The sequence below is a fragment of the Priestia aryabhattai genome, assembly GCF_023715685.1.
GTDB lineage: Bacteria > Bacillota > Bacilli > Bacillales > Bacillaceae_H > Priestia > Priestia aryabhattai_B.
Genome location: NZ_JAMBOQ010000001.1, coordinates 749,731 through 806,499, shown reverse-complemented (window position 1 = coordinate 806,499; position 56,769 = coordinate 749,731). Strand labels below are relative to the sequence as shown.

The window sequence follows — 56,769 nt, the reverse complement described above, 5'->3', positions numbered from 1 at the left end:
GGAGTGGATGGATTAGAGCTGAACTTTGGCTGTCCGCATGGAATGGCAGAACGAGGGATGGGTGCTGCCTCTGGGCAAGTCCCCGATTTGGTTGAAAAACAAACGTATTGGGCTAAAGAAGTTGCCCAAACGCCGGTCATTGTTAAATTAACGCCAAATATCACAGATATCACAGTTACAGCAGAAGCAGCGGTTCGAGGCGGTGCTGACGCTGTTAGTATGATTAACACTATTAATAGTTTAGCAGGAGTAGACATTCATTCATGGAATACGATTCCACACGTAGCAGGAAAAGGTGCTCACGGAGGTTATTGCGGCCCTGCTGTTAAGCCAATTGCCTTAAATATGGTCGCTGAATGTGCGAGAAGTCCATTCATTAACGTTCCAATATCAGGTATGGGAGGCGTTTCGAACTGGCAAGAAGCCGTCGAATTTATGTTAATGGGTGCTGCAGGTGTGCAAGTATGTACAGCAGCTATGCATCATGGATTCCGCATTGTAGAGGATATGATTCAAGGTCTCAATTATTATTTGGATGAAAGAGGAATCAAAAAAGTAAGTGACATTGTAGGAAAAGCCGTTTCAAAATATTCCGACTGGGGCAACTTAGATCTCAATTATAAAGTAGTGGCTCGCATTGACCCGGATACGTGTATTAACTGCAATAAGTGTCATATTTCTTGTGAAGATACTTCTCATCAATGCATTGATATGCTGAAAGATCCTTCGGGGAAATCTTATTTAAAAGTACGAGAAGAAGATTGTGTAGGCTGTAATTTATGTTCGATTGTATGTCCTGTGGACGGGGCGATATCCATGGTTGAATTACCAAATGAACAGCCTCCAATGACGTGGAATGAACGCCAAGCTGCTTTACAAGCGACGGCTGTGCAGCGATTAGACGTATAAATACAAAGGGGATGAAGAAATGAAGAAAATAGTTAAAAATGGTGTAGTAGTGACAGCAACAGATACGTATAAAGCCGATATTTTAATTGAAAATGGAGTTATTTCGGCAATCGGCTCGGCTTTTGAAGAGCAGGGATGTGAAGTGATTGATGCGAAAGGCAACTATGTATTCCCAGGAGGCATCGATCCTCATACTCATTTAGATATGCCGTTTGGAGGCACTGTTACAAAAGATGACTTTGAAACAGGCACAAGAGCAGCAGCTTTTGGAGGTACGACAACTATTATCGATTTTTGCTTAACCAATAAAGGCGAACCGCTGCAAAAAGCGATCAGCACATGGCATGAAAAATCAAAAGGAAAAGCGGCTATCGATTATAGCTTTCATCTAATGATTGGAGAAATCACAGAAGATGTATTAAATGAGCTTCCTACGATTATTGAAAAAGAAGGAATTACTTCTTTTAAAGTATTCATGGCCTATAAAAATGTTTTTCAAGCAGATGATGCTACCTTGTATCAAACGCTAGTGCAAGCTAAAAAACTAGGGGCGCTTGTGATGGTACATGCTGAAAATGGAGATGTTATTGAGTATTTAACGGCACAAGCACTAGAGCAGGGTCAAACCGATCCTATCTATCATGCACTGACTCGTCCTCCAGAAATAGAAGGAGAAGCTACGGGAAGAGCCGCGGTGCTAACGGAGCTGGCTGACTCACAGCTCTATGTTGTTCACGTATCGTGCGCTGAAGCGGTTAAAAAGATTGCTGAAGCAAGGGAAAAAGGTGTAAATATCTGGGGAGAAACGTGTCCGCAGTATTTGACGCTTGACCAAACCTATTTAGAAAAACCGAATTTTGAAGGAGCAAAATACGTATGGTCGCCGCCTTTACGTGAAAAGTGGAACCAAGATATTTTATGGAATGCTTTGCGTAACGGAGACTTGCAAACGATTGGATCAGATCAGTGCTCGTTTGATTTTAACGGTCAAAAGGATCTAGGAAAAGGAGATTTTACGAAGATTCCAAACGGAGGACCTATTATCGAGGATCGCATGAGCATTTTATTTTCAGAAGGAGTGGTGAAAAAGCGAATTAATATAAATCAGTTTGTTGATATAACATCAACTAAAATTGCTAAACTGTTCGGACTGTATCCGAAAAAAGGAACGATAGCGGTTGGTGCAGACGCGGATCTGCTTATATTTGACCCTTCTGTTGAACGTACGATTTCAGCCAAAACGCATCATCTGGCAGTCGACTATAGCGCGTTTGAGGGAATGAAAGTCACAGGTGAGCCGGTTTCAGTGCTTTGCCGCGGAGAATTTGTTGTAAAAGATAAGCTGTTTGTTGGTCAAAAAGGCTACGGACAGTATACAAAAAGAGCAAAGTTTAACGAGTTAAATACGGCTAACGAAGCTGAAAAATTAATGTTATAAAAACAGATGAAGAAATAGATCGGGGGTAGGGAAATGTCAAGTTACCATGAATATATGGCAGAGCGAGAAAAGATTGATTTTTTGCTGCAAAAGGGATTTAAAATAACGGCCGTAACAGAGAATCTAAGCGGGGCATTTGTGACGTTCGAACGCACCGAAAATAACCAAACCGAACAAGAAGCGCTTCATATATTGACGGCGGATGCTAGAAAATATTTTTCATCCGTGTTGATTCAACAAGTATAAAAATGAACCATGTCTGAAAAGACATGGTTTTTTCTTTATTTACTAATACCTATAAGTTTTTTACTATATTGGCTGACAAAAGTGATCCGTTTTTTTTTGTTTTTTTCGTTTTAGATTTGAAGCAAAATAACTAGATATTATCCATTCACTGTATTACAGTTGTTACATTTCGTTTACATCGAAAGAGAAAAGGTTTAGTTATCTAGTAAATTGTAGTAAATATTATAGTAGAACGTTTTCAAAATGAATCTACTAAATACAAAAAGGGTGTGACACGGATGGATCAAGCTACACAGTGTATGACACAAGAAGAAACAAAAATTATTGATAAATTAAAAATGGAAATGTTAAATGCAGTGTCACTACAAGATTTGCGTTTTTATAAAAAAGAAATTCACCGAATTAAAGAACAAGCGGTTAAACGCCACGGTTTTTTTAATAAATTACAGCAAACGGCTCAGAAGCTGTAACGATCTCTTATCGTTACAGCTTTTTTCGTTTCTTTCATTAAATATTTTATTTCTTCTAAATATTTAATATAATGTAAGAAGATATAGCTTTTGTTCTACACATATGCGAAATACGCGTTAATGATCCAGGAGACATGATGTGAAATTCGCTAGGGGCGGTGTTGACTTGAAATCATATTTAACAGTAACAGAGATTTTAACAAGGAAACATTTTGTAAACTGTGAAGTAATAGCTGGAGAGAAAGGGCTTACTAATTCTGTGAAGTGGGTGCACGTGATGGAAGTGACGCGCATCAATGAGCTGCTAAAAGGAAATGAGCTCATTTTATCAACAGGGGTAGGCTGGGGAGAAGATCCTCAATCTTGTTTATCATTTCTTCAGCAATTAATTTCTTGTAAGGCATCAGGACTGTGTATTGAACTTGGCACTTATACTTCTAAGATTCCGCAAATTGTGATTGATAAAGCGAACGAATGTGATTTCCCGATTATTTTGTTTCATGAGGAAGTTCCATTCGTTGAAATTACGCAAGATGTCCACTCGCTTTTAATTAATCAGCATTATCAAATGATTTCCGATTTAGAACAGTATTCTCATAGGCTAAATCAGCTGCTGTTAACAGTTAACGATCCTGCCGTCATCTTACAATGCTTATATGAATCTACAGGGCTTCTTGTCGGCCTTAAAGTTTCAAATGAATTACTTACCTTTGCTCCGGAGATGGACTTGCTCAAACAGCAGCTTCTACTTCATTATATAAGCAGTGAAAATGAGAGTCCGCATTTTACGGAGCAGCCTATTCATTTATTAGGACAAGATTATGCTCAGCTGTATGTCGCTTCTATAAATGAAGCATTAACAGAACTTGAAGTGCTCACCGTTGACCGGACGGCAACTGCACTTGCTCAGCATTTTTTGAAGGACTTATATGTCGAAGAGAAAAAAAGAGTAGATGAAACCGAATGGATGACGAAATGGATGAACGGAGAGTTAACTCTTGAACAAATAAAAGACTCTATGCACGAAGTGTGTTCAGACTCTCCTATTCGCGGAGGTGTCGTTGTTTGCTGTAAGTGGCAAAGACGGGAAAAGTTTGATCGAACGTATTTTAAGCTTATCTTGCGAAGCATCTTTGAACAAGAAGGCTTTCACTTATTAGTCTCCGAGCGAAATCGCGAAGTATTATTTATTCTTTTGAACAAACGAATGGTTAGCACATGGAGAGAGAGATTAGAAAACAGCCTTCATCGCTGGATGAATCAATACGAATCAGATGAAAATTCAAAGCGGAACGCCATTAGCTTTATCGGAATTGGCCAATATTGTGAACAGCTTGACTGTATGCATAAAAGCTATGAAACGGCTAAAGAAACGATTTCCATTCAAGAAATGCTGCAAAAACAAACGATTATTCATTTTTATGATGATTTGCATATGTACCGAATTATTTCGCTTTTGCATCAGCATGAAGACTTACAGGAAGTGGTATTTGAATATCTGCAGCCCGTTATTACATATGATGAGACGTACAATGCAAAACTCATGGAAACATTAAAAATTTATTTAGCATGCAACGGATCTAAACAAGAGACGGCTAAGCGTCTATACATTGTCCGACAAACGCTGTATCACCGCATTGAAAAACTAGAAAAGCTGCTGGGTGAAGATTTTATGGAGCCGGAAAAACGACTGGCGATTGAGTTTATGATTATGGCATATGAATATTTGTTTATGATGAAAAAGTCGCGCGCGGAATTTATAAACGGATAAGTAAGCAGCTGGAAACAGCTGTTTTTTATGTTGAGGCTGATTTTACTATATGTTCATTTTAGTTCATGCTTTCTCCGAGTTCACTGCGCAAAATGTGAAACGAGAATCTAGAGTTGTTTCACATTTTGTCTAATGCAACCACCATTTATTTATTCAATAATAAAGGTAGATTTGTCATTTCTTATTTTTCGAGGAGGCCAAGCGATATGTCAGTTGTGAATAATGATACGCAAGTTTTAAAAAATTACGTGGGCGGAAAATGGGTTGATACGGCAGGAAAAGAATTTGGAGAGGTGATTAACCCATCGACTGGAGAAGTGATTGCAAAAGTACCGCTTTCTACAAAAGAAGATGTAGCTAATGCGGTGGAAACAGCGCAAAAAACATTTGAAACATGGCGTAACGTTCCTGCTCCAAAACGAGCAAGATTAATGTTTGCGTTTCAGCATTTACTAGTTAAGCATCACGAAGAGTTAGCTAAATTAGTTGTACAAGAAAACGGTAAGGCTTTTAAAGAAGCTTACGGTGAAGTACAGCGCGGTATTGAATGCGTGGAGTTTGCTGCGGGTGCTCCTACTTTATTAATGGGCGAATCATTAAATAACATAGCGGAAGAAATTGATTCTGAAATGTTCCGTTTTCCACTTGGTGTAGTCGGCGGCATCACACCTTTTAACTTTCCGATGATGGTACCGCTTTGGATGTTCCCTCTTGCAATTGTATGTGGAAATGCGTTTGTATTAAAACCGTCTGAGCGAACGCCGCTTTTAGCAACGCGACTTGCTGAACTTTTTACAGAAGCCGGAGCACCGGATGGGTTGTTAAATATTGTGCACGGTGCACATGATGTTGTTAACGGATTAATTGAACATGAAAAAGTTAAAGCGATTTCATTCGTCGGATCGCAGCCGGTAGCAAAATATGTTTATGAACAAGCTGCAGCTCAAGGGAAGCGAGTTCAGGCTCTATCCGGAGCTAAAAATCATCATGTTGTGATGCCAGACTGCGATATGGATAAAGCGGTATCACATATTATCAGCTCGGCTTATGGAAGTGCCGGCCAGCGATGCATGGCCTGCAGCGCCGTTGTCGTGGTTGGTGAGAAAGGCGATGAATTCGTTTCAAAATTAAAGCAAAAAGCGGATGAATTAATTATGGGAAGCGGCTTTGACGATGAAGTGCTTCTAACACCTGTGATTCGAAAAGAGCACCGTGATAAAGTGCTGGATTATATTGAACTTGGCATGAAAGAAGGAGCGGAACTCATTCGTGACGGACGTAAAGAAATGGATGAACATGCAGAAGGCAATTTCTTAGGTGCAACGATTTTTGACCGCGTAACTCCTGATATGACCATTGCTAAAGAAGAGATTTTTGCACCTGTACTAAGCTTGCTTCGCGCTGACACATTAGATGAAGCACTTCGTTATATGGAAAAATCTCGTTTTGGAAATGGAGCAACGATTTATACAAAAGATGCTAAAGCGGTGCGTCAATTTAGAGAAGAAGCAGATGCCGGTATGCTTGGCATAAACGTAGGAGTACCTGCTACCATGGCCTTCTTCCCATTCTCCGGTTGGAAAGACTCTTTTTACGGAGATTTGCATGTAAACGGCAAAGACGGTTTGAACTTTTTTACACGTAAAAAGATGGTTACATCACGCTTTGATTTTTAACATATAGATGAATATAGCAAGTGGCTTCGGCATTTTGTCGAAGTCTTTTCATACAGAAAAAATACGCGCTAGCGATTTGGGAGTGAATAGGATGGTACAGGTCAGTCAAAATGAAAAAGATCTGCGTGCAAAAGATGAGCAGTATGTATGGCATGGAATGAAACCATACAGCCCGGATGCAACGATAGTAGCTACAAAAGCAAAAGGGGCTTGGATTACAGATGAACAAGGAAATCGCTACTTAGATGCAATGGCAGGGCTTTGGTGTGTAAATACTGGGTATGGACGGGATGAATTAGCGCTTGCAGCTTATGAACAGCTAAAAGAACTGGCTTATTTTCCACTCACGCAATCTCACGTACCTGCTATCAAACTAGCAGAGAAGCTAAATGAAATGCTAGGTGATGACTATGTTATCTTCTTTTCGAATAGCGGATCGGAAGCCAACGAAACGGCTTTTAAAATTGTGCGTCAGTACCATCAACAAAAAGGAGAGCATTCTCGCTACAAATTTATTTCGCGTTACCGAGGGTATCACGGAAATTCAATGGGCGCACTAGCAGCAACAGGTCAAGCTCAGCGTAAATATAAATATGAACCGCTTGCTCCTGGTTTTATTCACGTTGCGCCGCCTGATTCGTACCGAGGGCAAGATGATTACCATGCGCCAAAAGAAGAGCTTCAATCCGTAAAAGATATTGACAATGTCATGACGTGGGAGCTAAGCGAAACCATTGCCGCTGTTATTATGGAGCCAATTATTACAGGTGGAGGAATTCTTTTACCGCCTCAAAATTATATGAAAGGCGTAAAAGAAACGTGTGAAAAACACGGTGCACTTCTAATTGTAGATGAGGTTATTTGCGGCTTTGGTCGTACAGGAGAAGCCTTTGGTTTTATGAATTACGACGTAAAACCAGATATCATTACCATGGCAAAAGGAATTACAAGCGCATACCTTCCGCTTTCTGCAACCGCTGTTAAAAAAGAAATCTATGAAGCGTTTAAAGATAGCGATCAGTACGAGTATTTTCGCCATGTTAATACATTTGGAGGCAGCCCAGCTGCGTGTGCATTAGCATTAAAGAATTTAGAAATTATGGAGAGAGAAAATCTTTTTGGTCGTTCTAAACAGCTCGGTGCTTACGTATTAAGTGAGATGAAGCCGCTTATTGATAGCCACCCATACGTTGGAGATGTAAGAGGCAAAGGGCTTTTAATCGGAATTGAACTTGTAGCTGATAAGCAAACGAAGGAACCGTTAGACGTTAATCTTGTAAATGAAGTGATTGCCAAATGCAAAAGCAAAGGAGTCATTATTGGTAAAAATGGAGCAACGGTAGCCGGCTATAATAATGTTCTCACGCTCTCACCGCCGTTGAATATTGAGGAAAGTGATATTGAGCTGTTATTAGCTACTATTACGTATGCGCTTGACAGCATCAAATAGGTAAGTTTGCAAAAAGCCTGTATAATATACTTACAGGCTTTTTGTGCGTGTGAAGGAGGAAGTAGAAAATGGAATTGTTATTTTTAGGAACGGGTGCAGGAGTACCGGCAAAACAGCGGAATGTTTCATCTCTTGCGCTCGAACTTTTGCAAGAAAGAGGGGCGGTGTGGCTTTTTGATTGCGGGGAAGCAACACAGCATCAAATTTTACATACAACCGTTAAACCGAGGCGAATTGAGAAAATTTTTATTACGCACCTTCACGGTGATCATATTTACGGATTACCTGGACTCCTTGGAAGCCGTTCGTTTCAAGGCGGAGAATCACTGCTTACTGTATACGGACCAAAAGGAATTAAAGAATTTATTGAAGTCACGCTGGCTGTAAGTCAAACTCACCTGCAATATCCTCTAGAGATTGTTGAAATAGAAGAGGAAAGTGAAAGTGGAACGATTTTTGAAGATGAAACTTTTTCAGTGGAGTTTGGCAAACTTGAACATGGCATTTTATCTTATGGATATCGAGTTGTCGAAAAAGATTTGCCAGGATCACTGGACGTTCAGCGTTTAAAAGAGATGAGTATTCCCCCAGGGCCTCACTATCAGCAGTTAAAAGAAGGGAAAGAAGTAGTATTAAAAGATGGGCGTCTTATTAATGGACAAGAGTTTGTAGGAGAGCCTAAAAAAGGGAAGGTTATCACGGTTTTAGGAGATACAAGAATGTGTACGCAAAGTGTTCAGCTTGCTATGCATGCGAATGTGTTAATCCATGAAGCTACTTTTGCAGCGGGAGATGAAGAGCTGGCTTACAACTATTTTCATTCCACTGCAAAAGAAGCCGCTGAAATTGCTAAAACAGCATCGGCCGAGCGTCTTATTTTATCTCATATTAGTTCGCGTTACCAAGGAGATGCAGTCAGCCGGTTAGCAGAAGGGGCAAAAGAAATTTTTCCGAATACCGATATAGCAGAAGACTTAAAAAGGTTTACGATTTCATAAAAAAGACGAGGATATCCTCGTCTTTTTTTACCATCCGCGTTCGTACTGAACGGGTGCTGAAAGTGTTTCATTTAGTTCTTTTGCCGCTGTGCGCGGGAAGTACGGATCGCGTAGAAGTTCGCGCGCAACAAAAATTAAATCAGCGCGTTCGCTTTGCAGAATCTCTTCTGCTTGTCGTCCAGTTGTAATTAACCCAACTGCGCCTGTATCAATATTCGCTTGCTGCTTAATTTTATCTGCAAACGGCACTTGATAGCCAGGGTATACGTTGATTGGAGCATGTACAAGAGCACCGGAACTAACATCAATTAAGTCGACGCCTTGTTCTTTCATCCATTTTGCAAATGCAACGTGATCATCTACTGTTAATCCGCCTTCTGTATAGTCAGAAGCAGAAACGCGGACAAATAAAGGACCGTCCCACTCTGTCTTCACAGCTTCAATAATTTCCTTTAAGAAACGATAGCGATTTTCTGCGCTGCCGCCATATTCGTCGCTGCGCTTATTGCTTAGCGGTGATAGGAATTGATGTACTAAATAACCGTGTGCCGCGTGAAGTTCGATAATATCAAACCCAGCTTCTTTTGAGCGTCGAGCGCTTTCTTTAAAGGCAGAAATCGTTTCATGAATTTGTTCTGTGGTCATTTCCACCGGTTTTTTACTTTTATCATCAAAAGCAATAGCAGAAGGAGCATAAATATCGCCTTCAACAGTTGCTTTACGTCCTGCGTGTGCAAGTTGAATGGCCGTTTTTGCACCGTTTTCTTTTAGCTGTGTCACAAGTTTTGTTAATCCGTCTCTTTGCTTATCATTCCAAATTCCCAGGTCTTGAGCTGAAATACGACCTTGTGGCACGACAGCTGAGGCTTCAACCATAATGAGACCTACTTGTCCAACCGCACGAGTTGTGTAGTGAACCATATGAAAATCGGTTACTACGCCGTCTTCCTTTTCGCATGAATACATGCACATTGGTGACATTACAATTCGGTTTTTTAATGTTACATCTTTCACTGTATAAGGTGAAAATAGTTTTGTTGTCATTCGGTTTAACCTCCAATTATTTCGATACTCTAAACAAAAGTTATTATATCACCGCATTGAATTTTCTTTCGCATAATCTGCTTATCCATTTTTAATCATAAAAAAACCTCTTTCGTTTTTTAGAAAGAGGTTAACCTTTACGAACGTTTACTCGCGATTTTTTCGTCAATCGTATCTCCTAAATATTTAGAGCGAATTGTAGCTTGTTCAATACACTGCATCATGGCTTCTTGGAAGTTATGAGAAATAAGCTGTTCGATTCCTGCTTCTGTTGTACCGCCAGGACTCATCACTTCTTTTCGAAGTACGGCTGGCGTTTTAGGTGACTGTTTCAGCATTTCGGCAGCACCGATAAGAGTTTGAAGAATTAGTTCATTTGACACTGACGTATCCAAGCCTTGTTTTTCAGCTGCTTTTTCCATTGCTTCTACTAGATAATAGACGTACGCTGGTCCGCTTCCAGATAGTCCTGTTACAGCGTGAAGCTGCTCTTCCTCTACAGTTGTAACCGTACCAATCGTTTCAAATAAAGCAGTAGTAACGTTCATATGCTCTGCTGTAGCAAACTTGCCGGGTGCAATGGCTGTAGCCGATAATCCAATAGAGGCAGATGTATTTGGCATAGCTCTTACAACCGCTATTTCTTGGTCAAACAAGTTCACAATTGTGGCAGTCGATACACCTGCTAAAACAGAGAGAACGAGGTGGTGCGGACGAATATAGGACTTAATCGTATCGATGCTTTCCGCTACGTCTTTTGGTTTAATAGCAAGCACAACGATATCGCTTTTTTCGATTAACAAGGCATGATTACGCGTAATGTTAATCCCATAGGCGTTTCGAAGCTCGTGAAGTCTTTTATCGTTGCTATGATTCGTTACGGTGATTTGATTGGGGCGAAGCTTTTTATCTGACAGCAGCCCTGAGATCATGGCTTCAGACATTGATCCAGCTCCAATAAAGGCGATGTTTAAATCCGTTTTCATTTAAAGTTCCTCCAGTCATTTGCTATCCAATGAAAACAGATACTGAGATTTCAGTATCTGTTAAAGGTTTGTGTTTGTGTATCTCTTCTTTATAAAATGCATAGTTATCTAAAGATATGAATAAAACTTCACTATATTTCTGTCATTATGCAATGAAAAAGAGAGGGATGTCAATGTAATTTTCAGAAAACGAACGCAATTGTATAAATAACGGGAAAAATCGTGTAAACTTAAAAGAAAATACGATGGTAAAGGAGCAAAGATACAGATGAATGAGCAATTATATAAAATTGTGCTGCCTACTCCTTTTGCGGTAGGAGATGTGAATGTTTTTGTTATAAAAGGTCAGACCGTTACGTTAGTCGATGCTGGTATTAAAACGGATGCAGCGTGGTCTGTATTTAAAGAAAAGCTTAATGAAATAGGATTAAAACCAGATGATATTAAGCAAGTTGTCCTAACCCATCACCATCCTGATCACGTAGGAATGCTTGATTTCTTTGATAAAGATATCGCCATAGTCGGTCATGCGAAAAATCAGCCTTGGATCTCCCAAAATCCGAATTTTTTTGAGTGGTACGATGCGTTTTTTGAAGATCACTTTATGAAAGCCGGCGTAGATGAAAGGTTTCGCCCCTATTTAAAACGTTTAAAAGCATCAATGAAGTATTCATGTCACCGTTCTCTTACAACCTCTGTACAGGAAGGAGATTACATTCCGGGCCTAGAGAGTTGGAAAGTGCTTGAAGTGCCGGGGCATGCTCAAAGCCATATTGCATTATACAATGAAAGAACAGCGGTTATGATTGGAGGAGATTTGCTGTTAAAGCATATTTCATCTAATCCGCTTATTGAACCTCCTATGAAACCAAGCGGCGAGCGACCTAAAACGCTTCTTCAATATAATCATTCATTAAGACGGCTGCTTGACTTAGAGATAAACTGTATCTATACAGGTCATGGAGATGAAGTGTTACATGTTCGTGAACTTGTACAAGAGAGGTTACAAAAGCAGAGCGACCGAGCGGATAAAGTACTTAGCATGATAAAAGAATGCCCTCAAACAGCGTTTGATATTTGCAAACAGCTATTTCCTACTATTTATGAAAAAGAACTAGGGCTAACTCTTTCTGAAACAATTGGTCAGCTCGATTTTTTAGAAGATGCAAATAAAATCAGTACACTTGAAAAAGGAAGTACGCTTATTTATTCTGTGTGCTCTTAACTTATAAAAAAGGTGTGTTATATTTGAAATCCTCGTTAAAGAACCAACATGTCGTGATTACAGGCGCTTCAGGAGGTCTTGGAGAACATTTAGCTTATGAAGTAGCCAAAAGAGGGGGCGTCCCCGTTTTACTTGCACGTACAGAAGAAAAGCTGCAGCGAGTAGCTGAGCAAATTAGTCAAAAGTATGGGATTACCTCTTACATATATAGAGCTGACGTAGCGAACGTAGAGGAAGTCAAAAGAGTTGTTCAGAAAATGATGAGTGAAATTAAGCGTGTTGATGTGCTGATTAATAATGCAGGCTTTGGTGTATTTGAAGAAGTGAAAGAAGCATCTATTTCGACAATTGCATCAATGTTTCAAGTCAATGTTATTGGATTAATTGCATGTACACAAGAAATTTTAGCTTATATGCTAAAAGAAAACAAAGGACATATTATTAACATTGCTTCTCAAGCAGGCAAACTTGCAACGCCTAAATCCAGTGGCTATTCAGCTTCTAAACATGCCGTGCTAGGGTTTACCAACAGCTTGCGAATGGAATTAGCGAAAACAGATATCTATGTGACCGCAGTGAATCCAGGTCCTATTCAAACCAACTTCTTTTCAATAGCAGATCAATCAGGAAACTATGAAAAAAGTGTAGAAAAGTTTATGTTAACACCTCAATACGTAGCTGAAAAAACGGTCCATATTATTGGGAAACCAAAACGAGAAGTCAACTTGCCTAAGTGGATGAACATAGGTTCGAAGATGTATCAGCTTGCCCCAGGGCTCGTAGAAAAATTGGCAGGGGATGCGTTTAATAGAAAATAACCTGTGCTTTAACCACAGGTTACCAATGTTTTGCGTTAATGCTTTCGTTCAGTAAGGTTGTATTTCTATGAATCTACTGCTCGTCTAAAATTTTTGCAGCGCGCACACAAGAGTCGAATTTCCCTTTATGATTTCCGTCGCAAAAGGGCATCTTTTGCGACTGGCCACATCGGCATAGTGAAAATGTCGGCTTTGTTTCAAATTTGTTGCCGTCTGCATCAATTAATTCAACGTCTCCAGTGACACGGAAAGAGCCGTTATCCATTACTTTAATTTGTACTTTTGACATAGAAAAACCTCCTTTTTGTACACATCTATATGAAGCGCCAGAGTTTAATGAAAGCGAGATGTGTATTATACTCATTATATAAGCAATTTTCGTTTGTTTATACAATTAGTTTAAAAGGAGTTAAAGGAAAATGAATATTACCTTTACTGATAAAGCGATAGCAAAAGTACAAGAAAAGTACGGGAAAGATTCTTTACTGTATTTAAAATTAAAATACGATACGGATGGATGCGGCTGTGTTGTGAGCGGTGTAACGACGCTATGGATTGTTGATGAAAAAGAGGGCGATGATGTAACCATCGAGACAAATTTTGTTCCTGTTCTTGTCGAAAAAACAAAGCAAGTATTTTTAGATGATAATATGACGATTGATTACAATGAAAGTGCATATACTTTTATGCTAAAATGTCCTTCTCAAATTTTAAATCCGCGCATGTCATTTATCGATAAAACAAAAGAAGCGCTTTAAAGCGCTTCTTTTTGTATTTTTTCTAAAAATGATTCAATAACTTGTTCATATTCCCCTGGATTATCAGCATACGAGCGGGCATGAGTGCCTACAGGTGCCAAATACATCCGCTTTGCTCCCATTTTTTTGGCATGCAGCTGCTCCGTCATTTTAGGAAGAATATAGTCATCTTCTTTACTATGAATAAACAGAACAGGATGTTTGATTTGATCTACGACTGAAATGGGTGATACGTCCTTAAATGAATAGCCTTCTCGCCATTTTAAAATAATATTAGCTGCTGGCATCACAAGCTGTTTGGGTAGGTGGAAATCTTGTTTTAGACGATAGGCAAGAAGTTCTTCCAAGTCAGAAAAAGGGCAGTCGACAATATAAAAATCCGCTCCATCTTCCATTCCAGCATACAAAAGAGTGGTCGCAGCTCCCATAGACTCCCCGTGAATACCAAGGGAAATAGTTGAACCGAATTGTTCTTTTGCCCAGTGAACAACGGATTGAAGGTCCAGCTTTTCATAATAGCCGTAGCTCGTTGTTTTCCCTTCAGACTTGCCGTGACGGCGGTGATCATAAAGGACGACGTTCCATCCAAGCTTTAGAAAAAGCCGAGCATATTTCATAGAGTTCAGTGAATGAACTGTAACTCCGTGCGAAAGAATCATAAATCGGTTGTTGTCGTGTTGTTTAATAACGGTCCCAGCTATGTTATAGCCTAGAGAAGAAGGAAGCACAAATGCTTCTTTAGGAAGAGTGTTATAGACTTTCTCATCATAAAAGCCATCTTCCGTATCGCGGTCAATAATTACTTTGTCGGTCTTTTTACGGATATACATCATTTGATTTGTAAAAAAGATGCCAAGAGCGACAAATGCTCCGAAAGCACTTCCTATTAATAATAGCCATTTTTTCATGATTAGCGGCTCCTTTTGTTAATATAGCTATTATTTATTATAGCATCGCTCTCCTAAAAACCTAATTTTTAACGCTGTGCAAACAAAGAGTATTGCTTGCTTTCAATCGGTCTTGAAATGTAAGGAGCGATAAAAGCGACCGCTTCGAGCAGCTTTTCTTCATTAATAGAAGTGGAGATACCCATTTCATGAAGCATAAAGACAAGATCTTCCGTAGCTACGTTTCCTGTTGCTCCCTTAGCGAATGGACATCCACCTAACCCGCCAGCGGATGAATCGAACCTGTTAATACCGGCTTGCAGAGCTGCGTAGATATTTGCAATGGCTAATCCTCTCGTATCGTGAAAGTGCGCAGCAAGTAACGTGTGGGGAAAGCTTTGTTTTAATTTCGAGAAAAGTGAAAATACATCTTTAGGATTTGCCATGCCAATTGTATCAGCAACGCTTAGCTCATCCACTCCAGCTTCCACAAAGCTTTCGCAAAGAGTCAGCACGTCGCGTTCATTTATTTTTCCTTCATACGGGCAATAAAAGGCGGTGGAAACGCAAGTTCGAATAAAACATTCTTGCTGCTTAAGCTGTTGAATGAGAGGGAGCAGCGTTTGTACAGCTTCTTTGGTGTTTTTGTTAATATTTTTTTGATTAAAGGTATCGCTTACGCCAATAAACAGCGCAACGGAGCGGCAATCAGCTTGCAGTGCTTTTTCCAAGCCTTTTTGATTCGGCACAAGTACGATGTTTCGGCATGTATCAGGCTGAAATGTATTTGCAACAGTAGAAGCATCTTTCATTTGAGGAACCCATTTTGGAGAAACAAAGGATGTAATTTCTATTTCGGATAGTCCAGCTTCTTTTAATTTTTTGATAAAATTAATTTTTTTATCAGTTGGAACAAAATTTTTTTCATTTTGAAGTCCATCCCGTGGACCAACTTCTATAATTGTTACTTTTTCAGGAAATCCCATAAACCGCTCCCCTTCCGCAATGTAAACGCTTACTAATACTTATTTTAATTCTAAAAAATTAAAATTCAATAAAAATTATAAATTTTTACAAAAAAAGAGGAATTTCGCAAGCGATGTCGAAAGTAATACAGGTGACAGTTAATCACAGTAATCAAACAGTAAGGAGAGGTTTTCGACATGGGTCAAACAGAAGTAGTCATTGTAAGCGCTGTACGTACAGCAATCGGCAGCTTTGGGGGAAGCTTACAAAATGTATCCGCAACAACTTTAGGTGGTACTGTAATTAAAGAAGCTTTAAACAAAGCAGGGGTATCAGCAAACGAAGTAGATGAAGTTATTATGGGAAATGTCTTACAAGCAGGTTTAGGACAAAATCCAGCACGACAAGCAACTTTAGCAGCAGGTTTACCTGAAACTGTTTCAGCATTAACCATCAATAAAGTATGCGGATCAGGACTAAAAGCAGTACATCTCGCTACACAGGCGATTCTTGCTGGGGATGCTGATGTGATTGTTGCTGGTGGAATGGAAAACATGAGCCAAGCACCATACTTATTAAAAAATGCACGCAACGGGTTTAAAATGGGCGATCAAAAAGTAGTCGACAGCATGATTCAAGATGGATTATGGTGTGCATTTAACGACTACCATATGGGCGTTACAGCTGAAAACCTGTGTGATAAATATGAAATTACTCGCGACGAACAAGATGCGTTTGCAGCTTCAAGTCAGCAAAAAGCAGAAGCAGCTATTCAATCTGGTCGTTTCGCAGATGAAATTGTACCGGTAGAAGTGCCTGGAAGAAAAGGCCAAGTAACAATTTTTGAACAAGATGAGTTCCCACGCGCAGGCACAACGGCTGAAAGTCTAGGGAAACTACGTCCGGCCTTCAAAAAAGACGGTTCTGTAACAGCTGGTAATGCATCTGGTATTAATGACGGTGCAGCTGCAGTAGTGGTAATGAGCCGTAAAAAAGCAGACGAGTTAGGCCTAACACCATTAGTGTCTATTAAAGCTAATGCAACTGCCGGAGTAGACCCAAGCATTATGGGAATCGGTCCTGTAAGTGCAGTGAAAAAGGCGCTGGAAAAAGCTGCTGTTTCATTAGAAGATGTTCAATTAGTAGAAGCAAACGAAGCATTCGCTGCACAGTCAATCGCTGTGGATCGTGAACTTCAATTTAACCATGATATTTTAAACGTAAATGGTGGAGCAATTGCTCTTGGACATCCTATTGGTGCAAGTGGTACACGTGTCCTTGTTTCACTCATTCATGAAATGCAAAAACGCGACGCAAAACTTGGGTTAGCAACGTTATGTATTGGCGGAGGCCAAGGCGTTGCAACAATCGTTGAACGTCCTTAATTTGATATAGTTTTAACAAACATTAAAGCTATATCACAACGCCACAGATTCCAAACATACTGCTTTGGAACTTGTGGCGTTTTTGTTTTTCTCCTTACTTTGTCTAGTAATATAACTTTTTTGACAAAAAAATGATTAAATTATAATTTTCAGTTATATATATATTTAAAAAGAAATAAAAATCTTTTATAATAGATTAGAAAGCGTTTTCAAAAATAACGAAGGGGTGGTTATGTATGAAACAAGTACATACGTCGTTTAAAGAAGCGGTGAAAGATATTCACGACGGTGCTACGATTATGGTCGGTGGTTTTGGTTTATGTGGAATTCCAGAGAATTTGATTTTAGCGTTAGTTGAAACAGGGGTAAAAGATTTAACCGTAATTTCAAATAACTGCGGCGTAGACGACTGGGGACTTGGACTGCTTCTGAAAAATAAACAAATTAAAAAGATGATTGGTTCTTACGTGGGAGAAAATAAAGAGTTTGAAAGACAAGTATTGTCAGGAGAAATTGAAGTAGAATTGCTACCTCAAGGCACGCTAGCTGAAAAGATTCGCGCCGGCGGAGCGGGCATACCTGCATTTTATACACCAGCGGGAGTGGGAACACCAATTGCTGAAGGAAAAGAAGTACGTGTATTTGATGGGAAAGAATATTTATTAGAAGAGGCGTTAAAAGCTGATTTTAGTTTGGTCAGAGCTTGGAAGGCTGATCATATGGGGAACTTAGTGTATAACAAGACAGCGCGGAATTTCAGCCCAATGATTGCAGCAGCAGGAAAAGTGACGATAGCAGAAGTTGAGGAACTTCATCCAACAGGTTCACTTGATCCAAATATTATCCATACACCGAGTGTGTATGTTCAATCATTAATTATTGGTGAACAAGAAAAACGTATTGAGCGTTTAACCGTTCAAAAATAACAAAAGGGGAGAGATTTTTCATGATTGAAAACGGCGTGAACGTGAGAGAACGAATTGCAAAACGTGCTGAAAAAGAAATTTTGGACGGATTTTATGTGAACCTTGGAATCGGTATTCCAACGCTTGTGGCTAATCATATCTCAGATAATAAAACGGTGGTACTTCAATCTGAAAACGGTCTGCTAGGAATCGGACCATATCCGAAAGAAGGAGAAGTAGATCCCGATTTAATTAATGCAGGCAAAGAAACCGTAACGGCGACAAAGGGGGCTTCTTACTTCGACAGTGCTGAATCGTTTGGAATGATTCGCGGAGGGCATATTAATATTGCGATTTTAGGAGGCATGGAAGTCTCAAAAACTGGTGACTTGGCGAACTGGATGATTCCTGGAAAAATGATTAAAGGAATGGGCGGTGCAATGGATTTAGTTCACGGAGCGCAGCGCATCATTGTTATTATGGAACACGTGACAAGAAAAGATGAACCTAAAATCTTAAATGAGTGCAGCCTCCCTCTGACAGGAAAAGGAGTAGTGGATCGTATTATTACAGATCGAGCGATCATTGATATTACGGCAGAAGGTCTAAAACTTGTCGAAGTAGCGAAAGGCTATACGGTAGAAGATATTCAACAGTCTACAGAGCCAACTTTAATCATTGATGAACATGTAAAACTAGATGCATTTTGATTTTTGGTAACAAAAGCAAGAATATGATACAATATCTCTCAATTAAAGTAGCGGGGGAATTGTGATGGCTAAAAAAAAGCAAAAACAATCAGCACAAAAACAAAATGATCAGCTCAGTATCAAAGATCAGCTAAATGATAGCTTATTAAAACAGCTTCAAGCTAAAAAACAGGCGCTTTCTTTAAAAGAAAAAGAGCAGAAAGAAACAGAGCGTAAAGAAGCTGCTCGAATTCGAAAAGAAAAAGAAAAAAATAAGTCGTTTGAAGAGCTGTTAAATGAAAGTGATTTGAAATGGTCTGAATTTAAAAAATAAAAGCGCCTTTATCGGCGCTTTTATTTTTTAACGATGAGCTTCATATTGATTTGCTTTAAAGATCGATTGCAGCTTGTTAACTTCAATAGGCTGGAGCGGGGAGGCCTCGACAGCTTTTACGTTTTCACGAAGCTGAGAAGAAGAGCTTGCTCCTGCTACAACTGAGGCTACCGTAGGATTAGCTAAACAGTATTGAAGTGCAGTTGAATTCAGAGAGTGATTTGGTCGTACGTGACGAAATGCTTCTATCGTTTTTGCTAATTCCGTACCGCTATAATCTAAGTAGCCCTTATCCTGGAATGCAGCAAGCTTTTGCTCTCCTTTTTCGGTTAGCAACCCTTTAGCTACTGGACCTCTGGCTACAACGCTAATGCCGTTATCATGTAAAAGAGGAAGTGCACTTTCTTCAGAACGTCTGTCTAACAAGCTGTATTGTATCATTACACTGACAATAGAAGAGTTTTGCACATACTCTCGAATCACATTCGGGCGGATAGATGAAATACCATAGTAGCGAATGACGCCTTCTTGTTTTAATTCTTCAAATGCTTCAATCGTTTCCTCAATATTGTCTTCAACGGTCCCTCCGTGCAGTTGATATAAATCGATGTAATCCGTTTGAAGACGGCGCAGGCTTTCTTTTACTTCATCTTTTATGTAAGCTTTAGACGGATCCCATGTCCAGCTGTCTTTTGTATCATTCCAGCGATTTCCTACTTTTGTGGCTAAAACAATATCATTTCTGCGTTTTTTTAGGGCTTGTCCCACAAACTCCTCGTTTAAGCCAAAATCATATAAATCTGCTGTATCGAAATAATTAATGCCATATTCCAGAGCTTGATCAATCATATTGACAGCGTGTTTCTGTTCCGTTCCAAGAGACATGCATCCTAAACCTAATGTACTGACGAGCAAATCTGAAGTACCTAAGCGTCTTTTTTCCATATATGTCACTCCTTATTTTTTATTTGTTTCTATCTATTGTAGCGCTATGATAGAGGGAAACTCAAATAAGAAGATTAAAAAACTGCAGCACAATTAGTGTCTGCAGTCTGCTTGTTGTTTGTAAGAGTTGAAATTTTGAGAGATAGCTTTGGTCCACTCATCAACATATTGAAATTGCTCGCCGTATTCTTTTAACTTTTGTTTGATTTCCCATGCTTTACCGACCAAAATGATTTGCTTCTCATGAACATAAACTTTCATTTTTTCTACCTCCCAAGATTCGTATGATAGAATATATGTAAGAGTCAAAAAAATAGAACGAGGTGTAGAAAATGGATCATTTAACAGAAAAAATGCTGTCTTCTGAAAAGCTGTTTGGAGGAAGAGTGATTGATTTGTACTTAGAAGAAGTAGAGCTTCCAAACGGAAAAACGAGTACGAGAGAAGTAGTTAAGCATCCTGGAGCCGTAGCTGTCATTGCGTTAACAAGCGATCATAAAATGGTTATGGTCAAGCAGTATCGTAGACCGATGGATCGTATTTTAGTCGAAATTCCAGCCGGCAAGCTAGAAAAAGGAGAAGAGCCGATTGTCACGGCAAAACGTGAGTTAGAAGAAGAAACAGGCTATACAACGGATTCGCTTAGCCATATTATTTCTTTTTATACATCACCAGGTTTTGCGGATGAGCTGGTTCACCTTTATTTAGCGGAGGATTTAAAAATGATGACCACCAAAGCGGAATTAGATGAAGATGAATTTGTTGAAGTGATGGAAGTTACCGTAGATGAGGCTCTTACTCTTATTCAAAACAAGGAAATTTATGATGCAAAAACAGCATATGCTGTGCAATACTTACAGTTGAAAAGCGGATTAGGAGAGTAAGAGAGTTTTTCTTTTACATATGAACGGTAATCTAGCAATTTAGCAGTTTACATTGAAATGTAATTTGATGTTAGGAAAGAACAGGTATGCGGGCACTTCTAACTCTTTAAGAAAATGTAGTGCTCATCGACTGTGAGTTCAAAGCAGATGGGCTATTAAGCTGAATAGAAAAATGGGTATCTACTAATAGAGGTGCCCGTTTTTTTATTAAGCAGAACGGCCCTTTCTTCCATGTGATAGATTTAAAAGATTCTTGGCATAGTTTTTGTACTCTATCATACACTCTATTAAGCGATTAATAGGAGGAAGACGATGAGAAAAAAACAATTGCCATTATCGTATGCAAGACATTTTCAAGAAAACAGTTCTATTTATTTGTTTGTGACCGTGCTGTTTTTAATGGGAATCATTTTTGGGGCTATTGTTGTAAATAGTTTGACGCTTGATCAAAAAGAAGACCTGTACTTCTATTTAAACCGGTTTTTCGGACAGGTGAAGAATGGAGAAGTAGCAAGCAGCGTTGAAATGTTTCAGCAAAGTTTTTTTCACAATGTTAAATACTTGGGGCTCATTTGGATATTAGGAATTGCAATTATTGGTTTGCCTGTGGTGTTGATTTTGCTATTTTTAAAAGGAATGGTGATTGGCTTTACCGTAGGTTTTTTAGTCAATCAAATGGGACTCTCTGGGTTTGTACTATCTTTTGTATCTGTTATGCCGCAAAATATCTTTCTCATACCGGCATTTCTGATCCTGTCTGCAGCTTCAGTTGCATTTTCTTTGAAGCTTGTGCGGCAGCAGTTTTTTAAAAAAACAGCGGAGCCTATTTCCGCATCCTTTTTACGCTATAGCGGTACCATGATTGCAATGATATGTTTGGTTGCCTGTGCAGCTACAGTTGAAGCTTACGTATCACCTACTTTAATGAAAAGTGTAATGGCTCTATTAAATAAGTAAGAATAAGTATTAAATAAAAAGAATTCTTTTTTCTTATTAATAATAACTTTATTTTGACACCCTCGACACATCTGATATAATGGATTAGTGAATGGCGAGGGAGGGAATAATTATGGAAAGTCGAATTGAGCGAATTAAGCAGCAGTTGCACTCAGCTAGCTATAAATTGACACCTCAACGTGAGGCGACTGTAAGAGTACTTCTTGAACATGAAGAGGATCATTTAAGTGCCGAAGATGTATATCTCCTCGTCAAGGAAAAGTCTCCGGAAATTGGATTGGCAACTGTTTATCGTACGTTAGAATTGTTAACTGAACTTAAAATTGTTGATAAAATAAACTTTGGCGATGGCGTTTCTCGCTACGATTTAAGACAAGAAGGAGCCGCACACTTTCATCATCACCTTGTGTGTATGGAATGTGGATCTGTGGACGAAATTCAAGAAGATTTGCTTGAAGACGTTGAAGAAATTGTGGAAAAGCAATGGAATTTTAAAATTAAAGATCACCGCTTGACATTTCATGGCATTTGCCATCGCTGTCAGGATAAAGAAGACAAGCAGTAAAAGCCTTTTCCCTAATGGAGAAGGTTTTTTGTTGTACATAAATAGAAAATAATGAAATGACGAGGTTATAAGCTATATGGTTTTATAGAAAGGAAGGAAATGATCAGGAGAGAACTCGGCATATAAGATAAGAAACATGTATAAAACCTGTCCCAATTGGCATATCTTCTAATAGAATCAAAAATTGGAGGAATTGTTTACATGAAATCATGGGTTGAAATGGTATATAATACATGTAAAGTATTTATCTTATTTACCGGGTTTACTCTTTTGTTTTATTTTGGAATGATATGGGTATCTCAAGAGTATCAAAATTATAAACGTTATGATGAGCCGTCGGGTTCAGCTGTTAAGGTCATGCAAGCAAGTGTTAACAAAGATCAGACGTGGCTAGAGCGTTTATTTATGTTTTATCAAAACGGGGAGTAGAGGCTATTGAATGATCAAATTCAAGATTTTATTCATTATTTAGTAGTAGAGCGGGGACTGGCGAAAAATACGATTGATTCGTATGAACGAGATTTAAAAAAATATGCTCAATATTTAGAGCATGTAGAGCAGCTGAAATCATTTAATGAAGTAACAAGACTCCACATAGTTAATTTTCTGAAATATTTAAGTGATCAGCAAAAGTCATCTAAAACGATTGCGAGACATGTGGCTTCAACTAGATCTTTTCATCAATTCTTACTAAGGGAAAAAGCAGCGGATACAGATCCATCCGTTCATATTGATACTCCGCAGCTTGAGCGCAAGCTGCCAAAAGTGTTAAATGCAGAGGAAGTAGAGGCGCTGTTAAATGTGTTTGATACTTCGACGCCTTTTGGCATACGAGACAAAGCGATGCTTGAATTGCTTTATGCTACTGGAATTCGTGTGTCTGAACTCGTCAACTTAAATATTGATGATGCACATTTGACGATGGGATTTATTCGTTGTATCGGAAAAGGGAATAAAGAAAGAATTGTCCCCATCGGAAGGTTGGCCACAGAGGCTATTGAAGAGTATTTACAGCATAGCCGGAGTATTTTAACAAAGCAAAAGGAACAGGACAAAGCACTTTTTGTTAATCATCACGGAAGGCGCTTAACAAGGCAGGGGTTTTGGAAAATATTAAAAAAGTTAGCTTCTGAAGCAAAAATTGAAAAAGAATTAACTCCTCATACTTTACGGCATTCGTTTGCTACTCATTTGTTAGAGAATGGCGCGGACTTGAGAGCCGTTCAAGAAATGCTTGGGCATGTGGATATTTCGACCACTCAAATTTATACACATGTCACAAAAGCTCGTTTAAAAGATGTATACAATCAGTTTCATCCGCGAGCGTAGGAAGATTCCAATGTCCAATGAGTTCATAGACATTGGTTTTTTGATTGAAAACACTTTCATTCCTGTGTACAAAAAAATAAAAAGCGTCTATACTAATAGAGAGGTCAGACTTCTGACCAATAAGAGATGATGGTTAAATTATTTCCAAACGGGAATTTTATAGAGAATAAATAAATTGATATTTGGAGGGAATAAAATGGCGCATACATATAAACGCGTATTTTTAATTGTCATGGATTCAGTAGGTATCGGTGAATCACCGGATGCTGAAAAATACAATGATAAAGGTGCTGATACGTTTGGTCATATTGCAGAGCACTGCAACGGTCTTCATATGCCTAATATGGCTAAGCTTGGCCTAAGCAATATCCGTGAAATTAAAGGAATTGATAAAGCCGAAAAACCGTTGGCTTACTATACAAAAATGCAGGAAGCTTCTGCAGGAAAAGATACAATGACAGGTCATTGGGAAATTATGGGTCTTAATATTGATACGCCTTTTAATGTGTTTCCAGACGGATTTCCAGAAGAGCTAATTTCACAATTAGAAGAAAAAACAGGTCGAAAGATCATCGGGAACAAACCGGCGTCTGGTACAGAAATCTTGGATGAGCTAGGAAAGCAGCATATGGAAACAGGTGACTTAATCGTCTATACATCAGCGGATTCTGTTTTGCAAATTGCTGCTCATGAAGAAATTGTTCCGATTGATGAATTGTATAAAATTTGTGAAATTGCTCGTGAATTAACTCTTGATGATCCATACATGATTGGACGTGTTATCGCTCGCCCGTTTTTAGGTGAACCAGGTAGCTTCACACGTACATCCAATCGTCATGACTATGCATTAAAGCCTTTTGGACGTACAGTAATGAATGAATTAAAAGACAATGACATCGATGTTATTGCTATCGGTAAAATTTCTGATATTTACGACGGAGAAGGGGTAACAAAATCTCTTCGTACCAAATCGAACATGGACGGCATGGATAAGCTAGTTGATACATTAAACATGGACTTCACAGGCTTAAGTTTCTTAAATTTAGTTGATTTTGATGCTCTTTATGGCCATCGCCGTGATCCACAAGGATATGGGCAAGCACTTGAAGAATATGATGCACGCTTAGAAGAAGTATTTAATTTATTAAAAGAAGATGATTTATTGATTATTACAGCGGATCATGGAAATGACCCTGTTCATCATGGTACAGACCATACGCGTGAATACGTGCCGCTTCTTGTATACAATAAAGGCATGCAAGAAGGAAAAGAACTTTCTATTCGTCAAACTTTTGCCGATATTGGCGCAACGGTAGCAGAAAATTTTGGCGTAACAATGCCTAAGCATGGAAAAAGTTTTTTAAAAGAGCTGAATTAAGCAGGGGGAATGGAGTATGAAAAAAGAATATATTGAAAAAGCAGCAGCATATATTAAAAATCAATCAGCTGTTACACCAACAATTGGGCTTATTTTAGGTTCTGGACTAGGGGTATTAGCTGACGAAATTGAAGGCGCGGTAAAAATTCCATATAACGACATTCCTGAGTTCCCGGTTTCAACAGTTGAAGGTCACGCTGGTCAATTAGTAATTGGCACCATTCATGATGTACCGGTTGTAGCTATGCAAGGACGTTTTCACTTTTATGAAGGATATGCGCTTGATAAAGTAACATTTCCGGTGCGCGTAATGAAAGAAATCGGTGTAGAAACGTTGATTGTAACGAATGCAGCAGGTGGAGTGAACGAATCCTTTAATCCAGGAGACTTAATGATTATTTCTGATCATATTAATAACTTTGGAACCAACCCTTTAATTGGACCTAATGACTCTGACTTTGGAGTAAGGTTCCCGGATATGTCAACTTCTTACTGCAAGGATCTTCGTCAATTGGCGAAGAAAGTAGGAGCTGATTTGAAGATTGCCTTACAAGAAGGTGTATATGTAGGAAATACAGGTCCAACATATGAAACGCCTGCTGAAGTACGCATGCTTCGCATTATCGGGGGAGACGCGGTCGGTATGTCTACAGTACCAGAAGTTATTGTGGCACGCCATGCAGGTATGAAAGTACTAGGTATTTCTTGTATTTCTAATATGGCAGCTGGTATTTTAGATCAGCCGTTAAATCATGAAGAAGTGATTGAAACGACTGAAAAAGTAAAACAGCAGTTTTTATCGCTTGTAAAAGAAGTAGTAAAGCAACTTCCAGCTTATCAAAAATAATAAGAAAATATGACTTCAAGCATCGAGAACTTCTCGATGCTTTTTTTATTTCGTTTAGTATAAATCGATTATACCTTGGAAAAAATAGGTTGTATAAAGAATGGAGGTTTGTGGAGATGAAGCGAACTATTGTAAAGTTACTCGTTGTCATATTTTTATTTCCACTTATGACGCAACCTGTTTTAGCCGCAGAAAAAAAGAGTTCTGAGCTTGCTGATAGTGCTAGGTCAGCTATTTTAATTGAACGGGATACAGGAAAAATTCTATACGAAAAAAATAGTAATCAAGAACTTCCCCCTGCCAGTATGACAAAAATTATGACAATGATTTTAATTATGGAGGCTTTGGACAAAGGGAAAATTACCTTAAAAGATAAAGTGCGAGCAAGTGAATATGCCGCTTCAATGGGAGGCTCACAAATCTTTTTAGAGCCCGGAGAAGAAATGACGGTAAATGATCTGTTAAAAGGGATTGCAATAGGTTCTGGTAACGATGCTTCTATGGCAATGGCTGAATATTTAGCTGGATCAGAAGAAAAATTTGTAGCAAAGATGAACCAAAAAGCGAAAGAGCTCGGTTTGACTCATACAAAATTTCAAAATCCGACAGGTCTGCCCGTAGAAAATCACTATAGTACAGCTCATGATATGGCAATGATGGGCAGAGAGCTACTAAAGTATGAAAAAATTATTAACTATACAAGTAAATACGAAGCTTATTTACGCACGGATACAGATAAGAAGTTTTGGTTAGTAAATACAAACCGCTTAGTGAAGTTTTATCCCGGCGTTGATGGACTCAAAACGGGATTTACAGGTCAGGCCAAGTATTGCCTAACAGCTACCGCTAAAAAGGGAAATATGCGTGTGTTAGCGGTTGTATTCGGTGCAAGCACTCCAAAAGACCGCAATAATCAAGTAACCAAAATGTTAGACTACGCATTCAGTCAATATACAACGAAGCCTTTATACAAAAAGGGAGACGTTATTACCAAGATAGATGTAAATAAGGGTAGCGAAGATCAGGTAACAGCTATTACGTCTGAGCCTATTTCTGTTTTATTGAAAAAAGGAAATGCAGCCAAAGACGTTAAAACAGAAGTGAAAATGAATGAGAAGCTAAGTGCTCCTATTCAAAAAGGCGACAAAATTGGAATTTTGACCATTAAGAAGGATAACAAAGTAGTTAGTTCTTCACCGCTTCTTGCAAAAGAAGATATTGATGCTGCTTCTTGGTGGAAGCTATTTAAACGTACATTCTCTATTTTCTCTCAAACATCTTAAACAGCTAAATGTGACGAAATAGAACTAGTTTTGTCGGTGAGAAGGATTCTATTCTGTCGGCAGCGAAAGACTGACTATAAGATTTCCGAGGAGGTTTGTATAGTGAGTCTTTCGATTGAATTGGAATTCAAACAAGATGTCTTGTTGGTTCGATTAACAGGAGAATTAGATCATCATACGGCAGAAGAGCTAAGAAGCAAAATCACAGAAGCGATAGAGAAGGAATCTATCAGCCATTTGATTTTAAATCTACAGCATCTATCCTTTATGGACAGCTCTGGCTTAGGGGTTATTTTAGGGAGATACAAACAGGTTCATAATAACGGCGGGGAAATGGTTGTATGCGCTATTTCTCCTGCCGTAGAACGTTTGTTTAATATGTCAGGGTTATTTAAAATTATTCGTTTTGAACATAGTGAAGAAAACGCGCTTCAAAAATTGGGGGTGGCATAATGAAAAATCAAATGAACCTCCAATTTTCCGCGCTTAGTCAAAATGAATCGTTTGCCCGCGTCACAGTAGCATCATTTATTACGCAGTTAGATCCAACAATGGATGAGTTAACAGAAATTAAAACAGTCGTATCTGAAGCAGTAACAAATGCTATTATTCACGGCTACGAAAGCAATCCGGATGGTGTCGTATATATTTCTGTGACGCTTCATGAAGACGGTGTAGTCGAGCTGATGATTCGTGATGAAGGAATTGGTATCGATAACGTGGATGAAGCAAAGCAGCCTTTATACACAACGAAACCAGATCTAGAACGTTCTGGAATGGGTTTCACCATAATGGAAAACTTTATGGACGAAATTCGAGTGGAGTCTACTGTATTAGAAGGTACGACCTTATATTTAAAAAAGCACTTAACAAATAGTAAAGCGCTATGTAATTAAGGAGACTTGCCAATGGATGTGGAGGTCAAAAAAAATAAAAACGAACCGTATTTAAAGGATCATGAAGTTAAAGACCTCATCAAGCGCAGTCAGCAAGGTGATCAAATTGCACGAGATACAATCGTCCAAAAAAATATGCGGCTCGTTTGGTCGGTTGTTCAACGTTTTATTAACCGTGGTTATGAGCCTGATGATTTATTTCAAATTGGATGTATAGGGCTATTAAAGTCCGTTGATAAATTTGACTTATCGTATGATGTTAAATTTTCAACATATGCTGTTCCGATGATTATTGGTGAAATTCAGCGATTTATTCGTGATGATGGCACGGTAAAGGTTAGCCGTTCTCTGAAAGAAATGAGCAATAAAATACGTAAAGCAAAAGACGAGCTTTCCAAATTACTTGGACGCGTCCCTACAGTCGCTGAGGTTGCAGAACATTTGGATCTCACTCCTGAAGAAGTAGTGCTAGCTCAAGAAGCTAATCGTGCTCCTTCGTCTATTCACGAGACCGTCTATGAAAATGATGGAGATCCAATTACCCTTCTTGACCAAATTGCTGATCATACGGAAGCAAAGTGGTTTGATAAAATTGCCTTAAAAGAAGCAATTGAAGAACTTGATGAACGTGAAAAGCTCATTGTCTATTTGAGGTATTACAAAGATCAAACTCAGTCCGAAGTTGCCGCAAGGCTGGGAATTTCCCAGGTGCAAGTATCGAGGCTTGAGAAGAAAATCTTAAAACAAATGAAGCTGCATATGAATGATACGTAATTGTTAAGAAGCAATCCGTTTTGCTATTCAAAGAAGAATAGTGAAACGGATTGCTTTTTTATTTGGTAATTAATGGTCTGTTCAGAAACGTGAATTAGAAAATTTAAGAAAATCCATACTACACGTACAGGGAGATAATGAATCGTAAGGTGTGATATGAATGGAAAACGTTCTTTATCTTAAAATGAGGCATCGTATTCAAGTAAAACCTGATGAGGCTGTAAATATTGGACAATTAGCAATGGTTATAGCAGGAGATTCCGTTCAAAAGCAAATTGAAAAGCTAGTTGTATATCAAGTAAGTATGAGTGATCGAAATATTATCATTGTTGATTTAATGAAGGTAATTGAAAAAGTTGCCTCTCAGTATCCGCATTTAGACATTCAGACGATTGGACCCGCTCAAACGATTGTAGAAGTCGTGTATAAAAAGAAACAATATTCCTTTTTGTTTTTTCTAGCTGTTTGGTTTCTTCTCTTCATCGGAGCTGCTTTAGCGATTATGAACTTTCACGAAGATGTGAGTATGAGACAAGTACATCAAAAATTGTTCTATATGCTAACCGGTCTGAGAGATAAGCAGCCTTTACTGATTCAAGTGCCTTACTCTATCGGTTTAGGCTTGGGAATGATTCTGTTTTTTAACCACGTCTTTAGAAAACGAATTAATGAAGAGCCTAGTCCTCTCGAAGTCGAAATGTTTAATTACCAGCAAGACTTAGATCAATACGTCATTATGCACGAGAATAAAGAAAGTATGAAAAAAATTGATGATCATTAACATTGTGATGACCATTGTAATTGGACTTGCGGGAGGACTGGCTGCAGGTGCTGGGTTTGTAGCATTTTTAACGGTGCTGGGCATTATTCCGCGTTTGATGCAGCTGACCAAAACCATGAAATATATTCAAGCATATGAATGGGGAGTCGTGGGTGGTGCTGTTACAGGCGGGTGGTGCAGTCTTCATCAATACACGTGGCAGTTTCCTGCGGTGCTTATTATGATCATAGGTTTAACGAGCGGTATTTTTATCGGAATGCTGGCAGCAGCGTTAACAGAAGTGCTTAATGTATTGCCGACGTTAACGAAGCGAATAGGAATGGAAGGCAAGCTTATTTTATTGTTAATGGCCATTGTACTAGGCAAAGTATGCGGATCATTATTTCATTGGATTTATTTTGTTAATCAATAAGAAAAGGATGTATGTAACATGGCAAATAATCAAAAATTAAAAGATAACTATCAAGAAAGCATTAAACCATTTCAGCCTAAGCCTTCATATTTGGCAAATTGCCTAAAAGCCTTTTTGGTAGGGGGAATCATTTGTACATTAGGACAGGCAATTCAAAATTTCTATATTGCATTTTTTGACTTTAATGAAAAAAATGCAGGTAATCCTACCGTTGCAACCCTTATTTTAATATCTGCGCTCTTAACCGGATTTGGGATATACGATCGTATTGGTCAATTCGCAGGTGCAGGTTCAGCCGTTCCTGTTACGGGTTTTGCCAATTCCATGACGAGTGCAGCGCTTGAACATCGAAGTGAAGGAATTGTTCTCGGAGTTGCGACGAACATGTTCAAGCTGGCTGGAAACGTAATTGTATTTGGAACGGTTTCAGCTTACGTTGTAGGAATCATTCGCTACCTTTTTAAAACTTATTTGCTATGAAAAGAGGGGGATTATGAGAAAAACTGGAAAGCAAACGTGGGTTTATGAAAATCCTATTTACATTAATGCTACAGGAACAGCAGTAGGACCAAAAGAAGCAGATGGACCGTTAGGAGAAACATTTGATATTACACATAAAGATTTGCACTGTGAAGAAGACAACTGGGAGTTAGCTGAAAGAAGACTGATGACGGAGTCCATTGATTCCTGCTTACAAAAAATAAATTTATCATATGAAGACGTTGATTTGTTTTTGGCTGGAGATTTATTAAATCAAAACGTAACAGCTAATTTTGTAGCTCGGCATAATCAAATTCCATTTCTATGTATGTTTGGCGCTTGCTCCACATCAATGGAAACATTGGCAACAGGAGCAGCTCTTGTGGATGCGGGATTTGCTAATCGTGTTATTGCATCAGCGAGCAGTCATAATGCAACGGCTGAGCGCCAATTTCGAAATCCTACCGAGTACGGAGGACAAAAACCAGATACAGCAACGGCAACCATTACGGGAGCAGGGGCAGCGCTTGTCTCGAAGGAAAAAGGTATTGTGCGTCTGACGTCTGCAACGATTGGTCGGGTGATGGATTATGGTATTAAAAACGCAAACGATATGGGTTCCGCTATGGCACCAGCTGCTGCAGATACCATTCAAAGGCATTTGGAAGACTTAAACGTCTCTCCAAGCGAGTATGATCTTATTTTAACAGGAGATTTATCTGGTGTAGGAAGTCCGATCTTAAAACAGCTGCTCAAGGACGAAGGCTACGATATATCAACCAACCATAATGATTGCGGATTAATGGTATATCGCCCTGACCAAAATGTATTTGCAGGAGGAAGCGGCTGCGGCTGCTCGGCTATTGTCACGTATGGTCATATTTTAAATGAATTAAAATCCGGAAACTTAAAGAAAGTGTTTATGGTGGCAACAGGAGCTCTTTTAAGTCCAACGATGATTCAGCAAAAAGAGTCAATTCCAACAATTGCTCATGGCGTCGTCTTAGAACATATTGGGGAGGGATGATCAATGGAGTATGTAATAGCTTTTGTTGTAGGAGGAATCATTTGCGTTATTGGGCAGCTGCTGCTTGATCTTGCTAAGCTTACTCCAGCGCACGTTATGAGTTCGTTTGTAGTTGCAGGAGCGATTTTAGATGGATTTGGTCTTTATGATAAGTTAATTGAATTTGCTGGCGCCGGAGCGACGGTTCCAATTACAAGCTTTGGTCATTCTTTGCTGCACGGAGCGATGAAGCAAGCGGATGACCATGGATTTATTGGGATTGGGATTGGTATTTTTGAACTTACCTCGGCTGGAATTTCAGCAGCTATTTTATTTGCTTTTATTATCGCGTTAATCTTTAAACCGAAAGGATAAAAGATTATGAAAAAAAGAAGGGTCATTATTGTAACCGATGGCGATGAATATGCACGTAAAGCAATTGAGCATGTAGCTAAATCGGTTGGTGGCAGATGCATTTCGAGATCATATGGAAACCCTACTACGTTAACAGGTAGTCAAACGGTAGATTTAATCCTTCAAGCACCATATGATCCCGTCTTTGTGATGTTCGACGATAGCGGTTTCTTAGAGGAAGGACCAGGAGAAATTGCTTTGCTGCACGTAGCAAAGCATCCTCAAGTAGAAGTTCTTGGAGTGATCGCCGTTGCATCACGCACCCATCAAAGCGAATGGACAAGAGTGGATGTGACCATCGATCGTTTTGGAGAACTATCGCATTACGGCGTGGATAAAAGCGGAATTCAAGAGTTAGAAGTCGGCCGAATTAATGGAGATACAGTTTACTGCTTGGATCAGCTGGATGTTCCCTTAGTTGTAGGAATAGGGGATATCGGCAAAATGGCTAGGATGGACGATATTGAAATTGGATGTCCGATTACTGAAAAAGCAGCAAGACTTATTTTAGAAAGGAGCGGTTCGTTTGGGTAAGCCAGCAGAGCAGAAAACAGCTATTTTTTCAAAAGTGCAAAAAAACGATCAGTGGTTCAAAGAAAACGCTAGTATGAACACAAGTTTTGATGTGGGCGTGCGTAAACTACTTATTTTGGATCGAGAAGTTCATGTTTACTATGTAACAGGATTATGCGACAGCTCATTTATTATTGAAATTACAAAAGTGCTCGTTCAAATTAATGATAATGAAGTTGAAAAAGCGAAGCTAAAAGATATTGTTGAAAACCGTCTTATTCATCAGCAAGTAAAGCCTTTAAAAACGTTAGATGATGGAATGGTTTCTGTTTTATCAGGACTGTTATTCGTTTTAATTGACGGTGAAGAAGTTGGCTTTGAAGTCGATGTGCGTACGTATCCCGGCAGATCGCCTGAAGAAGCGGATACAGAGAAAGTGATTCGCGGAGCAAGAGATGGATACACTGAAAACATCATTATCAATACAGCGTTAACGAGAAGACGAATCCGTGACGGAAGATTTCGTTTTGAAATTATGAAGGTAGGCGAACGTTCGAAACTGGACGTAGCGATTGGGTACATAAAGGGGGTAGCTGATCCAGGACTGGTTAAACTGATAAAAGATGAACTGGAAGCTATCGATGTAGATGGTTTGCCTATGGCTGACAAATCCATTGAAGAGTTTTTAGTCAAACAAGGAATTAACCCTTTTCCGATGGTACGCTATACAGAACGCCCTGATACAGCAGCAGCCCATGTACTAGAGGGGCATGTCATTATTATTACCGATACGTCACCAAGCGTTATTATTACACCAACTACGCTGTTTCATCACGTGCAGCATGCAGAAGAATACAGGCAGTCTCCTTCTGTAGGTACCTTTATACGCTGGATACGGTTTTTAGGAATTCTTGCGTCTCTTTTCTTATTACCGCTATGGCTGTTATTTGTACTTGAGCCAGATCTGCTGCCGGCAAAATTGCAATTTATTGGGCCAAACGAAGCAACAAATATTCCGACAGTTATCCAGATTTTCTTAGCCGATCTAGGGGTTGAGTTCCTGAGGATGGCCGCCATTCATACGCCGACACCGCTTGCTACTGCTATGGGTTTAATTGCTGCAGCACTCATTGGACAGATTGCCATTGATGTAGGATTGTTTGTTCCGGAAGTTATTCTTTATGTAGCTATTGCGTCCATTGGTTCTTTTTCAACGCCAAGCTATGAGTTAGCAGTGGCAAATAAGATGCTGAGATTGTTTTTATTAATTTTTGTTGCGGCATTTCATACTCCAGGATTCCTTATTGCGACAACGGCTATCATTCTCTACATGGTGCGTCTAAAATCATTGAATACGCCTTATTTGTGGCCGTTTCTGCCATTTAATCCGCAGGCTTTATGGCAGATTATCATTCGCACACCGGTTCCTGGAGCAAATCCGCGACCTAGTATTGTGCATCCGCAGGATAAAGACCGCCAGCCTGCCAAACCTTAAACAAAATATGTGGTTGAAACCTGTATGAAGATGTGATAGATTTGTTTTAAATATGGAAAATAATAAATGTTTAGACAGTTAGCAGCGAATTGCCGTTAACTGTCTTTTTTACACTATACACAGGAACGGGGTCTAAACATGTTTTTACACGGAACAAGTCGCATAAATAAACAGGGTCATCTTGAAATTGGTGGAGTTGATACGGTTGAATTAGCATCAAATTTTGGGACACCCCTTTACGTATATGACGTAGCTTTAATTCGGCAGCGTGCTAGAGGATTTAAAGAAACATTTGAAAAGCATGGGGTAAAAGCACAGGTCGCTTATGCAAGCAAAGCTTTTTCTACAATTGCAATGGTTCAAGTCGTTCATGAAGAAGGTCTTTCGTTAGACGTTGTTTCGGGAGGAGAACTGTATACGGCTTTAGCAGCTGACTTTCCGAAAGAACGTATTCATTTTCATGGAAACAATAAAAGCCGGGCGGAACTAGAAATGGCCATCAAAGAAGATGTAGGATGCATTGTAGTTGATAATTTTTATGAAATTGCATTGCTTCAGGAAATAACGGAACAGTGTCAAAAAAAGATGCCTATTCTTCTCAGATTAACACCTGGAATTGAAGCTCATACCCATGATTATATCTTGACAGGGCAGGAAGACTCTAAGTTTGGGTTTGACCTTCAAAATGGTCAAGCAGACGAAGCTGTGCGTCTTGTGCAAAATAGCAAGGGTCTAGAACTTTTAGGTATTCACTGTCATATAGGATCGCAAATTTTTGAAACAACGGGATTTATTATGGCGACTCAAAAGCTTTTTGCAAAAATGAAAGAGTGGAAACAGAGTATAGAATTTGTTCCGCAAGTATTAAATTTAGGCGGCGGCTTTGGTATTCGTTATACGGAAGAAGATCAGCCTATCCCTGTTTCTCAGTATGTGGAAGTTATTATAGAAGAGGTCAAAAAGCAGTCCAAACAGTTAGAAGTAGAAATTCCTGAAATTTGGATTGAGCCCGGCCGCTCTCTTGTAGGAGATGCTGGAACGACCCTGTATTCAATTGGTTCTCGTAAACATGTACCTAATGTACGTGAATATGTAGCGATTGACGGAGGAATGAACGACAATATCCGTCCTGCGCTGTATCAAGCGAAATATGAAGCGGTCATTGCCAATCGAATGAATGATGAGAGTGATGAGCTCGTATCCATCGCAGGTAAGTGCTGCGAATCGGGGGATATGCTGATGTGGGATGTACACCTTCCAAAAGCAAACCCAGATGATTTATTAGCGATGTTTTGTACAGGCGCTTACGGTTATTCTATGGCAAGCCACTATAACCGTTTGCCAAAACCAGCTGTCGTGTTTGTAGAAGATGGAGAAGCACAGCTAGTGGTAAAACGCGAAACATATGAAGACATTGTAAAAAATGACGTGAAATACAAAGTGACGGTAAAAAAGTAACGAGTGATTAACGTAAAAAAAGAGCCTCTTGTTCAAGAGGCTCTTCTTTTTTATGAGAATAACGATTTAATAGCATCAATAATATCAACAAAGAATTGCTTTAGTTTATCAAGAAATGATTGGCCTTCTTCTGACTGAAGAAATGTTGTTACTTTTTCCTTTGTCGCAGAAAGTTGGTCTTTTACTTGATTCCAATCGATGTTCATATCTTTTAAACGATTGAAAAAGTCAACAAGTGTATTAAGCTCTGAATCTGTTAATTTAATACCTAAATCATCAGCCACTCGCTGAATTAACGTGCGTAAATCATCCTTTGTTTGAGGATTTTCTTTGGCAATTTCTTCTTTAATCGTTGCCATAAACTGCGCTGCTTTTTCTTTACCGATTTTTTCACCAAGTTCAGATGTTTGGACCATCTCTTCGTTGGCTGCTTTTTTTACTTCTTCTGGGATTTTTTGATCTGTTTGAACTTCATATGCTTTCATAATACCTGTTAAAGCAGCTGTACCAGATACTTCAAATGGAGCGGTAATCTGGATTTTTGCATCTTTAACGCCTGCGGTCATCAAAGCATTAATATACATGTCGTCTGTAATACCATTAATATTTTGAGTTGATACGCTTAAACCAGAATCTTTTGAGCCAAGTGTAATACTAGAAGATGAAATAGCACGAGATCCAATAGTAGCCTTTGGAATAAAGTCACCTAAATATTCATGCTCTTCTTGGTTTGTCACGGTTACTGTTTGAGCATTGCTTGGTGCATCAAGGTCATTTAATACCTGTTGCTTCTGAGAGCTGGTTAAGTCCTGACCTAATGTAATAATAACATCGCCTGGAGCAGCATCTGCAAAACTTTTTAAGGGTGCGGTTAGGAATAGAAGAAGACCTAATGCCACCACCATTGCTTTTATCGTTAATTTCAAACCTTTTTCCTCCTTTAATCCCATACTTGCCCTATTATAATACGGGCAGGTCTGAAGTAACAGAGTCAATTCATCATTTTCCCATAAATCAGTCTAGAGGCGTAGATTTCTAAATGAAATGAAATCTATGTATCTCCATTACTGTATTAGACGGATGATACTATAAAAAGTTCCATCTCACAACTACTATTTTTTATTTAGAGCCCTACGAGAAGAAAGTGAAAAAGTGCATTCATTGAATTCATGAGCTTGTTTGTAGTAGAATAGAGTGAGTTTATAGTTGTAAAGGTTCTACCCTAGGTGGCATTTACAACTTTTACGTTTTGCCGCTTTGACGGGGGAAATAGAGCCTATAGCGGTACTAATACATATATTGGAGGTCATTTATATGAAAAAAGCAAGTATTCTAATGGAAAATGGCGAAAAAATTCTAATCGATTTATTTCCGAACGAAGCACCAGGAACAGTAGAAAACTTTGAAAAGTTAGCCAATGAAGGATTCTACAATGGCGTAACGTTCCACCGCGTTATTCCTGGATTTGTTTCTCAAGGAGGCGACCCAACAGGTACAGGTGCTGGCGGCCCTGGTTATTCAATTAAATGTGAAACAGAAGGAAATCCTCACAAACACGAAGCGGGTTCTCTATCAATGGCGCATGCTGGTAAAGACACAGGCGGCAGTCAGTTCTTTCTTGTTCATGAGCCACAGCCTCATTTAAACGGTGTTCACACTGTATTTGGAAAAGTAACAGAAGGACTTGATACAGTGTTAAAAATGAAAAATGGCGACGTAATGAAAGAAGTAAAAGTCTGGGAAGAATAAGAGCATACTGCTATAAATGGATATCAACTAATAAAACGTCATAACAACCTTTTACAGGGGGTTACGGCGTTTTTTCTTCGAGCAACAGCTCAAAAAGCGTAATAGATTAGGTTTCTCATACACGCATGACATAGGACAAGCTTTTGTGTAATATTGCTATTTACTTATAAATTTTGTATGATAAAAGCAGTAAAAAACGCAGCGCATTAATTTGTAGGAAAGTTTGAGGACGAGGGAGAATCGTATGCTTATTCGCTATAAACGAAACTATGAAAAAATTGCCATGGGTCTTCTATCGTTTGTACCTACGGAAAAAGATTTAAAAAAACTTCAACAAACGATGAAAGAATATGAGCAAAACGAACATTGGCAGCTGTATCTTTGGAAGCAAGAAGAAGATATTATTGGGATTGTTGGCATTTCCATGCTCGATAAAAGTTTGATTGAGGTTCAACACGTCAGTGTAAACCCTTCACACCGCCAACAGGGCATTGGCAAAAAAATGATTAAAGCTCTTAAAGAAATGTATACGACTGCACAAATTAAGCCGAGTGAAATCATCGCTCCGTTTTATGAAAAGTGTCAGGCGGATGAATAAAGAAAAGTATGATTAGTTGAGGGGCGAAAGCTTCTTTCACATTTTAGTCATCACAAAACAACAGGTAGCTTCTGGCTACCTGTTGTTTTGTTTTGCCAATAAGTTCGCTTGTCTTTCCGCAATCACATCTGAGCGATCTCGCGTGCTGTGACGATGAACAATTGCATCATTTTGCAGATTAGAAGCTGATAACCAGACAAGCTGTTTGTCAGTGCTTCTTTGTTTGCAAGCTCGTAACAATGCGGGATCTTCAATGGGCAAGTTAATACTTTTATATGGCTGATAGGTATCGATTAAAGCTAATTGTTTGCGAAGAAGTTTAAGCAGTGAAGGATAATTAAGTCCAAGCTGTGCAATATTTTCTTCTTCTTTCGTTAAAATTGCCAGCGCCTTTTGCATCGTTCTTTTGGCTCCGGCGAAATTTTGGCGTCGATGATGATAGAGTGAAACAGCAATTTGAATAAGGCCAACCCAAATAATACTGCGGTGTCCTCTTTCGTCTTTTTTCCAGTGTTCTTCTAGCAGTTCATGACATTCAAAGTAATCCCGGTCGCCATGAAAATGAACTAAATAATCAATATAGGCTTGTGAATACAATCTTGTTCCCTCCTGGTAAGACTCTATATGTAGTGTATCACAAAAATTAGCTATTCATCAGCGCGGTGCTTTAAAGAGACAAACGTGCTCAAGGTATGGCGAACACGTTTGTTTTTATTCAATATGTGTGGTTAGAAGCGTAAGCAAGAACAACCAACAATAATTAATAAAATAAACAGTACAACAATTAAAGCGAAACCGCTACCGTATCCACAAGATTTTTCACCCATGCGAGTTCCTCCTTCAGTCATTTCAAAATGTTATTACCTTGACATCATATGTATGTTTAAACTTTTTGTATGGGCAAATGACCTATTTTTACGTTAATTTGTATTGGACATGTGTCTATAATCCTCTATACTAATGATAGTAACGTTATGTAAAGCAGCAGAAATGACAAGCAATTGAAAAGTGTTGGTGAGATAAAAGTGGAGTATAGTGTAAAAGTAGATGCGTTTGAAGGACCTTTAGATCTTCTTCTGCATTTGATTAATCGATTTGAAATTGATATTTACGATATCCCAGTAGCGACAATTACTGAGCAATATATGATGTTTATACATACAATGAATGAGCTTCAGCTAGACGTTGCCAGTGAGTATCTAGTCATGGCAGCAACTTTGCTTCAAATTAAAAGTAAAATGCTTCTGCCTACGTATGAAGAAGATATGGATGAGATTGAAATGGTTGATGAAGAAGATCCGCGTGAAGAATTGATGCAGCGCTTAATTGAATATCGAAAGTTTAAAGAAGCTGCAGTAGAGCTTCAAAAGCTGGAAGAAGACCAAAGTCATGTGTATACAAAACCTCCAAGTAATGTGCAAATAAATGCAGAAGAACGTACGCAGCCTCAGGATGAAGGGTTGGATATATCGCTGTACGATATGCTAAGTGCTTTTCAAAAGTTGATGAAACGAAAGCAAAACAAAAAGCCTATGCAGACGAAAATAGCAAGACAAGATATTCCAATTGACAAGCGCATGAGTGAGATTGTTAATGAATTAAAAGCCTTTAAAGGGAAAAAAAGTTTTTATCAGCTGTTTCCTTATCAAGAGCGTGATCATATTGTTGTAACGTTTTTAGCTGTGCTGGAACTAATGAAAGAAAATGAAATCGTTGTAGAGCAGCAGCACAATCTAGACGAGCTTTATGTATCGTATCGAGAAAGGAATGAAGAGGAATGACAACGAATAATCTACAGGCTATTATTGAGAGCTTACTTTTTGTTTCTGGTGATGAAGGTCTATCGATTAGTCGGTTAGCTGAGATTATAGAAAAGCCTCATGAAGAAATTCAAGGTGCTTTGGAGGGCTTAGAACAAGAGTGTAAGTTCAGAGGAGTTACACTTGTTGAAATAGGAGGGGCCTACCAGCTTGTCACAAAAAAAGAGTATGCACCATATATTGAGAAGCTCGTAGAAGCTCCGGCTAATCAATCATTATCACAAGCAGCGCTTGAAACATTAGCTATTGTAGCGTATAAGCAGCCCATTACAAGAGCTGAAATCGAAGAGATTCGCGGAGTGAAAACGGAAAGACCTCTTCAAACTTTAATTGGAAAGGTTCTATTAAAAGAAGTGGGACGAGCGGAAGGCGCAGGGCGGGCCATCCTATACGGAACCACAAAAGAATTTCTAGGCTATTTTGGCCTTAAAAGTATCGAAGAGCTGCCGCCGCTTCCAGAAGATTTATTACAAGAAGGAACCGATCAAGAAGCAGATTTGTTTTTTCAATCGTTTCAAGAAATGAAGTAAAAACGTAAAAGGACATAGAGTTTTTTCTATGTCCTTTTTTGTATGGACAAATCTTTTCATTCATAACCAAAAAAGACGAGCATAAACTTGTACAAACAGGTAGAGGGACGGGGATGACATGAAAAGAAGCAAAAAAAGTATCATCTATCTATTTATTGTATTGCTATGTCTCAGCGGTTGGCCTTCCATATCATCTGCAGCGGGGAGCGTAAGTGCTCATAGTGCTATTTTGATGGAACAGAAATCAGGGAGAGTGTTATATGCTAAAAATGCAGATCAAGTTAGCCGAATTGCTAGCATCACAAAAATTATGACAGCAATACTGGCGATTGAATCTGGCAAAATAAATAAAACAGTTACCGTTAGCCACAACGCAGTTGGCGTTGAAGGTTCTTCTGTATATTTAGTTGAAGGTGAAAAAATAAAATTAAAAGATTTAGTATATGGCTTGATGCTTCGTTCAGGTAATGATGCTGCTGTAGCTATTGCAGAAGCCGTTGGAGGAAGCGAAGACGGATTTGTTTATTTGATGAATAAAAAAGCAGAAGAAATTGGCATGACAAATACAACATTTCAAAATCCGCATGGATTAGACGATCATGAAAATCATCGCTCAACAGCGCACGATATGGCTCTGCTAATGCGCTATGCAATGAATAATAAAATTTTTAAAGAGATTTCAGGAACAAAAGTCTATCGAATGAAGCACCCTGAGGAGAAATGGGATCGAGTGTGGAAAAACAAAAATAAACTGCTGACAACACTATATGCATATTGTACTGGTGGGAAAACAGGATATACAAAATTAGCAAAACGAACGCTTGTGACAACTGCTACAAAAGATGGAATGGATTTAATCGCCGTAACGATTAATGCTCCAGATGATTGGAACGATCACATTTCCATGTATGAAAATGCATTTGATAAATATGATATGACCAGTTTAGCTGCCAAAGGTGAATTGACAGATATAAAGGATTCTTTTTATAAAGATCAGTTGTATATTAAACGAAATGTCGTTTATCCGCTCACAAAGAAAGAACAGAGCTCTGTAGAAGTGAAAACAACGTTAATTCAGCCTAAAAAGCAGTGGAAAGAAACAGGGAAAGTTCCAAACGTCGTAGGAAAGCTCGATATTTATAGAAGTGGAGAGACGATTGACAGTGTTCCTATTTATTTCGAAAAGCATGCCGAGCAACAAGAAGGTTTCTTTGATAGAGTGAAGCGATTAATGTTTATTCAGTCTGGAGCAAAAACAGATGGTTAATATTATTTGGATGCTGCTGACCATTGTCGGAATTGTTTTTGCGATTATAAATGGGAAAATTGGTGATGTAAACAAAGCAATTTTTCAAGGAGCAGGCGAAGCGGTGACCATCAGCATTGGGTTAATCAGCGTGCTGGTCTTTTGGTTAGGTATGATGAATATTGCTCAAAGTGCAGGGCTTCTCGACAAGTTAGCGAAACTATTTCGACCCATTATTACAAGACTTTTCCCTGATGTTCCAAAAGATCATCCGGCCTTAGGGTACATATTGTCCAATATGATGGCGAATATGTTTGGGCTCGGGAATGCGGCAACTCCTCTTGGCATTAAAGCGATGGAGCAGCTTAAAAAGCTGAACGGCGACAGAGACGAAGCAAGCCGTTCTATGATCACACTTTTAGCACTTAACACAACCAGTTTAACGCTTATACCGACCACAGTTATTGCGATTCGGATTACGTATAACTCGGCTAATCCTACTGAAATTGTGGGTACAACACTTTTAGCAACTGTTGTAGCTACGATAGGAGCTATCATCATTGATCGCTTCTTTTATTATCGACGTACACGAAAAGGAGGAAAACGAAAATGACTATGCTTAATCAAGTATCATTGATGTTTATTCCTCTTATCGTAGGATGTATTTTACTTTACGGAACCTACAAAAAAATTCCTACGTATGAAAAGTTTGTAGAGGGAGGGAAAGACGGTTTACAAATTGCTTTTTCCATCATTCCTTACTTAGTCGGCATGTTAGTGAGCATCTCTATTTTTCGAGCCTCAGGAGCACTTGATTTTTTCTTATCTGTTCTAAAACCGATGCTGCAAGCAGTTGGCGTTCCGGCTGAAATTGTACCTTTAGCTCTTATCAAACCGATATCTGGAACGGCCGCTCTTGGTATCACGACGGATCTAATTTCTACATACGGACCTGATTCTTTTATTGGTCGTTTGGCATCGACCATGCAGGGAAGTACAGATACCACGTTTTATATTTTAACGGTTTATTTCGGAGCGGTTGGCATTAAAAAAATGGGAGATGCGTTGAAGGTCGGTTTACTGGCAGATTTGGTAGGGATTATTGCATCAGTTGTCATCGTAATCCTTGTGTTTGGCCGGTAGGAAATCGAAAATTCTACCTCTGTGTGGCAAATAGACTTGTGTATTACTTCGTAAACAAGTAAGATGTTACAAGAGGTGAAGTGTTAATGGAACGATTACAAAAAGTGATTGCTCACGCAGGTGTAGCATCAAGACGTAAAGCTGAAGAATTAATCGGCCAAGGCCGAGTGAAAGTAAATGGAAAAGTTGTAAAAGAATTGGGCACGAAAGTAGGTCCTAACGATAAAATTGAAGTAGACGAAGTGCCGGTAGAAAGCGAAGCGCCCGTTTATTTTATGTTATATAAACCAAGAGGCGTGATTTCAGCTGCTAACGACGACAAGGGGAGAAAAACAGTCGTTGATTTCTTTCCACATGTAGAAGAAAGAATTTACCCGATTGGACGTCTGGACTATGATACGTCGGGTTTACTTCTTTTAACAAACGATGGTGAATTTGCCAATCAGCTAATGCACCCGAAATTTGAAGTGGACAAAGTGTATGTGGCTAAAATTAAAGGAATTCCAAGTCGTGAAAAAATCAGACAGCTGCAGCGCGGGGTGATGCTTGAGGATGGAAAAACAGCACCAGCTCGTGCAAAAGTCCTTTCCATTGATAAAAGCAAGCAGACGGCGATTGTAGAATTGACTATTCACGAAGGGAAAAATCGTCAAGTGCGTCGCATGTTCGATGCAATCGGACATTCTGTATTAAAGTTAAAACGTGAGCGTTACGGACCTTTAGATTTACGCGGATTAAATGCAGGAGAAGCACGTGAGCTTACAGCGCATGAAGTCAAACAATTATATTCAATGTCTCAAACAGGTAAGTAATTTTCACTTACCTGTTTTTTTTATGAAAAATGTCGTGAATTAGAAAATCAAGCAAGGTTTTTTGAAAAAATGTCGAACTTGTAGAATGAGAGGAAGACTTCACAGAAACGTCGAAATATTATTGGAAAGCCACTACCAAAAAAATGATATAATGGTAGAAAAAAAGCGTATTGAAAGCGGTTAAAAGGAGTTCGTGCCATGAAAAAAAAGCGCTTGATTATTCGAACAGTTATATTAGCAGTTTTACTGTGCGCGGTTGGATATACCCTTTATGCCCAATTTTTTGCTGATAAACAAAAGGTATCAGTAGGAGATGAGGCACCTGACTTTATATTAAGAGATGTTAATGGAGAAACTCATCAGCTATCAGATTACAAAGGTAAAGGCGTTTTTTTGAATTTTTGGGGAACATGGTGCAAGCCCTGTAAACAAGAGATGCCGGCTATGGAAAAGCAGTATGCAACATATAAAAAGCAAGGTGTTGAAATTTTAGCTGTTAATGTTGGAGAAACGAATATAGCAGTAGAGCAGTTTGCTAAACAGTATGGGCTATCCTTTCCAATTTTGATGGATAAAGATTCACAAGTTTTGGGTGCGTACGGGATAGATCCTCTTCCCACTACATTTTTAATTGATAAAAACGGAAAGATTGTAGACAGCTTTATTGGGGGATTGGAAGAATCTAAAATAAAAGAATATATGGAACGAATTAAACCATAGGGAGTGTTGACAATGAAACACGTAAAATGTGAATGTGGACACGTTAACCCGCATGGTACGATTTTGTGTGAAGCCTGTGGTAAGCCAATTGCAGAAGAAATAACTGAAAAATTAGTAGATATGCGTTATGAAGGAAGCGCAAGGCGATCGCAAACGTACAATAAAACAGTTATCGATAAAATATGGAATTTTTTCTCTTCTGTAAAGGTAGGTATTTGGATCATTATTGTGACGCTTGTTGCGTCTGCAGTCGGAACCATTTATCCTCAAGAAGCTTACATACCTCCTAATGTGACAGCAAATGAGTATTACCAAAAGGAATATGGATGGACAGGAGAGCTTTATTATAAGTTAGGTTTTCATCATCTCTATGAATCGTGGTGGTACTTGCTTTTAATTGCTGCTTTAGGAATGTCGTTAGTCATTTGTAGTTTAGATCGAGTAGTGCCTTTGTATCGAGCTCTAAAAAAGCAGAGTGTAACAAAACATCCAAACTTCTTAAAAAGACAGCGTTTATATAGCACTACGTCATCGTGGACGGATCAAGATTATGAACATGTAAAAAGCATGCTTAAAAAAAGAAGATACTCTATTCGTGAAGAAAACGGCAATCTGCTGGCTGAAAAAGGACGTTTCTCAAGATGGGGTCCATACGTTAATCATATCGGTCTCATTATCTTTTTACTAGGTGCTATGCTTAGATTTGTACCAGGCATGTATATAGATGAAGTTCTTTGGATTCGTGAAGGTGAAACAAAAGTTATTCCTGGGACGAACGGAGAGTATTTTTTGAAAAACCATCGTTTTACTGTTGAAACATATGATAAAGATAGTGAAAGCGCCGTGTTTCAAGAAGCAATTGATCGTGCAGGGAATAATAAAGTAGCCAAAAAATATGAAGCGGATGTTAGTCTGTATAAGCGCGAAGGAAAGCTTATACCAGGAGCAGATCCAAAGTTAAAGAAAATAAAAGATTCAGAGATTCGTGTGAATCAGCCGCTTAAGTTTGAAGGGTATGCCATGTACCAAGTGGACTTCAAATTAAATGAGTTCAGCTCTATGTCTTTCCATTTAACAGATAAAAATGCAAATAAAAACGTTGGTTCACTTACAGTAGATTTACATAATCCCAAAGAAACATATGATCTAAAAGACGGATATAAAGTCAAGCTCATGAGTTACTTTCCAGACTTTTTCTTCGATGATGAAGGAAATCCAAATACAAAGACAAGAGTGCCTAACAATCCAGCTTTTGTATTTAAAATGATTACGCCTCAGCATAAAAAAGGCGAAGTTGCTTTTGTTGGAATTAGAGAAAACTTGGAGCCGCTAGGAAACAACGATTATAAAATGACCTTTGCTGGTGTGGAAACGAAAAATGTAACGGGATTAACCGTTCGCAGAGACTATACACTTTGGTTTTTAGGAATTGGCGGAGCAATCTTTATGATTGGTGTGATTCAAGGGATGTATTGGAATCATCGTCGCATGTGGATTCAAAAAGTCAATAGTGAGATATGGTTAGCCGCACATACAAATAAAAACTGGTATGGTCTTAAAAAAGAATTAAATGGTTTGTTAGAATCAACATCCCTTACACAGCTTAAGGACCAAAATGATAAAGAAACGAAATAGGAGGAAAAAGCATGGATTACGCGAGTATAAGTAGTAATTTACTGTATGTGGCGTTTATTGCTTATTTAGTTGCAACCTTTTTTTTCGGAGGAGCTATTCGAGATAAGCGAGCAGCTCAAAAGAAAACAAAGTGGGCAACGTTTGGAATTGCGGTTACCATCATCGGCTTTATTGCACAGATTGGCTACTTCATTACAAGATGGATTGCATCAGGCCACGCTCCTGTTAGTAATTTATTTGAATTTACCACGTTTTTTGGCATGATGCTTGTTGGCGCATTTATTGTTATTTACTTTATTTATCGTCTTAGCATGCTTGGACTTTTTGCATTGCCGGTGGCTCTTTTAATCATTGCTTATGCAAGCATGTTTCCAACTGAAATTACGCCGCTGATACCGGCTCTCCAAACGAATTGGCTGCATATTCACGTTACAACCGCAGCTACGGGTGAAGCCGTGCTTTCCATTAGCTTTGTCGCAGGATTGATTTATTTAATCAAAACGATTGATCAATCCAAGCGAAACAAAAAAGCATTTTGGCTGGAATTCATCTTGTATACGCTTATTAGTACGCTTGGGTTTGTAGCGGTGACGCTGGCTTTTAATACGGCTCACTACGAGTCAACATTTAATTGGGTTAATAAAAGTGGAGAACAAGAACAAGTAGTATATCATATGGTTCCGCTAGTGGGACCTCATCAAAGTGAGTGGACAGTGGGGAACGAAATACAGCCGCTCGTTGATGTGCCGGCTATTATTAATGCTAAAAAATTAAATACGGTCATTTGGTCGTTAGCCGGCGGTTTTGTATTATATTGGCTGGTTCGTTTCATTTTACGGAAGCGAATTGGAGCCGCGCTGCAGCCGCTTGTGAAACAAGTAAACAGCGACTTGCTTGATGAAGTAAGCTACAGAGCAGTGGCAATTGGATTTCCTATTTTTACACTAGGAGCACTTATTTTCGCTATGATTTGGGCTCAGATGGCCTGGACGCGCTTTTGGGGATGGGACCCTAAAGAGGTGTGGGCGCTGATCACCTTTTTATTTTATGCCACTTTTCTTCATCTTCGGCTGTCTAAAGGATGGCACGGTGAAAAATCAGCTTGGCTGGCAGTTGTCGGGTTTGCCATCATTATGTTCAACCTAGTGGCTGTGAATCTAGTTATTGCAGGTTTACATTCATATGCGTAACCATTAAAAATATAAAAACAGCCTATTGCCATCATATAGGCTGTTTTTTTGGGTGAACAAAGCTGTTTTTCGTCAAGGTGTTCACGAATTGTCACATTGTTTGGGTATCATAAGTAGAACTCGCCAGTTTTTTTTTGTACACTAAGACTAGGAGGTTGAAAATACATGCAAAATGAACAAAGATTACTGCTAGTAGACGATGAAGATCGCATTAGACGATTGTTAAAAATGTACTTAGAAAAAGAAGGATACATCATTGAAGAAGCAGCCGATGGGCATGAAGCAATCGAAAAAGCGTTACACATAAATTATGATTTGATTGTATTAGATTTAATGATGCCTGGCATAGATGGTATTGAGGTTTGTAAACAAATTCGCGAGAAAAAAGCAACTCCTATTATCATGCTTACAGCTAAAGGGGAAGAAGTAAACAGAGTCCAAGGGTTTGAAGTAGGTACAGATGATTATATCGTTAAGCCGTTTAGCCCAAGAGAAGTAGTTCTTCGCGTAAAAGCACTGCTTCGACGTTCTTCTCAAACAACGTTTATTCAGCCAGAAACGAGCGTGAAAAATCTTATTGTCTTTGATCACTTAACGATTGATAATGATGCACATCGCGTTACAGCAGATGGAAAAGAAGTCAACTTAACTCCAAAAGAATATGAATTATTATGCTACCTTGCAAAAACGCCAGATAAAGTATATGACAGAGAGCAGTTGCTGCGTGAAGTATGGCATTATGATTTCTTTGGGGATCTTCGTACGGTAGACACGCACGTCAAGCGTTTGCGTGAAAAGTTAAATCGCGTATCGTCACAAGCGGCGAAAATGATTGTAACCGTTTGGGGAGTAGGGTATAAATTTGAGGTTGAAAATAACTGATGTTTTGGAGAAGTGTAGTTGGTAAACTATGGTTTACTATCCTATTGCTCGTCACGCTTGTTTTATTTATTTTGACCATTTTACTGCTTCAGTTTTTTGAAAATTATCATGTTGTAGATGCAGAAAACCGTTTAACTAAAACGGCTGCTAAAATCTCTACCATTGTGCAGGAAACGGACGATGAAAAACTAGGACTATCCATTGCTCGTGAACTTGCAGATCAAGCAAGCGTAGTTATTGTCCAAGATAAAGATTTTTATTGGCATTCCACACATCCTGATAAAGAAAATAAGAAAGCTATTTCGGCCATTGTTAAACAAAACGATCAGCTAAATCAAGTGGTTGAAAAAGGTAAAGTAGTACGGGAAAAAATGTACATGACCACAAAGAAAGATACGAGTGATGAGCCTTTAATGTTTGTTGTCGGTGTACCTTTAATGAAAGATAACAAACCGACAGGCGGCGTTTATTTGTATCAATCTCTTTCTGAAATTGAAGAACCCGCTCAATATACGACTAAGTTCATTTTATTAGCTGCAGGTATTGCTATTATTTTAACTACTATCTTTGCTTTTTTCTTATCCACACGAATTACAGCGCCTCTTAGAAAAATGAGGCAGGCGGCATTTGAAGTAACAAAAGGGAATTTTGATACAAAAGTACCTATTTTAACTCACGATGAAATTGGAGAGTTAGCGATTGCTTTTAATCAAATGGGCAGGCAGTTAAAGTTTAATCTCAATGCGCTCAATCAGGAAAAAGAACAGCTTTCAAGTATTTTAAGCAGTATGGCAGACGGTGTTATTACGTTTAGTAGAGACGGATCGATTTTAATTACCAATCCTCCAGCGGAACATTTTCTTCAGACTTGGTATTACGAGCAGGATGTCAACAATCAGCAGGTGCCTGAGCTTCCAGCAAACGTCGTGCATTTGTTTCAAACGGTAGTAGAGACTGAAACGGAACGAAGTGCAGAGTTGAAAATTCAAGGGAAAACGTGGGTTATTTTGATGTCACCGCTCTATAATCAAACGAAAATTCGCGGTGCTGTAGCTGTACTACGAGATATGTCTGAAGAGCGTAAACTTGATAAATCCAGAAAAGATTTTATTGCAAACGTGTCTCATGAATTGCGCACACCTATTTCTATGCTTCAAGGTTATAGTGAAGCTATCATTGACGATATTGCAAGTACGGATGAAGAAAAGAAAGAAATTGCACAGGTGATTTATGATGAATCACTGCGTATGGGCCGGCTTGTAAATGAACTTTTAGATTTGGCGCGAATGGAAGCGGGACATGTGCAGCTTCACTTAGAATCTGTAGCAATGGTTGAATTTACAGAACGTGTTTTGCGTAAGTTTCAAGGGTTAGCTAAAGAAAAACATATTAAACTGTCTCTTAATGGAAGAATAGAAGATGAATTTGAAGCGATGATTGATTCAGATCGAATGGAACAAGTGCTGACAAACTTAATTGATAATGCCATTCGTCATACGGATGACTACGGAGAAGTAAGGCTGCATCTTGATAAAAGTCAATCGGAAATCCATCTTTCTGTTCAAGATACAGGAGCAGGGATTCCAAAAGAAGATCTTCCATTTGTATTTGAACGATTTTATAAAGCGGATAAAGCCAGAACGAGAGGAAAGTCAGGAACTGGTCTTGGGCTTGCGATCGCTAAAAATATCGTGGAGGCACATCAAGGGATCATTGCGGTTGAAAGTGAATTAAATGAAGGAACAACTTTCTTTATCAAACTGCCAAAGTAAACACATGCTAAATAACAGTTTTTCTTCGGCTGAAATAATAAGAATAGCAAAGAGATGTGATTCAGTGGAGAATCACATCTCTTTATTTTTTTTTATAAAAAAGTCTAAAAGAGAAGGAATTGGCATATAGTATGTTTTGTGTGCAATGATCTACATAGGAGGTTCTTTCTTCATGATTGACGTATTAAGAAGAATATTAGTTGTATTAGTAATGGGATTGTGTATAGGTCTTTTATTTTTGGGCGGGCAAATGGTAAAAGCAGAGGAGAAGCAGTGGGAGTGGCCGGTTGAAGGAATCTTAACTGATATATTTGGTTCTCGTCACGCCAAACACTTTGGAATTGATATAGCAGCACCTGTTGGTACACAGGTGTATGCTGTTGCAAAAGGAGTGGTGAGCCGCTCTTATTATTCAAATACATATGGGCAAGTTGTTTTTATCAAACAAACGAATGGATACGAAACGGTCTATGCTCATCTAGAGGAACGTTTTGTTGCAGAAGGAAATCGTGTAGCCGCAGGTCAAAACATTGGACGAGTTGGCAATACAGGGCGATCTTCAGGTGCACATTTGCATTTTGAAGTTCATCAAGGAAATTGGAATCCGGATAAAACCAATGCAGTGAACCCACTTGCTAAATTGGACAAGCAAAAACTATCGGCATACGTAAAAAGCGATTTAGCTGCGACGGTTTTTCAGCAGTTACATCATGCTTCTGATAACTGTATTCTTATCCATCAAGGAGATACGTTATCTGAACTCGCAGTCAAATATGAAGTAGATATGGAGCAGCTAAGAAAGTGGAACCATTTAGAGAATACGATGTTAAATGCAGGACAAGTGTTAAAAATAAGTCCATAAAAAAAGAGCCGCTAAGGCTCTTTTTTTGAATGTCACAATTCAATACGCTGTATGGTCACAATCTCGCTTGTTTGTTTTAATGAAGTGATGACAGAATCATCTAAAAGTTTATCAAACGTGAGCATCATAATGGCTTCTCCGCCTTTTTGCTTACGGCCCACTTGCATGGTAGCAATGTTAATACGTAAATCTCCAAGTACTTTCCCTACGTTTCCAATAACTCCGGGCTGATCACTGTGGCGGATATAAAGAAGATGACCTTCTGGATAAAAATCAATATCAAATGAATCAATATTAACAATTCGAGGTCCATATCCTGCTATATAGGTGCCCGTAATGGTAAATGTACGCTGTTCGCCTGTTACTGTAACGTCAATCATATTGGAATATCCTTGCGTATCTTCTGATGTTTTTTCACCAAATGTAATTCCTCGTTCTTTGGCAATCATAGAAGCATTGACTTCATTAACAGGTGAGTCAATACGGTGAGTTAAAAAGCCTGATAACAAGCTCCGTGTAATATAAGTGGTTTCCAAATCCGTCACTGTACCTCCGTAGGAGATAGAGATATGCTGAACAGGTTCTCGCATGCATTGAGATAAAATAGCTCCCATTTGTTTGGTAAGGCTCGTAAACGGCTGAATTTTTTCAAAAATTTCTTTAGAAAGCGTTGGCAAATTAATGGATGAACTTACAGGATTACCTTCTAGAAAACGCAGAACGTCATGTGCCACGTCTTCAGCAACATTAAGCTGGGCTTCTTTTGTAGAAGCGCCCAAATGGGGAGTTGTAATAACTTGATCAAAATGTAACAAAGGGTTATCAAGCGGCGGTTCAACTTCAAATACGTCAATAGCTGCACCTTGAACATGGCCAATTTCTAAATAATGAACTAAGGCTTTTTCATCAATGATCCCGCCGCGTGCGCAGTTTAATAAAAACACCCCCTTTTTTGTTTTAGCTAATGTGTCATGATTGAGCAATCCTTTTGTTTCTTTAGTAAGCGGAGTGTGCACGGTAATTACATCCGCTGCTGCTAGTAATTCATCCAGGGATAATAGTTCTACGCCTAGCTTTTCAGCTCGGGAAGAGGTTAAAAAAGGATCGTAAACGTGAACGTTCATATTGAAGGCTTTTGCACGTTTGGCAAGCTCAGAGCCAATTCGTCCAAATCCGATAATGCCCAGGTGTTTGCGATTAAGCTCTGTTCCAACAAATGCTGAGCGGTTCCATTCGCGCGCTTTAACTGACGCATTTCCTTGAGGGATATGCCGAAACAAGCTAGCCATCATAGCAAATGTATGTTCCGCCGTTGAAATGGTATTTCCGTTCGGCGCGTTAATAACGACAACCCCTCGTTTGGTTGAGGCTTCAATATCAATATTATCGACACCTACTCCAGCGCGAGCAACAATTTTTAAATTCGGCATTTTTGCCAGCAAATCTTCTGTAACCGTCGTAGCACTCCGTACTAAAAGCGCATCGTACGTATGCAAATCATTCTCAACTTCTTCAACTTTTTTTCGCGTAAGATTCACCTGAGGAGCTTCGAGTAGTGGAGCAAGACCTTCATTGCTAATTGAATCAGCTACTAACACATTATACATGACGTGAACATCTCCCTTAGATTTTACTATCATCAAATATTTGATAATTTAACATGTTAAAAAAATTCTGTCAATTATATTTTTCAAACTTTACAATTAGTTATCAAATGCACAATCATAAACGTAAAATTGAAACTATAAATATGTCATGATGGCGTTAGTTATGCACTTATTTCTTAATTTTACATATAACAATAAAAGTGAAGTTTATAAAATACATCAATTTAATAGGAATTAAAAAACTTCTTTATTTACTTTTAATTCGAGATAACATATAATAAATTCATAATTAAATATTGGTCTATCTTCGGGGCAGGGTGAAATTCCCGACCGGCGGTAAAAAACAAATTGTTTTGAGCCCGCGAGCTTATATGTAATACATAGGAGCAGATTTGGTGAAATTCCAAAGCCGACAGTACAGTCTGGATGGGAGAAGGTGGAGGTTCAGCGTTCAAAACCTAATGTGATGAACGTTTATTAAATATGCCTGCCATATCTCCTCTCAACGAATCATTTGTTGGGAGGTTTTTGCGTGGGGATATAAAGTTGAACCTTTCTTCTTTGAAGAGTGGATCACAAAGAAGGAGAGAGGAAAGATGCAACAAAGTAAGAAAACTCAAAAGCTGGTTATACTAGGAATGTTAAGTAGTATTGCTTATATTTTAATGATGATTAACTTTCCAATTCCTGGATTACCTCCGTTTTTAACAATTGATTTTAGCGAAATTCCTGCACTAGTAGCAGCACTTGTATTTGGACCTATGGCTGCTGTTATAGTAGAAGGAATAAAAAATTTATTGAATTATTTAATTCAAGGAAGTGCTACAGGGGTTCCAGTTGGTCAAGTGGCAAACTTTGTGGCTGGTTTACTGTTCGTTCTTCCTGTGTCATACATGTTCCGTCGATTTAAAACAGCTAAAGGCGTAACAATAGGTTTGGTTACGGGTACGGTTGTAATGACGGTGCTCATGGCTGTCTTAAATTATTATGTCTTTTTACCTGCGTATACGATCTTCTTACAATCGCCAGAAATGTCTAGTGAGCAAGCACGTCAATATATTGTTGCAGGTATTTTGCCGTTTAACTTAATAAAAGGAGCAGCAACAGGGGTTATTTTTGTCTTATTGTTTTCAAAAATGAAGCAATGGATCACGCGTCGCGTTGCTGTTTAATTCAATCGCTCTCCCAAGGAGAGCGATTTTTATATATAAAAAAACCTGCAGCATGTACTACTACAGGTTTGCTTATTACTTATTCGAATTTATTAGCATCGCCTTCGAATTTTTCATCCGCTACGCGAATTGAATCCGTAGGGCAGCCTTCCATTGCATCCATCATATCATCTTCTAGATCTTCTGGAATTTCTACTACACCTTGGTTATCATCTAATGTTACGAATGCAATACCTTCATCATCATAATCATAAATGTCTGGTGCTGCTGCTCCGCAAGCGCCGCATGCGATGCAAGTATCTTTATCAACAATTGTATATTTTGGCATAACAAGACCTCCTGTAAAGTGTTCGAAAATTTCTCATTATATAATCTCTTCGCGAATCAAGAGTGAAATTTCTCCTTATTCATTGTAAAATGATTTATAAAACTTTTCAATAGAAAAGTCACTGAGAATGCTTATCAAATCAAGGCTTCTTCACTTATCCAAACGTTTTGATACATAAAGGAAAAAGCTAAAAAGCCTTTATCTCACATGCTATTGGTCACTTTTGGTACAATGAATGAGAAAGGAAGTTGACACCTTTGAATTATATTCAAGTTAGCATTTTATTTTGTATAAAACAGTTAAAAGGTGAGCGAACCGCCTATGGTATTTATCATTTATTAACAGGTAAAAAGTCAGCTCAAACCATTCAAGACGGGAAAATTTTTGGGATTTCTTTTCTTTTTCAGTCATTTCTTTACTTAGATAAACGGTCTTTTGAAACCTGCGTTGCATATTTAAAAGAACAGCAGTATATTGAAGAAACTGAAAATCAAAAGTATATGATGACAGATAAGGGAAGAGCACGGCTTGAAGATGAACTGACGGCTCGGCCTTTTCATCCAGCTTTGGACGGATGGAAATTCGCAAGCAGTACTCAATTATTTTTAGCAAGAATCACTTTGTTCATTCAGACCTTATCAAACCTACAGTATTTTCAAAAAGGGTTTTTACCCATTTCCAAAAATCCTGAGGTCATTCAATGGGTCAAAACGTATATTATGTCTCAAAAGCAAACGCGTCAAGAGTTAGCCGCCGAGCTATTCAAAGAGCTCCGAACGTGCTTGAAAGGTTGTACGGAGCGGGATGCGTCTCTTTTTGTTTTGCAACTGACTGGATACCAAAGAGTAGGCTTTACAAAAAATCAGTTAGCATATCAATATGAACTCGATGAGCATTATGTTCATATTCAACTTTTAGGGGTTATTCACTATATCATTGAAAAAGTGAGTAAAAATAATGAAAGCTTTCATGTGCTTTCTTCTTTTTTACATGATCTATATTTAGAATTGCCTTTGACGAGCTCGACGTTAAAAACGTATAGCTGGCTTCAAAAAGGCAAGACGCTTGAAGAAATTGCTTATATAAGGCGTTTAAAAGAAAGTACAATTGAAGATCATATTGCAGAATTAGCTCTGTTTGTTCCATCTTTTTCAATCGATGCATACGTATCGCCTAGGCAGCAGGAAGAAATTATCTCGGCTTTTGAAGGTTTGCATACAAATAAATTAAAGGTGATAAAGGAAGAAGTAAAAGACGACGTCACCTATTTTCAGATTCGTCTCGTATTAGCAAAACATTTTACCTGATACTAAAAAAAGTGGTGTTTGATGTGAAAATAGAACAACTTCTACAGAAACAATTTGGCTATAGCCAATTTCGACTAGGACAAAAAGAGATCATTCAAGATATTTTAACAGGTCATCATGTGTTAGCGGTTCTTCCTACAGGAACAGGAAAATCATTGTGCTATCAGCTCCCAGCTTATTTGTTGAACCGACCGGTGCTGATTGTATCGCCTTTAATTTCACTGATGGAAGATCAAGTTCAACAACTAAAGGCAAGCGGAGAAAAGCGAGTTATTGCCTTAAATAGTTTCCTACAACAAGAAGAAAAACGACGGGCGCTAAAAGATTTAGCTTTTTATCGTTTTATTTATGCATCTCCTGAAATTTTGCAAAATGCTGCTGTAGTAGAAGCATTAAAGCAGGCAAAGGTAGGCCTTTTCGTTGTGGACGAGGCGCACTGTATTTCTCAGTGGGGACATGATTTCCGTTTGGATTATCTTCAGTTAGGAGATATATGGAAGGAACTTGGCAGTCCGCTATGTCTGGCACTAACGGGAACTGCGACCAGGGAAGTAGTGGAAGATATTAAGCGCTACTTATCGCTGCCTGCTGTCAACGAGCACATCTATTCCATGAACCGAAGTAATATTGCGATGGAAGTTGATTTTGTTGCAAGTATTGAAGAGAAAAAAGAGAAATTACTGATGTACGTTAGTGAACTGCAAAGTCCGGGAATTATCTATTGTTCCAGCCGCTCTTGGACAGAAGCATTAACACAGCTTCTAAAGGAAAATGGGATACAGCGAGTGCAGTATTACCACGGCGGAATGGAACCGAATGAAAGAATGCTTGTTCAACAGCAATTTTTAGAAAATCAGCTTGATATCATTTGTTGCACAAGTGCATTTGGAATGGGGGTTAACAAATCGAATGTTCGCTTTGTTATTCATTTTCATACACCTACGCAGCTAGAAGCATACGTACAGGAAATTGGAAGAAGCGGACGCGATCAGCGAAACAGTATTGCGATCTTGCTTTATGCTGAAGGGGACGATAATTTTGCTCATTCTTTGCTTGAAATTGAGCTTCCTTCTTCAGATATCATCTTATACTGCTTGTCGTATTTACGAAATCATGATCAGGCCATTCCTTTAAAACAAGTAGAGTCTTATTTTCTTTATACAGTGGGTATTCAAGAAACACATTGGCGATTTATTCGTTATTATTTACACAGAGAAAATGTAGTGAAAAATGACCATGTTGAACCCTGGAAAATTCCTGAATCGCTGCATGAAACGATTGTTGCAGCTGTAAATAAACGTCTCCGAAACAAACATGACAAGTATCGTGCGATGAAGAGATTTATTGAGACAAAAGAATGTCGTCGTCAGGTGCTGCTTGGTTATTTCAATGAGCTGGGAAGATCAGAGCTTCAGAATTGTTGCGATTGCTGCGGCTTGGATTTAGAAGGCTATAAAAAAACAAATGGTGAGCAAGAGCAATGGACATTTCAAGGCTGGGAATTAGAATTAGCTCGTTTGCTTCGTCAAGGAGAGATATAATGGCAAAATCACAGCAAGAGCTTATTTCATCCATGACAGATGCAGAGCTGGTTAAAAATTTATATGTAACACAGCTGCTCATCTGCTTCATTGCTGTAGGCATCGGTTTTTTTACATTCGATTCATGGAATTCCTTTTTGCAGTTTTTTCAGCTGGATTGGTCTTCTATTTTATTGTACGGGGGAGGAATGGCTCTCTTGGTAGTAGGAGGAGATACGCTTCTAATGAAATATGTACCTGAGCATTTATACGATGACGGAGGAATCAATGAACGTTTATTTGCTAATCGTTCTATTCTTCATCTAGCCCTTATTTGCCTAATCGTTGCATGTTCAGAAGAAATATTATTTCGAGGGGTTATACAAGTTCAGTTTGGCCTGTTTTGGGCGAGTATCATATTTGCACTCGTTCACATTCGATATTTGAAAAAGTGGTTTCTTTTTATTTCGGTTGTGGTTTTAAGCTTTTTAATAGGGTTACTTT

64 protein-coding genes and 1 riboswitch (2 of these 65 cut by a window edge) are annotated in these 56,769 nt (G+C 38.7%); of the genes, 52 read left to right on the top strand and 12 right to left on the bottom strand.

Translation table 11 applies throughout. The features are described from left to right. The 8 genes from preA to rnz all read left to right on the top strand — a co-directional run. A protein-coding gene (gene preA / locus M3225_RS04160) for an NAD-dependent dihydropyrimidine dehydrogenase subunit PreA (RefSeq protein WP_251391300.1) crosses the window boundary here: on the top strand, positions 1-909 show its 3' portion. It extends 372 nt beyond the left edge of the window; only the last 909 of its 1,281 coding nucleotides appear in the window; its start codon lies beyond the left edge, outside the window; its stop codon occupies positions 907-909. A gap of 19 nt (positions 910-928) precedes the next feature. Continuing rightward, complete coding sequence (gene hydA, locus M3225_RS04155; protein WP_251391298.1) at positions 929-2,347, top strand: dihydropyrimidinase; 1,419 nt, start codon at positions 929-931, stop codon at positions 2,345-2,347. A gap of 33 nt (positions 2,348-2,380) precedes the next feature. Further along, positions 2,381-2,593 carry a hypothetical protein gene (locus M3225_RS04150; protein ID WP_251391296.1) on the top strand — a complete coding sequence of 71 codons (213 nt, stop codon included), beginning with the start codon at positions 2,381-2,383 and terminating at the stop codon, positions 2,591-2,593. A 278-nt stretch (positions 2,594-2,871) separates the two neighbouring features. Beyond that, positions 2,872-3,063 (top strand): hypothetical protein, encoded by a 192-nt coding sequence (locus tag M3225_RS04145; protein WP_013059103.1) that lies wholly within the window; start codon positions 2,872-2,874, stop codon positions 3,061-3,063. Positions 3,064-3,202: 139 nt separating this feature from the next. Beyond that, complete coding sequence (locus M3225_RS04140; RefSeq protein WP_251391294.1) at positions 3,203-4,834, top strand: PucR family transcriptional regulator; 1,632 nt, start codon at positions 3,203-3,205, stop codon at positions 4,832-4,834. A 206-nt stretch (positions 4,835-5,040) separates the two neighbouring features. Beyond that, positions 5,041-6,510 (top strand): CoA-acylating methylmalonate-semialdehyde dehydrogenase, encoded by a 1,470-nt coding sequence (locus tag M3225_RS04135; RefSeq protein ID WP_251391293.1) that lies wholly within the window; start codon positions 5,041-5,043, stop codon positions 6,508-6,510. 91 nt (positions 6,511-6,601) lie between these two features. Further along, on the top strand, positions 6,602-7,960 hold the full coding sequence (locus M3225_RS04130; protein WP_251391291.1) for an aspartate aminotransferase family protein: 1,359 nt from the start codon (positions 6,602-6,604) through the stop codon (positions 7,958-7,960). 68 nt (positions 7,961-8,028) lie between these two features. Continuing rightward, entirely contained in the window at positions 8,029-8,958 is a 930-nt protein-coding gene (rnz, locus tag M3225_RS04125; protein ID WP_251391289.1) for a ribonuclease Z, read from the top strand. A 27-nt stretch (positions 8,959-8,985) separates the two neighbouring features. On the opposite strand, the gene namA is transcribed toward rnz, so the two are convergent. After that, a complete protein-coding gene (namA, locus tag M3225_RS04120; RefSeq protein WP_251391287.1) occupies positions 8,986-10,002 on the bottom strand; it encodes an NADPH dehydrogenase NamA in 1,017 nt (338 codons plus the stop codon). A 137-nt stretch (positions 10,003-10,139) separates the two neighbouring features. Beyond that, positions 10,140-10,988: a pyrroline-5-carboxylate reductase ProI gene (proI, locus tag M3225_RS04115; RefSeq protein ID WP_251391285.1), complete on the bottom strand. Its 849-nt coding sequence runs from the start codon at positions 10,986-10,988 to the stop codon at positions 10,140-10,142. 268 nt (positions 10,989-11,256) lie between these two features. Between proI and M3225_RS04110 the strand changes: the two genes are divergently transcribed. Both M3225_RS04110 and M3225_RS04105 read left to right on the top strand, forming a co-directional pair. After that, positions 11,257-12,213, top strand: coding sequence for an MBL fold metallo-hydrolase (locus tag M3225_RS04110; protein ID WP_251391283.1), 957 nt, complete (start codon positions 11,257-11,259; stop codon positions 12,211-12,213). A gap of 23 nt (positions 12,214-12,236) precedes the next feature. Continuing rightward, entirely contained in the window at positions 12,237-13,031 is a 795-nt protein-coding gene (locus M3225_RS04105) for an SDR family NAD(P)-dependent oxidoreductase (RefSeq protein ID WP_251391281.1), read from the top strand. Positions 13,032-13,104: 73 nt separating this feature from the next. Here the strand turns inward: M3225_RS04105 and M3225_RS04100 are convergent, their stop codons facing one another. Next, positions 13,105-13,320, bottom strand: a complete 216-nt coding sequence (locus M3225_RS04100) for a CDGSH iron-sulfur domain-containing protein (protein ID WP_013059094.1) — start codon at positions 13,318-13,320, stop codon at positions 13,105-13,107. A 130-nt stretch (positions 13,321-13,450) separates the two neighbouring features. On the opposite strand from M3225_RS04100, the gene M3225_RS04095 reads away from it, so the two are divergent. After that, positions 13,451-13,789 carry an iron-sulfur cluster biosynthesis family protein gene (locus tag M3225_RS04095; protein WP_251391278.1) on the top strand — a complete coding sequence of 113 codons (339 nt, stop codon included), beginning with the start codon at positions 13,451-13,453 and terminating at the stop codon, positions 13,787-13,789. Here M3225_RS04095 and M3225_RS04090 read toward each other — a convergent pair. Together M3225_RS04090 and M3225_RS04085 are read right to left on the bottom strand one after the other, a co-directional pair. After that, positions 13,786-14,697, bottom strand: coding sequence for an alpha/beta hydrolase (locus M3225_RS04090; protein WP_251391276.1), 912 nt, complete (start codon positions 14,695-14,697; stop codon positions 13,786-13,788). The two genes, M3225_RS04095 and M3225_RS04090, sit on opposite strands and share 4 nt — an antisense overlap. 68 nt (positions 14,698-14,765) lie before the next feature. Continuing rightward, a complete protein-coding gene (locus M3225_RS04085; RefSeq protein ID WP_251391275.1) occupies positions 14,766-15,662 on the bottom strand; it encodes a hydroxymethylglutaryl-CoA lyase in 897 nt (298 codons plus the stop codon). 177 nt (positions 15,663-15,839) lie between these two features. Here M3225_RS04085 and M3225_RS04080 point away from each other — a divergent pair, with 177 nt between their 5' ends. The 4 genes from M3225_RS04080 (at position 15,840) to M3225_RS04065 (ending at position 18,955) form a co-directional block, all read left to right on the top strand. Next, positions 15,840-17,027: an acetyl-CoA C-acetyltransferase gene (locus M3225_RS04080; RefSeq protein ID WP_116073563.1), complete on the top strand. Its 1,188-nt coding sequence runs from the start codon at positions 15,840-15,842 to the stop codon at positions 17,025-17,027. A 236-nt stretch (positions 17,028-17,263) separates the two neighbouring features. Then, positions 17,264-17,953: a CoA transferase subunit A gene (locus M3225_RS04075; RefSeq protein WP_013059089.1), complete on the top strand. Its 690-nt coding sequence runs from the start codon at positions 17,264-17,266 to the stop codon at positions 17,951-17,953. A 20-nt stretch (positions 17,954-17,973) separates the two neighbouring features. Beyond that, complete coding sequence (locus M3225_RS04070) at positions 17,974-18,642, top strand: 3-oxoacid CoA-transferase subunit B (protein WP_251391274.1); 669 nt, start codon at positions 17,974-17,976, stop codon at positions 18,640-18,642. 64 nt (positions 18,643-18,706) lie between these two features. After that, positions 18,707-18,955, top strand: coding sequence for a YqkE family protein (locus M3225_RS04065; RefSeq protein WP_251391273.1), 249 nt, complete (start codon positions 18,707-18,709; stop codon positions 18,953-18,955). A 27-nt stretch (positions 18,956-18,982) separates the two neighbouring features. On the opposite strand, the gene M3225_RS04060 is transcribed toward M3225_RS04065, so the two are convergent. After that, on the bottom strand, positions 18,983-19,900 hold the full coding sequence (locus M3225_RS04060) for an aldo/keto reductase (RefSeq protein WP_251391272.1): 918 nt from the start codon (positions 19,898-19,900) through the stop codon (positions 18,983-18,985). Positions 19,901-19,993: 93 nt separating this feature from the next. Next, the gene (gene mciZ, locus M3225_RS04055) at positions 19,994-20,161 is read right to left on the bottom strand and encodes a Z-ring formation inhibitor MciZ (protein ID WP_251391271.1); all 168 of its coding nucleotides are present in this window, start codon (positions 20,159-20,161) and stop codon (positions 19,994-19,996) included. Positions 20,162-20,232: 71 nt separating this feature from the next. On the opposite strand from mciZ, the gene M3225_RS04050 reads away from it, so the two are divergent. From M3225_RS04050 to lysA, 19 genes are all read left to right on the top strand, one after another. Then, positions 20,233-20,784, top strand: a complete 552-nt coding sequence (locus M3225_RS04050; protein WP_251391270.1) for an NUDIX hydrolase — start codon at positions 20,233-20,235, stop codon at positions 20,782-20,784. Positions 20,785-21,096: 312 nt separating this feature from the next. Then, a complete protein-coding gene (gene spoIIM, locus M3225_RS04045) occupies positions 21,097-21,741 on the top strand; it encodes a stage II sporulation protein M (RefSeq protein ID WP_251391269.1) in 645 nt (214 codons plus the stop codon). Between the two features lie 112 nt (positions 21,742-21,853). Then, positions 21,854-22,306, top strand: a complete 453-nt coding sequence (gene fur / locus M3225_RS04040; RefSeq protein WP_013059082.1) for a ferric iron uptake transcriptional regulator — start codon at positions 21,854-21,856, stop codon at positions 22,304-22,306. 201 nt (positions 22,307-22,507) lie between these two features. After that, positions 22,508-22,735 (top strand): YqzK family protein, encoded by a 228-nt coding sequence (locus M3225_RS04035; protein WP_251391268.1) that lies wholly within the window; start codon positions 22,508-22,510, stop codon positions 22,733-22,735. Positions 22,736-22,741: 6 nt separating this feature from the next. Further along, a complete protein-coding gene (gene xerD / locus M3225_RS04030) occupies positions 22,742-23,635 on the top strand; it encodes a site-specific tyrosine recombinase XerD (RefSeq protein ID WP_251391267.1) in 894 nt (297 codons plus the stop codon). 196 nt (positions 23,636-23,831) lie between these two features. Continuing rightward, positions 23,832-25,013: a phosphopentomutase gene (gene deoB, locus M3225_RS04025; protein WP_251391264.1), complete on the top strand. Its 1,182-nt coding sequence runs from the start codon at positions 23,832-23,834 to the stop codon at positions 25,011-25,013. Positions 25,014-25,029: 16 nt separating this feature from the next. After that, on the top strand, positions 25,030-25,860 hold the full coding sequence (locus tag M3225_RS04020; RefSeq protein WP_251391262.1) for a purine-nucleoside phosphorylase: 831 nt from the start codon (positions 25,030-25,032) through the stop codon (positions 25,858-25,860). A gap of 116 nt (positions 25,861-25,976) precedes the next feature. Then, the gene (locus tag M3225_RS04015; RefSeq protein WP_251391260.1) at positions 25,977-27,143 is read left to right on the top strand and encodes a D-alanyl-D-alanine carboxypeptidase family protein; all 1,167 of its coding nucleotides are present in this window, start codon (positions 25,977-25,979) and stop codon (positions 27,141-27,143) included. A 102-nt stretch (positions 27,144-27,245) separates the two neighbouring features. Next, the gene (gene spoIIAA / locus M3225_RS04010) at positions 27,246-27,596 is read left to right on the top strand and encodes an anti-sigma F factor antagonist (protein WP_251391258.1); all 351 of its coding nucleotides are present in this window, start codon (positions 27,246-27,248) and stop codon (positions 27,594-27,596) included. Further along, entirely contained in the window at positions 27,596-28,039 is a 444-nt protein-coding gene (gene spoIIAB / locus M3225_RS04005) for an anti-sigma F factor (RefSeq protein WP_013084935.1), read from the top strand. Before spoIIAA ends, spoIIAB begins: the two co-directional genes overlap by 1 nt. Before the next feature lie 12 nt (positions 28,040-28,051). Next, positions 28,052-28,813 carry an RNA polymerase sporulation sigma factor SigF gene (gene sigF / locus M3225_RS04000; RefSeq protein WP_013059074.1) on the top strand — a complete coding sequence of 254 codons (762 nt, stop codon included), beginning with the start codon at positions 28,052-28,054 and terminating at the stop codon, positions 28,811-28,813. 160 nt (positions 28,814-28,973) lie between these two features. Beyond that, the gene (locus M3225_RS03995) at positions 28,974-29,594 is read left to right on the top strand and encodes a stage V sporulation protein AA (protein ID WP_014458300.1); all 621 of its coding nucleotides are present in this window, start codon (positions 28,974-28,976) and stop codon (positions 29,592-29,594) included. Beyond that, a complete protein-coding gene (locus tag M3225_RS03990) occupies positions 29,584-30,006 on the top strand; it encodes a stage V sporulation protein AB (protein ID WP_014458301.1) in 423 nt (140 codons plus the stop codon). The genes M3225_RS03995 and M3225_RS03990 overlap by 11 nt, the downstream gene beginning before the upstream one ends. A gap of 18 nt (positions 30,007-30,024) precedes the next feature. Then, complete coding sequence (gene spoVAC, locus M3225_RS03985; RefSeq protein ID WP_057233558.1) at positions 30,025-30,486, top strand: stage V sporulation protein AC; 462 nt, start codon at positions 30,025-30,027, stop codon at positions 30,484-30,486. A 13-nt stretch (positions 30,487-30,499) separates the two neighbouring features. Next, a complete protein-coding gene (gene spoVAD, locus M3225_RS03980) occupies positions 30,500-31,513 on the top strand; it encodes a stage V sporulation protein AD (protein WP_116073541.1) in 1,014 nt (337 codons plus the stop codon). Between the two features lie 3 nt (positions 31,514-31,516). Then, positions 31,517-31,867, top strand: coding sequence for a stage V sporulation protein AE (spoVAE, locus tag M3225_RS03975; protein ID WP_016765503.1), 351 nt, complete (start codon positions 31,517-31,519; stop codon positions 31,865-31,867). 6 nt (positions 31,868-31,873) lie between these two features. Beyond that, positions 31,874-32,440, top strand: coding sequence for a stage V sporulation protein AE (locus M3225_RS03970; RefSeq protein WP_285885223.1), 567 nt, complete (start codon positions 31,874-31,876; stop codon positions 32,438-32,440). Beyond that, positions 32,433-33,914: a spore germination protein gene (locus M3225_RS03965; protein WP_116372417.1), complete on the top strand. Its 1,482-nt coding sequence runs from the start codon at positions 32,433-32,435 to the stop codon at positions 33,912-33,914. The genes M3225_RS03970 and M3225_RS03965 overlap by 8 nt, the downstream gene beginning before the upstream one ends. A 138-nt stretch (positions 33,915-34,052) precedes the next feature. Beyond that, positions 34,053-35,372, top strand: coding sequence for a diaminopimelate decarboxylase (lysA, locus tag M3225_RS03960; RefSeq protein WP_251391256.1), 1,320 nt, complete (start codon positions 34,053-34,055; stop codon positions 35,370-35,372). A gap of 50 nt (positions 35,373-35,422) precedes the next feature. Here lysA and M3225_RS03955 read toward each other — a convergent pair whose 3' ends face one another. Further along, entirely contained in the window at positions 35,423-36,298 is an 876-nt protein-coding gene (locus M3225_RS03955; protein WP_251391254.1) for a DUF1002 domain-containing protein, read from the bottom strand. A 388-nt stretch (positions 36,299-36,686) separates the two neighbouring features. Between M3225_RS03955 and M3225_RS03950 the strand changes: the two genes are divergently transcribed. Together M3225_RS03950 and M3225_RS03945 are read left to right on the top strand one after the other, a co-directional pair. Then, the gene (locus M3225_RS03950; RefSeq protein ID WP_013059064.1) at positions 36,687-37,121 is read left to right on the top strand and encodes a peptidylprolyl isomerase; all 435 of its coding nucleotides are present in this window, start codon (positions 36,687-36,689) and stop codon (positions 37,119-37,121) included. 244 nt (positions 37,122-37,365) lie between these two features. Then, entirely contained in the window at positions 37,366-37,719 is a 354-nt protein-coding gene (locus tag M3225_RS03945; protein WP_013059063.1) for a GNAT family N-acetyltransferase, read from the top strand. A 75-nt stretch (positions 37,720-37,794) separates the two neighbouring features. Here the strand turns inward: M3225_RS03945 and M3225_RS03940 are convergent, their stop codons facing one another. Both M3225_RS03940 and M3225_RS03935 read right to left on the bottom strand, forming a co-directional pair. Further along, positions 37,795-38,316, bottom strand: a complete 522-nt coding sequence (locus M3225_RS03940) for a DUF309 domain-containing protein (RefSeq protein WP_251391253.1) — start codon at positions 38,314-38,316, stop codon at positions 37,795-37,797. Positions 38,317-38,447: 131 nt separating this feature from the next. Further along, complete coding sequence (locus M3225_RS03935; protein ID WP_170836726.1) at positions 38,448-38,546, bottom strand: YjcZ family sporulation protein; 99 nt, start codon at positions 38,544-38,546, stop codon at positions 38,448-38,450. 198 nt (positions 38,547-38,744) lie between these two features. On the opposite strand from M3225_RS03935, the gene M3225_RS03930 reads away from it, so the two are divergent. From M3225_RS03930 to M3225_RS03875, 12 genes are all read left to right on the top strand, one after another. Next, a complete protein-coding gene (locus M3225_RS03930) occupies positions 38,745-39,500 on the top strand; it encodes a segregation/condensation protein A (RefSeq protein WP_013059060.1) in 756 nt (251 codons plus the stop codon). Next, a complete protein-coding gene (scpB, locus tag M3225_RS03925) occupies positions 39,497-40,069 on the top strand; it encodes an SMC-Scp complex subunit ScpB (protein WP_251391252.1) in 573 nt (190 codons plus the stop codon). The genes M3225_RS03930 and scpB overlap by 4 nt, the downstream gene beginning before the upstream one ends. 118 nt (positions 40,070-40,187) lie before the next feature. Then, on the top strand, positions 40,188-41,336 hold the full coding sequence (locus tag M3225_RS03920) for a D-alanyl-D-alanine carboxypeptidase family protein (RefSeq protein WP_251391251.1): 1,149 nt from the start codon (positions 40,188-40,190) through the stop codon (positions 41,334-41,336). Then, complete coding sequence (locus M3225_RS03915) at positions 41,329-41,928, top strand: nucleoside recognition domain-containing protein (RefSeq protein WP_251391250.1); 600 nt, start codon at positions 41,329-41,331, stop codon at positions 41,926-41,928. Before M3225_RS03920 ends, M3225_RS03915 begins: the two co-directional genes overlap by 8 nt. Further along, a complete protein-coding gene (locus M3225_RS03910; protein ID WP_013084923.1) occupies positions 41,925-42,458 on the top strand; it encodes a spore maturation protein in 534 nt (177 codons plus the stop codon). Before M3225_RS03915 ends, M3225_RS03910 begins: the two co-directional genes overlap by 4 nt. A gap of 86 nt (positions 42,459-42,544) precedes the next feature. Continuing rightward, positions 42,545-43,270, top strand: a complete 726-nt coding sequence (locus M3225_RS03905; protein ID WP_251391249.1) for a pseudouridine synthase — start codon at positions 42,545-42,547, stop codon at positions 43,268-43,270. A gap of 198 nt (positions 43,271-43,468) precedes the next feature. After that, positions 43,469-43,990, top strand: a complete 522-nt coding sequence (gene resA / locus M3225_RS03900; protein ID WP_251391247.1) for a thiol-disulfide oxidoreductase ResA — start codon at positions 43,469-43,471, stop codon at positions 43,988-43,990. Positions 43,991-44,002: 12 nt separating this feature from the next. Further along, a complete protein-coding gene (locus tag M3225_RS03895) occupies positions 44,003-45,625 on the top strand; it encodes a cytochrome c biogenesis protein ResB (protein WP_251391245.1) in 1,623 nt (540 codons plus the stop codon). A gap of 11 nt (positions 45,626-45,636) precedes the next feature. Next, positions 45,637-46,815: a c-type cytochrome biogenesis protein CcsB gene (ccsB, locus tag M3225_RS03890; protein ID WP_251391243.1), complete on the top strand. Its 1,179-nt coding sequence runs from the start codon at positions 45,637-45,639 to the stop codon at positions 46,813-46,815. A 165-nt stretch (positions 46,816-46,980) separates the two neighbouring features. Further along, positions 46,981-47,697: a response regulator transcription factor gene (locus M3225_RS03885; protein ID WP_251391242.1), complete on the top strand. Its 717-nt coding sequence runs from the start codon at positions 46,981-46,983 to the stop codon at positions 47,695-47,697. Beyond that, positions 47,697-49,469 carry an ATP-binding protein gene (locus tag M3225_RS03880; protein ID WP_251391241.1) on the top strand — a complete coding sequence of 591 codons (1,773 nt, stop codon included), beginning with the start codon at positions 47,697-47,699 and terminating at the stop codon, positions 49,467-49,469. Before M3225_RS03885 ends, M3225_RS03880 begins: the two co-directional genes overlap by 1 nt. Positions 49,470-49,641: 172 nt before the next feature. Then, positions 49,642-50,331: a peptidoglycan DD-metalloendopeptidase family protein gene (locus tag M3225_RS03875; RefSeq protein ID WP_251391240.1), complete on the top strand. Its 690-nt coding sequence runs from the start codon at positions 49,642-49,644 to the stop codon at positions 50,329-50,331. A 32-nt stretch (positions 50,332-50,363) separates the two neighbouring features. Here M3225_RS03875 and serA read toward each other — a convergent pair whose 3' ends face one another. Then, positions 50,364-51,938 (bottom strand): phosphoglycerate dehydrogenase, encoded by a 1,575-nt coding sequence (gene serA / locus M3225_RS03870; RefSeq protein ID WP_251391239.1) that lies wholly within the window; start codon positions 51,936-51,938, stop codon positions 50,364-50,366. A 299-nt stretch (positions 51,939-52,237) separates the two neighbouring features. Beyond that, a riboswitch (FMN riboswitch) is annotated at positions 52,238-52,380 on the top strand. Between the two features lie 154 nt (positions 52,381-52,534). Here serA and M3225_RS03865 point away from each other — a divergent pair. After that, on the top strand, positions 52,535-53,110 hold the full coding sequence (locus M3225_RS03865; protein WP_028411530.1) for an ECF transporter S component: 576 nt from the start codon (positions 52,535-52,537) through the stop codon (positions 53,108-53,110). Positions 53,111-53,189: 79 nt separating this feature from the next. On the opposite strand, the gene M3225_RS03860 is transcribed toward M3225_RS03865, so the two are convergent. Further along, positions 53,190-53,438, bottom strand: a complete 249-nt coding sequence (locus M3225_RS03860) for a ferredoxin (RefSeq protein WP_013059046.1) — start codon at positions 53,436-53,438, stop codon at positions 53,190-53,192. Between the two features lie 257 nt (positions 53,439-53,695). Here M3225_RS03860 and M3225_RS03855 point away from each other — a divergent pair, with 257 nt between their 5' ends. The 3 genes in view from M3225_RS03855 to M3225_RS03845 are tightly spaced (at most 23 nt apart) and all read left to right on the top strand, a layout consistent with a single transcriptional unit that may run on beyond the window. After that, on the top strand, positions 53,696-54,745 hold the full coding sequence (locus M3225_RS03855; protein ID WP_251391238.1) for a helix-turn-helix domain-containing protein: 1,050 nt from the start codon (positions 53,696-53,698) through the stop codon (positions 54,743-54,745). Positions 54,746-54,768: 23 nt separating this feature from the next. After that, positions 54,769-56,286, top strand: coding sequence for a RecQ family ATP-dependent DNA helicase (locus M3225_RS03850; protein WP_251391236.1), 1,518 nt, complete (start codon positions 54,769-54,771; stop codon positions 56,284-56,286). Continuing rightward, positions 56,286-56,769, top strand: the 5' portion of a protein-coding gene (locus M3225_RS03845; protein ID WP_251391234.1) for a CPBP family intramembrane glutamic endopeptidase. Its footprint extends 122 nt past the window's final position; only the first 484 of its 606 coding nucleotides appear in the window; its start codon is at positions 56,286-56,288; its stop codon lies off the right edge, out of view. Before M3225_RS03850 ends, M3225_RS03845 begins: the two co-directional genes overlap by 1 nt.

Excerpts from the sequence above, each read along its gene's own strand:
- M3225_RS04090 (WP_251391276.1), bottom strand. The coding sequence starts at position 14,697 with ATGAAAAAATGGCTATTATTAATAGGAAGTGCTTTCGGAGCATTTGTC.
- M3225_RS04080 (WP_116073563.1), top strand. The coding sequence starts at position 15,840 with ATGGGTCAAACAGAAGTAGTCATTGTAAGCGCTGTACGTACAGCAATC.
- M3225_RS04065 (WP_251391273.1), top strand. The coding sequence starts at position 18,707 with ATGGCTAAAAAAAAGCAAAAACAATCAGCACAAAAACAAAATGATCAG.
- M3225_RS03880 (WP_251391241.1), top strand. The coding sequence starts at position 47,697 with ATGTTTTGGAGAAGTGTAGTTGGTAAACTATGGTTTACTATCCTATTG.
- M3225_RS03885 (WP_251391242.1), top strand. The coding sequence starts at position 46,981 with ATGCAAAATGAACAAAGATTACTGCTAGTAGACGATGAAGATCGCATT.
- M3225_RS03905 (WP_251391249.1), top strand. The coding sequence starts at position 42,545 with ATGGAACGATTACAAAAAGTGATTGCTCACGCAGGTGTAGCATCAAGA.
- M3225_RS04015 (WP_251391260.1), top strand. The coding sequence starts at position 25,977 with ATGAAGCGAACTATTGTAAAGTTACTCGTTGTCATATTTTTATTTCCA.
- M3225_RS03950 (WP_013059064.1), top strand. The coding sequence starts at position 36,687 with ATGAAAAAAGCAAGTATTCTAATGGAAAATGGCGAAAAAATTCTAATC.
- spoVAD (WP_116073541.1), top strand. The coding sequence starts at position 30,500 with ATGAGAAAAACTGGAAAGCAAACGTGGGTTTATGAAAATCCTATTTAC.
- serA (WP_251391239.1), bottom strand. The coding sequence starts at position 51,938 with ATGTATAATGTGTTAGTAGCTGATTCAATTAGCAATGAAGGTCTTGCT.
- M3225_RS04085 (WP_251391275.1), bottom strand. The coding sequence starts at position 15,662 with ATGGGATTTCCTGAAAAAGTAACAATTATAGAAGTTGGTCCACGGGAT.
- lysA (WP_251391256.1), top strand. The coding sequence starts at position 34,053 with ATGTTTTTACACGGAACAAGTCGCATAAATAAACAGGGTCATCTTGAA.
- M3225_RS04095 (WP_251391278.1), top strand. The coding sequence starts at position 13,451 with ATGAATATTACCTTTACTGATAAAGCGATAGCAAAAGTACAAGAAAAG.
- spoVAE (WP_016765503.1), top strand. The coding sequence starts at position 31,517 with ATGGAGTATGTAATAGCTTTTGTTGTAGGAGGAATCATTTGCGTTATT.
- scpB (WP_251391252.1), top strand. The coding sequence starts at position 39,497 with ATGACAACGAATAATCTACAGGCTATTATTGAGAGCTTACTTTTTGTT.
- rnz (WP_251391289.1), top strand. The coding sequence starts at position 8,029 with ATGGAATTGTTATTTTTAGGAACGGGTGCAGGAGTACCGGCAAAACAG.
- M3225_RS03990 (WP_014458301.1), top strand. The coding sequence starts at position 29,584 with ATGATCATTAACATTGTGATGACCATTGTAATTGGACTTGCGGGAGGA.
- M3225_RS03915 (WP_251391250.1), top strand. The coding sequence starts at position 41,329 with ATGGTTAATATTATTTGGATGCTGCTGACCATTGTCGGAATTGTTTTT.
- M3225_RS03895 (WP_251391245.1), top strand. The coding sequence starts at position 44,003 with ATGAAACACGTAAAATGTGAATGTGGACACGTTAACCCGCATGGTACG.
- M3225_RS04035 (WP_251391268.1), top strand. The coding sequence starts at position 22,508 with ATGAAATCATGGGTTGAAATGGTATATAATACATGTAAAGTATTTATC.
- M3225_RS04135 (WP_251391293.1), top strand. The coding sequence starts at position 5,041 with ATGTCAGTTGTGAATAATGATACGCAAGTTTTAAAAAATTACGTGGGC.
- hydA (WP_251391298.1), top strand. The coding sequence starts at position 929 with ATGAAGAAAATAGTTAAAAATGGTGTAGTAGTGACAGCAACAGATACG.
- sigF (WP_013059074.1), top strand. The coding sequence starts at position 28,052 with ATGGATGTGGAGGTCAAAAAAAATAAAAACGAACCGTATTTAAAGGAT.
- M3225_RS04050 (WP_251391270.1), top strand. The coding sequence starts at position 20,233 with ATGGATCATTTAACAGAAAAAATGCTGTCTTCTGAAAAGCTGTTTGGA.
- M3225_RS04070 (WP_251391274.1), top strand. The coding sequence starts at position 17,974 with ATGATTGAAAACGGCGTGAACGTGAGAGAACGAATTGCAAAACGTGCT.
- spoIIAB (WP_013084935.1), top strand. The coding sequence starts at position 27,596 with ATGAAAAATCAAATGAACCTCCAATTTTCCGCGCTTAGTCAAAATGAA.
- ccsB (WP_251391243.1), top strand. The coding sequence starts at position 45,637 with ATGGATTACGCGAGTATAAGTAGTAATTTACTGTATGTGGCGTTTATT.
- M3225_RS04130 (WP_251391291.1), top strand. The coding sequence starts at position 6,602 with ATGGTACAGGTCAGTCAAAATGAAAAAGATCTGCGTGCAAAAGATGAG.
- M3225_RS03875 (WP_251391240.1), top strand. The coding sequence starts at position 49,642 with ATGATTGACGTATTAAGAAGAATATTAGTTGTATTAGTAATGGGATTG.
- fur (WP_013059082.1), top strand. The coding sequence starts at position 21,854 with ATGGAAAGTCGAATTGAGCGAATTAAGCAGCAGTTGCACTCAGCTAGC.
- mciZ (WP_251391271.1), bottom strand. The coding sequence starts at position 20,161 with ATGAAAGTTTATGTTCATGAGAAGCAAATCATTTTGGTCGGTAAAGCA.
- M3225_RS04150 (WP_251391296.1), top strand. The coding sequence starts at position 2,381 with ATGTCAAGTTACCATGAATATATGGCAGAGCGAGAAAAGATTGATTTT.
- M3225_RS04060 (WP_251391272.1), bottom strand. The coding sequence starts at position 19,900 with ATGGAAAAAAGACGCTTAGGTACTTCAGATTTGCTCGTCAGTACATTA.
- spoVAC (WP_057233558.1), top strand. The coding sequence starts at position 30,025 with ATGGCAAATAATCAAAAATTAAAAGATAACTATCAAGAAAGCATTAAA.
- M3225_RS04100 (WP_013059094.1), bottom strand. The coding sequence starts at position 13,320 with ATGTCAAAAGTACAAATTAAAGTAATGGATAACGGCTCTTTCCGTGTC.
- M3225_RS04075 (WP_013059089.1), top strand. The coding sequence starts at position 17,264 with ATGAAACAAGTACATACGTCGTTTAAAGAAGCGGTGAAAGATATTCAC.
- deoB (WP_251391264.1), top strand. The coding sequence starts at position 23,832 with ATGGCGCATACATATAAACGCGTATTTTTAATTGTCATGGATTCAGTA.
- spoIIM (WP_251391269.1), top strand. The coding sequence starts at position 21,097 with ATGAGAAAAAAACAATTGCCATTATCGTATGCAAGACATTTTCAAGAA.
- M3225_RS03970 (WP_285885223.1), top strand. The coding sequence starts at position 31,874 with ATGAAAAAAAGAAGGGTCATTATTGTAACCGATGGCGATGAATATGCA.
- M3225_RS03865 (WP_028411530.1), top strand. The coding sequence starts at position 52,535 with ATGCAACAAAGTAAGAAAACTCAAAAGCTGGTTATACTAGGAATGTTA.
- M3225_RS04020 (WP_251391262.1), top strand. The coding sequence starts at position 25,030 with ATGAAAAAAGAATATATTGAAAAAGCAGCAGCATATATTAAAAATCAA.
- M3225_RS03910 (WP_013084923.1), top strand. The coding sequence starts at position 41,925 with ATGACTATGCTTAATCAAGTATCATTGATGTTTATTCCTCTTATCGTA.
- M3225_RS03945 (WP_013059063.1), top strand. The coding sequence starts at position 37,366 with ATGCTTATTCGCTATAAACGAAACTATGAAAAAATTGCCATGGGTCTT.
- proI (WP_251391285.1), bottom strand. The coding sequence starts at position 10,988 with ATGAAAACGGATTTAAACATCGCCTTTATTGGAGCTGGATCAATGTCT.
- M3225_RS03995 (WP_014458300.1), top strand. The coding sequence starts at position 28,974 with ATGGAAAACGTTCTTTATCTTAAAATGAGGCATCGTATTCAAGTAAAA.
- resA (WP_251391247.1), top strand. The coding sequence starts at position 43,469 with ATGAAAAAAAAGCGCTTGATTATTCGAACAGTTATATTAGCAGTTTTA.
- namA (WP_251391287.1), bottom strand. The coding sequence starts at position 10,002 with ATGACAACAAAACTATTTTCACCTTATACAGTGAAAGATGTAACATTA.
- M3225_RS03935 (WP_170836726.1), bottom strand. The coding sequence starts at position 38,546 with ATGGGTGAAAAATCTTGTGGATACGGTAGCGGTTTCGCTTTAATTGTT.
- M3225_RS03920 (WP_251391251.1), top strand. The coding sequence starts at position 40,188 with ATGAAAAGAAGCAAAAAAAGTATCATCTATCTATTTATTGTATTGCTA.
- M3225_RS04145 (WP_013059103.1), top strand. The coding sequence starts at position 2,872 with ATGGATCAAGCTACACAGTGTATGACACAAGAAGAAACAAAAATTATT.
- M3225_RS04110 (WP_251391283.1), top strand. The coding sequence starts at position 11,257 with ATGAATGAGCAATTATATAAAATTGTGCTGCCTACTCCTTTTGCGGTA.
- M3225_RS03860 (WP_013059046.1), bottom strand. The coding sequence starts at position 53,438 with ATGCCAAAATATACAATTGTTGATAAAGATACTTGCATCGCATGCGGC.